At 53.8% G+C, this 57,671-nt stretch carries 43 protein-coding genes and 1 tRNA gene (1 of these 44 running past the window's edge); 17 read left to right on the top strand and 27 right to left on the bottom strand.

The annotated features are described in order from the left end of the window. The 6 genes from thrA to LAT75_RS02410 all read left to right on the top strand — a co-directional run. On the top strand, window positions 1-1,336 hold the 3' portion of the coding sequence (gene thrA / locus LAT75_RS02435) for a bifunctional aspartate kinase/homoserine dehydrogenase I (protein ID WP_291481030.1). The gene continues 1,112 nt to the left of window position 1, outside the view; the window shows 1,336 of its 2,448 coding nt (coding positions 1,113-2,448); its start codon lies beyond the left edge, outside the window; the stop codon is at window positions 1,334-1,336. Between the two features lie 27 nt (window positions 1,337-1,363). Then, window positions 1,364-2,293, top strand: coding sequence for a homoserine kinase (locus LAT75_RS02430; protein WP_291481029.1), 930 nt, complete (start codon window positions 1,364-1,366; stop codon window positions 2,291-2,293). Between the two features lie 126 nt (window positions 2,294-2,419). Continuing rightward, window positions 2,420-2,659 (top strand): UPF0175 family protein, encoded by a 240-nt coding sequence (locus LAT75_RS02425; protein WP_291481028.1) that lies wholly within the window; start codon window positions 2,420-2,422, stop codon window positions 2,657-2,659. Window positions 2,660-2,887: 228 nt separating this feature from the next. Further along, window positions 2,888-4,213 carry a threonine synthase gene (gene thrC, locus LAT75_RS02420; protein WP_291481027.1) on the top strand — a complete coding sequence of 442 codons (1,326 nt, stop codon included), beginning with the start codon at window positions 2,888-2,890 and terminating at the stop codon, window positions 4,211-4,213. Between the two features lie 31 nt (window positions 4,214-4,244). Beyond that, entirely contained in the window at window positions 4,245-6,446 is a 2,202-nt protein-coding gene (locus LAT75_RS02415; RefSeq protein WP_291481026.1) for a prolyl oligopeptidase family serine peptidase, read from the top strand. 377 nt (window positions 6,447-6,823) lie between these two features. Further along, window positions 6,824-7,306 (top strand): DoxX family membrane protein, encoded by a 483-nt coding sequence (locus LAT75_RS02410; protein ID WP_291481025.1) that lies wholly within the window; start codon window positions 6,824-6,826, stop codon window positions 7,304-7,306. 75 nt (window positions 7,307-7,381) lie between these two features. On the opposite strand, the gene LAT75_RS02405 is transcribed toward LAT75_RS02410, so the two are convergent. Continuing rightward, window positions 7,382-9,349, bottom strand: coding sequence for a fructose-1,6-bisphosphatase (locus LAT75_RS02405; protein ID WP_291481024.1), 1,968 nt, complete (start codon window positions 9,347-9,349; stop codon window positions 7,382-7,384). A 473-nt stretch (window positions 9,350-9,822) separates the two neighbouring features. On the opposite strand from LAT75_RS02405, the gene LAT75_RS02400 reads away from it, so the two are divergent. Then, entirely contained in the window at window positions 9,823-12,816 is a 2,994-nt protein-coding gene (locus LAT75_RS02400) for a hypothetical protein (protein WP_291481023.1), read from the top strand. 96 nt (window positions 12,817-12,912) lie between these two features. Here LAT75_RS02400 and pap read toward each other — a convergent pair whose 3' ends face one another. The 4 genes from pap to LAT75_RS02380 form a co-directional block, all read right to left on the bottom strand. Continuing rightward, on the bottom strand, window positions 12,913-14,460 hold the full coding sequence (gene pap, locus LAT75_RS02395) for a polyphosphate:AMP phosphotransferase (RefSeq protein WP_291481022.1): 1,548 nt from the start codon (window positions 14,458-14,460) through the stop codon (window positions 12,913-12,915). Window positions 14,461-15,000: 540 nt separating this feature from the next. Beyond that, window positions 15,001-17,376: a DPP IV N-terminal domain-containing protein gene (locus LAT75_RS02390; protein WP_291481021.1), complete on the bottom strand. Its 2,376-nt coding sequence runs from the start codon at window positions 17,374-17,376 to the stop codon at window positions 15,001-15,003. Window positions 17,377-17,463: 87 nt separating this feature from the next. Next, on the bottom strand, window positions 17,464-19,497 hold the full coding sequence (locus tag LAT75_RS02385; RefSeq protein ID WP_291481020.1) for a S9 family peptidase: 2,034 nt from the start codon (window positions 19,495-19,497) through the stop codon (window positions 17,464-17,466). A gap of 67 nt (window positions 19,498-19,564) precedes the next feature. Next, complete coding sequence (locus LAT75_RS02380; protein ID WP_291481019.1) at window positions 19,565-20,278, bottom strand: type III pantothenate kinase; 714 nt, start codon at window positions 20,276-20,278, stop codon at window positions 19,565-19,567. A gap of 257 nt (window positions 20,279-20,535) precedes the next feature. Between LAT75_RS02380 and LAT75_RS02375 the strand changes: the two genes are divergently transcribed. Continuing rightward, on the top strand, window positions 20,536-21,249 hold the full coding sequence (locus LAT75_RS02375; RefSeq protein ID WP_291481018.1) for an SDR family oxidoreductase: 714 nt from the start codon (window positions 20,536-20,538) through the stop codon (window positions 21,247-21,249). A gap of 302 nt (window positions 21,250-21,551) precedes the next feature. Here LAT75_RS02375 and LAT75_RS02370 read toward each other — a convergent pair whose 3' ends face one another. Continuing rightward, the gene (locus LAT75_RS02370) at window positions 21,552-23,198 is read right to left on the bottom strand and encodes a M20/M25/M40 family metallo-hydrolase (protein ID WP_291481017.1); all 1,647 of its coding nucleotides are present in this window, start codon (window positions 23,196-23,198) and stop codon (window positions 21,552-21,554) included. A gap of 274 nt (window positions 23,199-23,472) precedes the next feature. Between LAT75_RS02370 and LAT75_RS02365 the strand changes: the two genes are divergently transcribed. After that, a tRNA-Ser gene (locus LAT75_RS02365) sits at window positions 23,473-23,560 on the top strand. Window positions 23,561-23,795: 235 nt separating this feature from the next. Here LAT75_RS02365 and LAT75_RS02360 read toward each other — a convergent pair. The 6 genes from LAT75_RS02360 to LAT75_RS02335 all read right to left on the bottom strand — a co-directional run bounded on the left by LAT75_RS02360 (window position 23,796) and on the right by LAT75_RS02335 (window position 29,879). Continuing rightward, window positions 23,796-24,458 carry a hypothetical protein gene (locus LAT75_RS02360; RefSeq protein ID WP_291481016.1) on the bottom strand — a complete coding sequence of 221 codons (663 nt, stop codon included), beginning with the start codon at window positions 24,456-24,458 and terminating at the stop codon, window positions 23,796-23,798. 18 nt (window positions 24,459-24,476) lie between these two features. Further along, the gene (locus LAT75_RS02355; protein ID WP_291481015.1) at window positions 24,477-25,220 is read right to left on the bottom strand and encodes a lysophospholipid acyltransferase family protein; all 744 of its coding nucleotides are present in this window, start codon (window positions 25,218-25,220) and stop codon (window positions 24,477-24,479) included. Next, window positions 25,213-26,130, bottom strand: coding sequence for an N-acetylmuramic acid 6-phosphate etherase (gene murQ, locus LAT75_RS02350; protein WP_291481014.1), 918 nt, complete (start codon window positions 26,128-26,130; stop codon window positions 25,213-25,215). Before murQ ends, LAT75_RS02355 begins: the two co-directional genes overlap by 8 nt. Window positions 26,131-26,184: 54 nt before the next feature. Next, on the bottom strand, window positions 26,185-27,702 hold the full coding sequence (gene accC / locus LAT75_RS02345) for an acetyl-CoA carboxylase biotin carboxylase subunit (RefSeq protein ID WP_291481013.1): 1,518 nt from the start codon (window positions 27,700-27,702) through the stop codon (window positions 26,185-26,187). A gap of 159 nt (window positions 27,703-27,861) precedes the next feature. After that, window positions 27,862-28,569: an alpha/beta hydrolase-fold protein gene (locus LAT75_RS02340; protein ID WP_291481012.1), complete on the bottom strand. Its 708-nt coding sequence runs from the start codon at window positions 28,567-28,569 to the stop codon at window positions 27,862-27,864. A gap of 341 nt (window positions 28,570-28,910) precedes the next feature. Beyond that, window positions 28,911-29,879 (bottom strand): squalene/phytoene synthase family protein, encoded by a 969-nt coding sequence (locus LAT75_RS02335; RefSeq protein WP_291481011.1) that lies wholly within the window; start codon window positions 29,877-29,879, stop codon window positions 28,911-28,913. A 588-nt stretch (window positions 29,880-30,467) separates the two neighbouring features. Here LAT75_RS02335 and LAT75_RS02330 point away from each other — a divergent pair. The 3 genes from LAT75_RS02330 to LAT75_RS02320 are packed head-to-tail and all read left to right on the top strand — an operon-like array spanning window position 30,468 to window position 34,731. Then, window positions 30,468-31,481 (top strand): LacI family DNA-binding transcriptional regulator, encoded by a 1,014-nt coding sequence (locus tag LAT75_RS02330; RefSeq protein ID WP_291481010.1) that lies wholly within the window; start codon window positions 30,468-30,470, stop codon window positions 31,479-31,481. Next, the gene (locus LAT75_RS02325) at window positions 31,478-32,431 is read left to right on the top strand and encodes a phosphoribosylaminoimidazolesuccinocarboxamide synthase (RefSeq protein ID WP_291481009.1); all 954 of its coding nucleotides are present in this window, start codon (window positions 31,478-31,480) and stop codon (window positions 32,429-32,431) included. Before LAT75_RS02330 ends, LAT75_RS02325 begins: the two co-directional genes overlap by 4 nt. A gap of 56 nt (window positions 32,432-32,487) precedes the next feature. Next, window positions 32,488-34,731, top strand: a complete 2,244-nt coding sequence (locus tag LAT75_RS02320; RefSeq protein WP_291481008.1) for a patatin-like phospholipase family protein — start codon at window positions 32,488-32,490, stop codon at window positions 34,729-34,731. Window positions 34,732-34,742: 11 nt separating this feature from the next. Here LAT75_RS02320 and LAT75_RS02315 read toward each other — a convergent pair whose 3' ends face one another. Continuing rightward, window positions 34,743-35,234 carry a YajQ family cyclic di-GMP-binding protein gene (locus LAT75_RS02315; protein WP_291481007.1) on the bottom strand — a complete coding sequence of 164 codons (492 nt, stop codon included), beginning with the start codon at window positions 35,232-35,234 and terminating at the stop codon, window positions 34,743-34,745. 168 nt (window positions 35,235-35,402) lie between these two features. Here LAT75_RS02315 and LAT75_RS02310 point away from each other — a divergent pair, with 168 nt between their 5' ends. Next, a complete protein-coding gene (locus LAT75_RS02310) occupies window positions 35,403-36,482 on the top strand; it encodes a metal-dependent hydrolase (RefSeq protein ID WP_291481006.1) in 1,080 nt (359 codons plus the stop codon). Here the strand turns inward: LAT75_RS02310 and LAT75_RS02305 are convergent. The 11 genes from LAT75_RS02305 to LAT75_RS02255 all read right to left on the bottom strand — a co-directional run bounded on the left by LAT75_RS02305 (window position 36,462) and on the right by LAT75_RS02255 (window position 47,942). Further along, on the bottom strand, window positions 36,462-36,830 hold the full coding sequence (locus LAT75_RS02305) for a hypothetical protein (RefSeq protein ID WP_291481005.1): 369 nt from the start codon (window positions 36,828-36,830) through the stop codon (window positions 36,462-36,464). The two genes, LAT75_RS02310 and LAT75_RS02305, sit on opposite strands and share 21 nt — an antisense overlap. 79 nt (window positions 36,831-36,909) lie before the next feature. Continuing rightward, on the bottom strand, window positions 36,910-38,787 hold the full coding sequence (mutL, locus tag LAT75_RS02300; RefSeq protein WP_291481004.1) for a DNA mismatch repair endonuclease MutL: 1,878 nt from the start codon (window positions 38,785-38,787) through the stop codon (window positions 36,910-36,912). A gap of 79 nt (window positions 38,788-38,866) precedes the next feature. Beyond that, the gene (locus LAT75_RS02295) at window positions 38,867-39,076 is read right to left on the bottom strand and encodes a hypothetical protein (RefSeq protein ID WP_291481003.1); all 210 of its coding nucleotides are present in this window, start codon (window positions 39,074-39,076) and stop codon (window positions 38,867-38,869) included. A gap of 79 nt (window positions 39,077-39,155) precedes the next feature. Continuing rightward, the gene (locus LAT75_RS02290) at window positions 39,156-40,085 is read right to left on the bottom strand and encodes a hypothetical protein (RefSeq protein ID WP_291481002.1); all 930 of its coding nucleotides are present in this window, start codon (window positions 40,083-40,085) and stop codon (window positions 39,156-39,158) included. Between the two features lie 11 nt (window positions 40,086-40,096). Next, the gene (purD, locus tag LAT75_RS02285) at window positions 40,097-41,404 is read right to left on the bottom strand and encodes a phosphoribosylamine--glycine ligase (protein WP_291481001.1); all 1,308 of its coding nucleotides are present in this window, start codon (window positions 41,402-41,404) and stop codon (window positions 40,097-40,099) included. Beyond that, the gene (gene tpiA / locus LAT75_RS02280; RefSeq protein WP_291481000.1) at window positions 41,397-42,179 is read right to left on the bottom strand and encodes a triose-phosphate isomerase; all 783 of its coding nucleotides are present in this window, start codon (window positions 42,177-42,179) and stop codon (window positions 41,397-41,399) included. Before tpiA ends, purD begins: the two co-directional genes overlap by 8 nt. Before the next feature lie 11 nt (window positions 42,180-42,190). Next, window positions 42,191-43,591: a hypothetical protein gene (locus tag LAT75_RS02275; protein ID WP_291480999.1), complete on the bottom strand. Its 1,401-nt coding sequence runs from the start codon at window positions 43,589-43,591 to the stop codon at window positions 42,191-42,193. Between the two features lie 50 nt (window positions 43,592-43,641). Further along, a complete protein-coding gene (gatB, locus tag LAT75_RS02270; protein ID WP_291480998.1) occupies window positions 43,642-45,099 on the bottom strand; it encodes an Asp-tRNA(Asn)/Glu-tRNA(Gln) amidotransferase subunit GatB in 1,458 nt (485 codons plus the stop codon). A gap of 215 nt (window positions 45,100-45,314) precedes the next feature. Continuing rightward, window positions 45,315-46,376: an agmatine deiminase family protein gene (locus tag LAT75_RS02265; RefSeq protein WP_291480997.1), complete on the bottom strand. Its 1,062-nt coding sequence runs from the start codon at window positions 46,374-46,376 to the stop codon at window positions 45,315-45,317. A gap of 36 nt (window positions 46,377-46,412) precedes the next feature. Further along, entirely contained in the window at window positions 46,413-47,282 is an 870-nt protein-coding gene (locus LAT75_RS02260) for a carbon-nitrogen hydrolase (protein WP_291480996.1), read from the bottom strand. Window positions 47,283-47,564: 282 nt separating this feature from the next. Next, a complete protein-coding gene (locus LAT75_RS02255; protein ID WP_291480995.1) occupies window positions 47,565-47,942 on the bottom strand; it encodes an ankyrin repeat domain-containing protein in 378 nt (125 codons plus the stop codon). Window positions 47,943-48,281: 339 nt separating this feature from the next. On the opposite strand from LAT75_RS02255, the gene LAT75_RS02250 reads away from it, so the two are divergent. The 4 genes from LAT75_RS02250 (at window position 48,282) to LAT75_RS02235 (ending at window position 53,487) form a co-directional block, all read left to right on the top strand. Continuing rightward, window positions 48,282-49,655 (top strand): serine hydrolase, encoded by a 1,374-nt coding sequence (locus LAT75_RS02250; RefSeq protein ID WP_291480994.1) that lies wholly within the window; start codon window positions 48,282-48,284, stop codon window positions 49,653-49,655. 98 nt (window positions 49,656-49,753) lie between these two features. Next, on the top strand, window positions 49,754-50,224 hold the full coding sequence (locus LAT75_RS02245) for a thioesterase family protein (protein ID WP_291480993.1): 471 nt from the start codon (window positions 49,754-49,756) through the stop codon (window positions 50,222-50,224). 79 nt (window positions 50,225-50,303) lie between these two features. Then, complete coding sequence (locus LAT75_RS02240) at window positions 50,304-50,843, top strand: hypothetical protein (RefSeq protein WP_291480992.1); 540 nt, start codon at window positions 50,304-50,306, stop codon at window positions 50,841-50,843. A 295-nt stretch (window positions 50,844-51,138) separates the two neighbouring features. Next, window positions 51,139-53,487 (top strand): TonB-dependent receptor, encoded by a 2,349-nt coding sequence (locus LAT75_RS02235; protein ID WP_291480991.1) that lies wholly within the window; start codon window positions 51,139-51,141, stop codon window positions 53,485-53,487. Between the two features lie 143 nt (window positions 53,488-53,630). On the opposite strand, the gene LAT75_RS02230 is transcribed toward LAT75_RS02235, so the two are convergent. The 3 genes from LAT75_RS02230 to LAT75_RS02220 all read right to left on the bottom strand — a co-directional run bounded on the left by LAT75_RS02230 (window position 53,631) and on the right by LAT75_RS02220 (window position 57,281). Beyond that, a complete protein-coding gene (locus tag LAT75_RS02230) occupies window positions 53,631-54,572 on the bottom strand; it encodes a hypothetical protein (RefSeq protein WP_291480990.1) in 942 nt (313 codons plus the stop codon). Window positions 54,573-54,636: 64 nt separating this feature from the next. Further along, on the bottom strand, window positions 54,637-56,160 hold the full coding sequence (locus tag LAT75_RS02225; RefSeq protein ID WP_291480989.1) for a M48 family metalloprotease: 1,524 nt from the start codon (window positions 56,158-56,160) through the stop codon (window positions 54,637-54,639). Window positions 56,161-56,465: 305 nt separating this feature from the next. Continuing rightward, window positions 56,466-57,281: an SDR family oxidoreductase gene (locus LAT75_RS02220; RefSeq protein WP_291480988.1), complete on the bottom strand. Its 816-nt coding sequence runs from the start codon at window positions 57,279-57,281 to the stop codon at window positions 56,466-56,468. Window positions 57,282-57,671: the final 390 nt, after the last annotated feature.

Raw genomic sequence — 57,671 nt, 5'->3', positions numbered from 1 at the left:
CATTATGGCGGAATTTGACTTCGAAGTGCAGCGCGGCCGCATATCCGATGTAATTGTGGAAGACAACATGTGCGTTGTGGCCGTTGTGGGTGAAAACATGCGCTCAACCCCGGGCATAGCCGGCAAGGTTTTTCAGGCACTGGGCCGCAACGGGGTGAATGTCTCAGCCATCGCGCAGGGCTCATCCGAGCTGAATATTTCGGTGGTCATTAGCCGCAAAGACGAGCAAAAAGCCCTCATCGCCATTCATGATGCCTTCTTCCTCTCCGGTCTGAAAACCGTGAACCTGTTTTTCATCGGGGTCGGCCTCATCGGCAGTACCGCCATCGACATGCTGCACAAGCAGCGCGAAAAACTGCGGGAAACGCTTAAAGTTGATCTGCGCATCATCGGAATGTGCAACAGCCGGAAAATGCTGTTTGATCTGAACGGGCTGGATGATGACGGCTGGAAACAGCAGCTCGAAGCCAAAGGCGGCCCGATGACGCCCGACACCTTCCTGAAACACACCGCTGAGCTGAACCTTCCCAACAGCATCATCGTGGACTGCACGAGCTCGGAGGAAATTGCCTCAGCTTATGAGCGCATCCTCAAAAACAGCATTTCCATCGTTACGCCCAACAAAAAAGCGTGCAGCGGCAGCATGAGCCGCTACCTTGCGCTGCACCGCGAAGCAGCCCGCCGCGATGTTTCCTTTCTGTACGAAACCAATGTCGGCGCCGGCCTGCCGCTGATCAAAACCCTGCAGGAAATGCACCACACCGGCGACAGCATCCACTCAGTCGAAGGCGTGCTTTCCGGTACGCTCAGCTACCTGTTCAACGAGTACGACGGCAGCCGCCCCTTTTCGCAGCTTGTTGCCGAGGCCCGCGAAAAAGGCTTCACCGAACCTGACCCGCGCGATGACCTCAACGGCATGGATGTGGCCCGGAAGCTGCTCATCCTCGCCCGCGAAATCGGGCTCAGCCTCGAGCTTGCGGACATCAGCATGGAGCCCCTGCTGCCCGCATCCCTTTTTGAAGCGCCCGATACCGAAACTTTCCTCAAAGATCTGCCCTCGGTAGACGACGCCTTCAAAGCCCGGTACGAGCAGGCCCGCGATGCCGGCAAAAAACTGCGCTACATCGCCAAAGTAGATGCGAACGGCGCGCGCATCTCCCTGCAGCAGGTTGAGCAGTCGCACCCCTGCTACGGGCTACAAAGCACGGATAACCTCATCCTCATCCATTCCGACTGCTACAGCAACCGTCCCATGGTTGTGGCGGGACCCGGCGCCGGCCCAAAAGTAACGGCAAGCGGGGTTGTGGCCGACATCATTAAATCAGCGCTGCGCTAAGCAAATCCTTCACCTTTTTCATTTTTTATGTCCGTTTCTGTTTTTGCCCCGGCTACGGTCGCCAATGTGGCCTGCGGTTTCGACGCCCTGGGCTTCGCAATCCATGAACCCGGCGATGAAGTCATCGTCCGGAAATCCGGCACGCCCGGTCTGCGGATTACCAAAATTACCGGCGACGGAGGCAGACTCCCGCTTTCAACCGAAAAAAATACGGCCGGCGTAAGCGCGCTGGCGCTGCTCAGTGAAACCGGGTATACGGGCGGCATTGAGATGGAAATCCACAAGAAAATGCCGCTCGGAAGTGGGCTTGGTTCAAGTTCGGCAAGCTCGGTTGCCGCCGTTGTTGCGGTGAATGAGCTCATCGGTTCGCCTTTTGAACGCGGGGAACTCCTCCGGTTTGCGATGGAAGGCGAGCGCGCAGCCTGCGGCGTTGCCCATGCCGATAATGTGGGCCCCTCCCTGCTTGGCGGCTTCGTGCTGATCCGCAGCTACGCGCCGCTCGATGTGGTGCAGCTGCCCGTGCCTGAAGAACTTTGGTGCAGCGTAATTCATCCGCATGTGGAAATCCTCACGGAAGATGCCCGCAACGTACTCCGCCGCCGCATCCGCCTCGAGGATGCCGTGGTGCAGTGGTCCAACCTCGGAGGCCTCATCGCGGGGCTTTACGAGCGCAACTATCAGCTGATCGGCCGCTCGCTCAACGACATCATCTTTGAGCCGACCCGCTCGCTGCTCATCCCCGGCTTCGATATGATCAAACAGGCCGCGATGCAGACCGGTGCGCTCGGGTGCAGTATTTCGGGTTCGGGTCCGTCGGTTTTTGCGCTCTCCCGCGGAGAAGCAAAAGCGGCCGAAGTGGCCGCCGCCATGCAAACCGCCCTCAACAAAGCCGGCCTCGAAAGCGAGACCTACGTCTCCTCCCTGAACCGTCAGGGACCGGTTGTACGCATATTGTAAGTCGGGAAAAGCATCCCTAACTTAAAAATCAGGTGAACAGCCGGAATCACTTATTTTTCTGCTTCTTATCTTACTATTTTTTCCTGTTCGCAAAACAACCAACCACAAAAGTAAGGGATTAATGTGATGAATGTTTTCACCGTAAAAATACCCGACAGTGCAAAAGTGAACGAATTCGAGCTGAAGATGATGATCGCTTCAAAGCTTTTCGAAGACGGAAGATTAAGCTCGGGTCAGGCAGCTGAGATCGTCGGGATATCAAAAAGGGCATTTGTGGAGCTGTTGGGGAAATACGGTGTGTCTCTTTTCGGTTATAATGATGTAGAGCTTGCAGATGATTTCAAAAATGCTTCCACATTCAATTAGTCAACATCAGCTCCCATTTCTGTTATTAATCATGATGCGTAAAATGCTATTCAAATATCCGCATCGGTTCATGAGAATTACATACAGTTTCAGCTGATGATTTGCCGCCATCAATTAAAAGAATCCTTTACCCGCTACTAAAAAAATCCGGCTTTTTAGCCACCCTGATTTTCTCCCCGCCCGGAACCCCATCCATCGAAAAAAACATCCTTCACCCAATTTAAAACCGTGATTCTCTACCGCTCTACCCGTCAGCCCAACGCCAAGCCCGAAGAACACACCATTTTCCCTGAAGCCCTGCGCCTGGGCCTTGCCCCCGACGGCGGACTCTACATTCCCGATCAGGTGCCGGCCTATACCCCTGACTTCTGGCATAATATTGCAGGCATGTCCGTATCCGAACTCGGCCGCATCCTGCTTCTGCCCTGGCTGGAAGATGACCTCAGCGACGACATATTTGAGCCGCTGATTAACGACGCCCTCAACTTCGATGCACCGCTTGTACGCCTTAGCGAGTACACCTATGTGCTCGAGCTTTTCCACGGGCCAACGCTCGCTTTCAAAGATTTTGCCGCCCGCACCATGGGCCGCCTCATGGCACAGCTGCTGCGCAAACCCGGCGAAACCCTGCACGTACTTACCGCCACCTCCGGCGATACCGGCGCGGCCGTCGCCGACGGCTTTTTCGGCGTGGAGGGCATCCATGTTTGGGTGCTCTACCCTTCCGGCAAGGTGAGCGCGCTTCAGGAAAAGCAGTTCACAACCCTCGGCGGCAACGTGACCGCCCTCGAGGTTGACGGCACCTTCGATGACTGTCAGCGGCTGGTGAAGCAGGCTTTTTCGGATGAAGCGCTCCGTGCCCGGATGAACCTCACCTCAGCCAATTCCATCAATATCGGGCGGCTGCTGCCTCAGATGGTGTACTACGCCCGGGCGCTTGCGCAGCTTCAGGAACAGGGGATCGGCGAACCGCCGGTCTTTATCGTGCCAAGCGGCAACTTTGGCAACCTCACGGCCGGAGTGCTCGCGTTCTTGATGGGCATGCCTGTCGGCGGATATGTAGCTGCGACCAACCAAAACAAAACCTTTGTTGACTTCATCGAAACCGGGCGCTACGAACCGCGGCCCTCAATCCGCACCATCAGCAATGCCATGGATGTGGGCGACCCCAGCAACTTCGAGCGGATTTTTGACCTCTGCGGCAGAGATCACAAAAGCATCAAAGCCGGCATTCTCGCGGATTTTGTGAATGACGACGACACCCGCGCATGCATTCTGCAAACCTGGAAGGAATTTGGCTATATTGCCGACCCGCACACCGCTGTTGGTCTGAAAGCGTGGGAGCGCAAGCGGTCTGATTTTATTGAGGATACAACCGGCGTTGTGCTCGCAACCGCCCATCCGGCAAAATTCGGCGACGTGATGCCCGATGAGGTCTCGAAACACATCACCCTGCCCCCCGCCCTCGAAAAACTGCAAAGCCGTACCAAAAAATCCACGGCGATGCCCGCTTCTTTCGAGGCTTTCCGTGAGCTGCTTACCAAAGCTGTTTAGCATCAATCAACCAATCACAAAATTATTGACGATGAATCTGACTGTTTTTTTATCCTCCCTTTTCTTTTTTGGGATGATGACGGGCTTCGGCCCCATATCAACGGCACAAGCCCAATCTGCAAGTGCAAGTGCGGGCGCAACAGCCCGTGCTTCCGTTCATGCTGAAGCTGAGCGGCCCCGCCTGTTGCCCTATCCCGAAACCCGCAAAAGCGATCATGTGGATGTGTACTTTGGTCATGAGGTCGCCGATCCCTTCCGCTGGCTCGAAGACGACCTCTCCGACGAAACCAAGGCCTGGGTGCAGGCGCAAAACGAAGTGACCTTCGACTTTCTGGAGCAGATTCCCTTCCGGAGTCTGATTCGCGAACAGCTCACGGCCGACTGGAACTACGTGCGGGAATCAGCGCCGGTGCGCCACGGCGAGTGGTACTACTTTTCCCGTAACGACGGCTTGCAAAATCATTCGGTCGTTTTCCGCAAGCGCGGCGTTCGCGGCGATGCGGAGGTTTTTCTTGACCCCAACACTTTTTCAGAAGACGGCACCACTTCGCTGGCCGGGATGAGCTTCACCCGCGATGGTTCCCTGTTGGCCTACTCAATCTCCGAAGGCGGCTCCGACTGGCGCAAAATTATCGTAATCGACACCGAAACCATGGAAGCCGTTGGCGACACCCTCGTTGACGTGAAGTTTTCCGGGATTTCATGGCGCGGCACCGAAGGCTTTTACTACAGCAGCTACGACAAACCCGACGGAAGTCAGCTTTCGGCCATGACCGACCTGCACAAGCTGTACTACCACCGCATCGGCACGCCGCAAAGCGAAGATCAGCTGGTGTTTGGCGGCGAAATTACCCCGCGCCGGTACATCTTCGGAGGGGTTTCTGAAGATCAGCGCTTCCTGATCGTTTCAGCCTCGGTAAGCACTTCAGGAAATGAGCTTTATGTGATGGATTTTGATGCTGAAAACCCGGCACTCAGGCCCGTACTGAGCGGTTTCGACAGCGATGCCTCCGTAATTACCACCAACGAGGGCTACCTCTACATCTACACCAATCTCGGGGCACCCAACTACCGGCTTGTACGCGTGAACGCCGCACAGCCGCAGCCCGAAAACTGGACCGACGTGATCCCCGAGACCGAACACGTGCTCAGCGTAAGCCGCGCCGGAAACTACCTCTTCGCAAGCTACCTCGTTGATGTGCAGACGCAGGTTAAGCAGTTCACGCTTGCCGGTGAGCACGTTCGCGATGTGGCGCTCCCGACAGCCGGAACCGCCGGCGGCTTCTCGGCCCGCAGCCATGAAACCACGCTTTTTTACACCTTCACGAGCTTCACCTACCCGGCCACCATTTTCGCGTACGACATCGAAAACGGTACCTCCGAGCTGTACTGGACCCCGGAAATCGATTTCAATCCCGAAGACTTTGTAACCGAGCAGGTGTTTTATGAAAGCAAAGACGGCACCCGCATCCCGATGTTCATCACCTACAAAAAAGGTCTCGAACTTGACGGTACCAACCCGACCTACCTCTACGCTTATGGCGGCTTCAACGTGAGCCTGCGCCCTTCCTTCAGCATTGCGCACCTCACCTGGCTGCGGAACGGCGGCATTTACGCGCAGCCTAACATTCGCGGCGGCGGGGAATACGGCGAGCGCTGGCACCATGCCGGCATCCAAAAAAACCGGCAAAATGTGTTTGATGACTTCATCGCGGCCGGCAATTTCCTGGTTGAGCAGGGCTATACCTCGCACGACCGCATCGCCATAGCTGGCGGCTCCAACGGGGGTCTGCTGGTTGGCGCGGTGATGACGCAGCAGCCTGATTTTGCCGCCGTTGCTTTTCCGGCCGTCGGTGTGCTCGATATGCTGCGCTACCACACCTTCACTGCGGGTGCCGGCTGGGCCTTCGACTACGGCACTTCTGAACAGAGCGAAGAAATGTTCAAATACCTGCTTGGGTACTCCCCGGTACACAACGTGCGCGAGGGCGTACGCTACCCCTCAACCATGATCACCACCGCCGACCACGACGACCGCGTTGTTCCTGCGCACTCCTTCAAATTCGCGGCTGAGCTGCAGGCCAAACACGCGGGCGACAACCCGGTGCTGATCCGCATCGAAACCCGTGCCGGGCACGGTGCAGGCCGCAGCACGGAGTCCGTCATCAGCGAATGGACCGACCGCTACGCCTTCGCCTGGTACGTAATGGGGCTTAACCCCTTCACCGATTAAGCGGAAGCTTATTAACCAACAGGTAAGTGCTGTAATTTTTGTTTTGTACGTCTTGAAATGCGCTGTTCCAAAACCGTGATATGTGGGAGCAGCGGCACCCAAAAAGCAAGGGACTTGCCGTAGGGTGTGGAGCTTTCGGGATGGCACTAAAGACCGTGATGCGCACGGAGTTCTCCCAAAAATAAAGAGAGGTTTACTTTTCTGATGTTTTGGATTTAGTGGAGGTTTTTTGCCTGTGTGAGAGCGCTTTTCCGTAAAGGGGAAAGCGCTCTTTTGGTTTTAGGGGGATGCGCCCCTTGCCCCTACATACTGTTTTCACGAGAGATAGGTAGATTCACAAATACTATTCACAACTGCCTGAACTGAAAATACTTATCATGAAAATTCTGTTCGATTACATTGATCGCGTCCTTACCGGGCTTATGGCCCGCTACGGTATTTCCCTCCTTCGCTACAGCATCGGCCTGATCTTTATCTGGTTTGGTGCTCTCAAATTTGTTCCGGGGCTTAGCCCAGCGCAGGAGCTTGCTACTTCCACCATTGACCTGCTCACATTTGGCGTCATTCCCCTGCAAACCTCCCTCATCATGCTGGCAACGCTCGAAGTAGGCATTGGCCTGCTGCTGATTTCCGGCCGCTGGCTTCGCCTCACCATCTTACTGCTCATGTTTCAGATGGTTGGCACGATGACACCGGTCGTGCTTTTTCCGGAGCTTGTTTTCACCAGCTTCCCTTACGGGCTCACCATGGAGGGGCAGTACATCTTCAAAAACTTTGTGGTGATCAGCGCAGCCCTTGTGATCGGCGCAACGGCCCGCGGCGGTTTGCTTGTGAATGAGCCGGAGCGGGTACTGGCGTAAATTTAAAAAGCTGCGGGAATGACCTCTGCCATTCCCGCAGCTTTAATTGAGTTACAAGAAAGGAAAGCAAGCCGCTCACTCCATTTCTTTGATAGCGCCGGTCCGGTAGGCATCGAGCAGCATCTTGAGATCATCAATCGTCTGCTGAATTTTGCGGCCGTCGTCAGTATCCTTCACACGGATGCGGTCTTTGTTGTGCTCCACAATTTTGGTGTGTGAATGGATGTCATCCCCCTGTTCGATGGCTTTTTGGGTCGATTCAAACGGCTGATGAGCCGCAAGCAGCAAGCCGTAGGAGTTAAAAATGAGGGTATAACCTGCAATACCGGTCTGGTTCTGATAGGCTTTTGCAAAGCCGCCGTCGATCACAAGCAGTTTACCGCCTGCTTTAATCGGATCTTCGCCTGTTTTCACCTTAACCGGAACGTGCCCGTTCAGGATGTGGCCCTTTTCGGGATTCATGCCGAACTCTTTCAGGATGGCTTTCGCAACAGGTTCTTCCGTACGATAATGGTAGTAGGGATTTTTGTGTTCGGTATGGGTTTCTTTTTCGGCAATGAAGTAGCGCTCGAAAGTAGCCATTTTGTCCTTACCGAACAGCGGTGACTGCGGCCCGCTCCATAAATACCACATGCTATCCATACCATAGAGCTTTTGCTCAGGGTCATCTTTGGCAAAGTATCCCTGCCGGGCAAGCCGCTCGAGCCGGTCCATGAAAGCCCGCGGCCCGTGATCAACGCCCTCAAAGGTGAAGTGCGCAAGCTTGCCGTCTTTGGTCATGGGGATGCACCCGTGATACAGCAGGTTCCCATTGAAGGTGAGGTACATACTGCCCTTTGAAAAAAGGAAGCGCGTATGCGCCTGAAGCCGCTCACTGTTTTTGAAGGAAAGCACGAGTTTCTCCATCACAATGGCTTCATCTTCGGAGAGTGCGTAAGGGTCATCCGGGTTGATAGTCGGCAGGTTGGCATCAACCAAAGAGTAGGTTTTCTCACCGATATCTATAGTGCCGTCGTCAAAGTTGATTTTATCGAGCATGAGCCGGTCTTTCATACCGTACTGCGGCCTGCGCTGTACAATCTGCCCTTCGAGCTTCAGCTGAATAACCGTGATGGCTTTATGCATACGCGCCATGAGCATCTGTTCGTGTGAGTTGAAGTCCGAACATTCTTTCGGCATAAACTGTGTGCAGGGGTCGTTGCCATACAAATCAACCGCGAGAGAAATGAGCGGCAGCATGCTGATGGCGTAGCCGTTCTCAAGTGTCTCCATATTGGCATACCGGAGTGACACCCGAATGACATTACAGATACAGGCCTCACTGCCCGCTGCCGCGCCCATCCAAACGATATCGTGATTGCCCCACTGGAAATCGACCGAATGATGCTCAAGCAGTTTATCCATGATGATGTGTGCCCCGGGGCCCCGGTCGTACACATCCCCGATTACGTGCAGCCGCGCAATCGTGAGCCGCTGAATGAGATAGCAAAGGGCAACGATAAAGGGTCCACCCCGGCCGGTATCGATAATAGAATTGATAATTTTGGTGTAGTACTCCTGCCGGTTGCTGATGCTCTCCTGCTGATGCAGCAGCTCTTCGATGATATAGGCAAAATCTTTAGGGAGCGCCTTCCTTACGCGGTTTCGGGTATATTTGGAAGAGTACACCCGACACATTTTAATAAGCCGGAAAAGGGTATCGCTGTACCACTCCCCCTGCCGGTCTTTGGGGATATCTTTAAGGATGAGCGGCATTTTCTGCTCGGGGTAGTAAATCAGCGTTGCGAGCTGCTGCTGTTCCTGAAGGCTTAGCACCCCGTCGAAGATTTCGGTAATGCGCCGCTTTATGGAACCGGAGCCGTTGCGCAGTACATGGAGAAAAGCTTCATTCTCCCCGTGTATATCCGAAAGAAAGTGCTCGGTGCCTTTGGGCAGCTCCATGATGGCACTTAAGTTGATAATTTCGGTGGAAGCGGCCCGGATTGAAGGATACTGCTGGGCGAGCAGGCGGAGAAACCGCATTTCTTCTTCAGCGAGATACATAGATTTAGCGTAAGAGATTGATGGGCTGATTGATATAAAATGTGTGCAAATGCCTGTCAGGGAGTCAGAATCATTTTCGGGAACTGCAGAAGATATATGTACAGACAGACAAATCCATAATCGTAAATATAGCACCTGCCAACATGTAAGCCAAAAAGCGCTTTTTGGCATTTTTGTATATATGAGGGTGTGGGGTGTGATGTAAGCTTCCTGAATCCCTGATACATATCTGTTATGGTTTTTCGTAAGGGCGCACGATTGTTTACAACAAGTGAACATGGTACTCTTATGTAGTGCTGTTAACTGTTAGATTTTTCCTTTTTAATGATATCACAATGCTAGTCCGGTTTCACATCCCCCCGCAGCCCTGTTCATTTCACCCCAAAGGTTCTTTGAAAATTAACCCTATCTTTGTTTGCCCCTTTATCGTACGGATTGCGATTCCATTTCCTTAACTACTCATAACTTTGCCTATGAAACGCGCTATCAGAAACCTGCTCCTGTTTTCGGGGGCCCTCATGCTGTTTGCACCTGCTGTGCTTTTTGCACAGCACCCTGCCTTTGATCAAAACTTCGGTTTTTCAATGTTTAATGAGCGCAATCACCCCGAGCTTAAGTGGGTGAGTGCCGAAACCGAACATTTTATTATCACCTACCCGGAGCACCTTGCGGGTATTGAAGCCGAAGCGGCGGCCATTGCCGAGGCGACCTACGCGGCGCTTTCCGCCAACCTGAACGTGACCTTCGATTATAAAATCCGGATTTTCCTCAGCGATGAGGATGAGATCGTGAACGGCTTTGCCGTCCCCTTTTGGCGGTCTTACACGAATATATGGGTCAATCTGAATGATGTGGCGGAGGCCTGGAGCGGTCCCGAAAAGTGGCTGCGCACGGTGCTTGCCCATGAGCTCGCCCACATTTTCCATTTCGAAGCGGTGAAATCGAACCTGCCGCTCTTTGGGGCCGTTGCAACCGGCATCTCCCTGCCCGAACCCTGGACTGAAGGCATCGCGCAGTATTACACCGAGCCCTGGCACGTGCTGCGGGGCGATCAGCTGTTGCGGACTTCCATCTACGACGGCAGGCCCGATTTCCGCCGGAATGAATCCATCCGCGACCGCGGCCTCATGTACGCAAGCGGCAACGCGCAGCTTCGGTACTTTGCCTCCACTTACGGCGACTCCCTGGTCACGCAAATTCTCGCGCACCGCGATACGACCCTGTTCGGGCTCGTGCGCACCCACAATTTCGACAATGCGTTCCGCGCGGTTACGGGTCAGCGTTTCCGGGATTTTGAGGACGAATGGCGCCGGCACATGAGCATCTACTACAACACCCTCGCCGGGCAAATGGAGCGCAGCGATTCCCTCGGCGTGAAGCCCGATACCCTCGCCGGTCTCATCATCAGCGATGTACAGTACAGCCCGGATGGTACCAAATATGCCTCCATCGCTTTAAATTCCACGAGTAAGCCGGTCGTTGAGCTTGCCCTGCACAGTAACAACAGCCGCCAAAACCGCCGGGTTGTGGACCGCGGCAGCATTAGCGGGCCGGTAAGCTGGAGCCCTGATTCACGCTATATCGCCTACTCCGCCAACGTGCGGGGCCGCAACGGTTCGCTGATCAACGATTTGTACCGCATCGATACCCAGACGGGCAGGCGCGAACGGATCACGCACAGCAGGCGGGCTTCGAATCCGCAGTTTGGTACGGGCAGCAGCACGATCTTTTTTGTCGGGAATGATGCGGGCACGGGCAACATCTACCGCCTCAACCTTGAAAGCGGTCAGGAAACAAAGCTGACCGAACACCACGGCGATGTGCAGATCGGCCGCATGGCGATGCATCCCGAAGGCACCCATCTTGCCTATGCCCTCTTCGATGCCGACGGAAGCCGTCAGATCATAGTCCTTGAGCTGGAAAGCCGCCGGGAAATGCGATTCACCGACCCGGTTACCGACGACCGCAACCCGCTCTGGAGTCCGGACGGCCGTTACCTTGCCTACACAAGCATGCGCGATCAGGTGCCGAATCTGTTTGTGCGCAGCGCTTTTGAAACCGACAGCGTAGAGGAGCGCGTAACGGCGCTGTTTACAGGTGCAAGCGCCGTGCAGTGGCTTCCCGCAGATTCGCTGCACGTACAGGGGCGCTTTACCCTGCTTACGACCGATTCCAAAAGCGACAACCGCGTGTACCGCGCCGATGCCTCCCGCCGGGCCGCCGAACCCCGGCCCGACATCAACCCGGCCTACACGCGCTGGCTCACGCATCAGCCGCCGCACTCCATCGCCCGGGAGATCCCGGCCGATCCGGGTCTCATCACAGATCGCTACCGCTACAACTCCTGGCGCAATATCAGCCATGTGAGCACCATCCCCTTCCCGTTTTTCGGTGATGCGGATAACTACGGGGCAGGCTTCATCAGCCTTTGGAGCGAACCACTGTCGAAACACATGATTACAGCTGTCGGCGCATTATCCTTCCCGAGCTTTACCGATAACAGCCTGCTTTTCCTGAGCTATACCAATAATCAACTGCGCCCCTCAATCAGCCTTAACGCCTATCATAACAGTTTTACCGGGCGGTTTTACGAGCGGGATTTCCTGATTACAACCAACTCAGGCGGTTTCCTGCTGGCAAGCCTGCCGCGCGACTGGTTCGACTCAGCCTTCATCCGAACAACACTCTACAGCCGTCTGCGCTACGAGTACACCAACGCCGACCGAAACTGGACCTCACCACGGGTTCAGCGCCTGCCCACCCCCGAAAGCGGCTGGCAGAGTGATGTGCGCCTCGGGGTGCGTATTCACAAATCCGTGCCTTACGCCTGGAATGTTGTGCATCCCCTCGAAGGCTACGGCCTCGAAGCCCGCGTAACCCTGGCAACCGATGCCCTTGGCGGGGAAACGAATTACCTACGGCCTGATCTAAAAGCCTTCCTCATCCTTCCGGGCCTGGGCGATGCCCGCTTCTACTTCTACGGACGTGCCATTTTCCAGAACGGCGAAAGCTTCGGGCAGGATTACATCGGCTTCAGCCGTTACGACGATATTCAGTTCGGCGACAGCCTGCCCGGGCTCGACATCCTCTACTCCGATACCGAACGCGTGCGTGGCTACAGCTCCTGGGTTGACGGATACGTGACCGGCAACCGCATGCTTTTCGGAACCGTAGAGTACCGCATCCCGCTGTTTCCAAGCCTTCAGACACAGGTTCTCGGGCTTGTGAGCCTTGGTCGCACGACTGTAGCGGCCTTTATGGACGGCGGCGCGGTTTGGGATGACGATCTGCTGCCTGCCGATGGCTCAGTACGCCGCCTCGGTACAGGCTTCGAGCTTAAAAATGAGCTCAATTTCGCAGGCCTTCAAATCGCCCACAGCCTGGGGTACGCACAGCCCTTCCGTGATTTCGGAACCGGCCGCAACGAGGAAATCTACTACCGCATCAAGGCAGTGATTCCCTTTTAATCAGCCTTCGGAAGAAGCCGTTTTTTCTAAACAGCTTCAAGCCAGTCCAAAACCTGACGGAATTTCAAACTCCGTCAGGTTTTTTTATTGCCCCGATTACCCCGACGATTCCAAACCGGCCTCTGATTCGGGGAGGGGTTCCGCCACGGGTACGGGCTCAGATTCAGGCTCATGGGCAGCGAGCGCGGTCTCAACGGCTTCGAGCAGGCTCACGCGCGCATTTTTTTTATCCTCAGCAGAAACAAGGTGCCAGGGAGCGTAGTCGGTGTCGGTGTAGGCAACCATATCATTCACCGCATCGGCGTATTCGTCCCACTTTTTGCGGTTGCGCCAGTCTTCATCGGTGAGCTTGTACTGTTTGTAATCGGTCTTCTCCCGCTTTTTGAAGCGCTTCATCTGCTCTTTCTTGCTGATCTGAAGCCAGAATTTCAGCACAATGATGCCTGACTCGGTCAGCTGTTTTTCAAAGTGATTGATTTCGGCGTAGGCCCGCTTCCATTCTTCTTCGGTGGCAAAATTCTCGACCCGCTCCACGAGCACGCGTCCGTACCAGGAGCGGTCGTAAATGGTGAGGAAGCCTGCCCGCGGAATCTGCATCCAGAAACGCCACAAATAATGCCGTGATTTTTCCTCTTTGGTAGGTGCGGCAATCTGAATAACCTGATACAGGCGCGCATCGAGGCAGTGAATCAGGCGGCGGATGCTTCCCCCTTTTCCGGCCGCATCGGAGCCTTCCAGCACAATCACAACGGACTGCTTGCGCTGATGCGCCTGCCAGGCCTTCACATAAATACTTTCCCAAAAACCGGCCATTTTCTCTTTGTAGAGGCTGCGCTTGAGCTTCACCTTCAGGTCGATCCGGTCCAGCGGTTTTTGGGTTACTTCCGGTAGGGGCGTGCCGTTAACTGCGGAGGTATCAGAGCTGCCCCTTTGGAGGTGCTCCTCAAAAACCTTTGTGAGAAGATGCATCACCGAAACATCGCAGGTGTTGGCGTCGGTAGCGTCAACTTTAAACCAGGGCGCATGCGGCTTGTGGGTTGACTCCGTTAGCTCAGACACCAGCTCCATTTTTTTATCGTAGGTGAAGTCTCCCTGCCAGTCGTCCATCGTAACCTGCCAGGTACTTTCCGGCCGGTTGTTGGTGGCTTCCTCCTTGTTTTGCTGTTTCTGATTGTAATCAAGATGCAGCCATATCTTCACAATAAGGGCGCCGTCAACTGCGAGGAGCTGCTCCATTTCTTTGATGCCGGTGATGCGTTTGCGGAAACAGCTGAGGTCGCATTTGCCGTGCAGGCGTTCCAGAAACGGCTGCGTGTACCATCCTCCCAAAAACAAACCGGTACTGCCCGCCGCCGGAAACTGCCGCCAGTATTTCCAGAAGTATGGCCTGTCGGCCTCTTCATCCGAATCGGGCCGGTGCACATGGGTTTGGATGAAACGCGTATCCATCCACTCATTAAGCAGGTTCATCACCCGCGTGTAGCCGGAGGTCTGCCCCCCGGAGACCAGAATGATGACCGGCACCCCGGCATCCCGCAGCTTAAACTGACTCATGAGCAGCTTCCCCCGGTCCCGCTCAATTATTTTGTCGTAGTCTTTTTTTCGGGTGATGGTTTCCTGCGTGGAAAAAGAATTGATCTGCATTTCTGAATATTTGGGCACTTGTTTACAAAACCTTAAAGTATCGGGCTGAATCGGGATATTCAAGCAGAAAACGGGTATTAAACTATTTAATGCACCCGGTAAGATTGTAGGGAGCTGCATCACATTGAAATCCGCAAAAAACCTCTCCAATCCCTGAAATCCGCGTGCCATTAACTCGAACCGGGCATGTTCCGGCGAAGGAGATCTTGGCCATTTCTATGCTGCCGTGTTTCGGGGCGGCTCCGGCTCCGTGGTTCCGGGCTGCTCTCTCCCAAATGATACACGTTCGGGATGACCGGGGCTGTGTTTGGCATCGGGGAGATTTTGAAGCAGATTAATCTTCTTGCAATTTGCTATCGGCTGCAGGCTGCGATCAGCGATCAGCGGTCAGCGGTCAGCGGTCAGCGGTCAAAAATCCGCGCAAATCCCGCCCGATCCGCCAAATCCGCGTGCCATCATCCCCAAAAAAAACGGCCCTGCAACAAAACTTTGCTGCAGGGCCGGGAACACATCCTTCGAAAAAATTAATCCATCACAACTTTACCTGAAGCGGTACTCCCGCGGGGGTTCCATTTCGTGCAGGTGACGCACGAAGAAATCCCAGGTGCGGCGGAGCTTGTAGCTTTCGTTGGCATAGCCATGACCGCGGTTGGGCATTACAACTAACTCGAAATCTTTGTTGGCGGCAATGAGCGCGTCAATGAGCTGAAGCGTTGTGTTGGGGTGCACGTTGGTATCCATGGTGCCGTAGGAAATAAGCAGATGCCCCGTGAGGCCTTCCACCTGATGCTGCAGCGCCTGATTGGTGAAGCTGTCCGTGCCGTCGTCGAAGCGCTCGAACGGGCCCTGAAACTTTTCGCCCCAGTAGAAGGTGTAGCCGCGGTTATCCATGTTACCGGCACCGGCAACGCCTGCCATAAAGAAATCGCCATGATTGAACAGTGCTGTGGCTGTCGCAAAGCCGCCGCCGGAATGTCCGTAAATGGCGGCGCGGCTGATGTCAATAAAATCGTGCTGTGCCGCAAGCTGCTGCATGGCCGCGATTTGGTCGGGCAGACCGTTGTCGCTCATATCACCTAAATAGGCGGCATGGAAGCTTCGCGAGCGCATGGGCGTGCCGAGCGCATCAATCTGAACAACGATGAAGCCAAGCTCAGCCAGCGCCTGTGCCTGACCTCGGCGGCTGTGTGCAAAGCCGCGGGTACCCACGCTGCCAATCTGCGGCCCCGGATAAATGGAGTTGATAATGGGATAGCGCTTATTCGGGTCGAAATCGGCCGGCTTGAACATAAGGCCGAAGATTTCGGTTTCGCCGTCTCGGGCCTTGGCGCTGAACGGGGTCGGGAACTGCCAGCCGGCTTCGAACAGTCGGCTGAGGTCGGCCTCCTCAAGGGTGAGCAGAATTTCGCCGAAGCTATCGCGCAGTACCGTAACCGGCGCGCTGTTAACGGTGGAGTAGGTATCAACCAGGAAACCGGCTTCCGGTGAGAGGCTCACGCTGTGGTGCCCGGTATCGGGGGTGTGCAGGCTCAGGCCGGTGCCGTCGAGCAGTACCGAGTACACGTACTCCTCGTAGGGATCTTTGTCGGGATCGATGCCGACTGCGGTGAACCAGATACGGCCGGTTTCTTCATCGAGGCGGAGAATGTCAGACACGTTCCATGTGCCCTCAGTGATGCTGTTCAGGCGCTCGCCGGTGGCGAGGTCGTGCAGGTACAGATGCCCCCAGTCGCTTTCGCGGCTGAACCAGATAAACTGCCCGCGCTCGTAAAGCACGCGCCAGTTGGGCACGCCACGGCTGTTGAGGTTGGTTTCGATGAAGATTTCATCCCGCTCATGGAAGATGTCGCGGATTTCACCGGTTCTGAGGTCGGCGATTTTGAGCGTCACTTCTTTGTAATCGCGTGATGTTGCTACGAAAGCCAGCTTGCGGTTGCCGTCGATGAACTGATTGTCGGCCCAGTCGTTGCCGCGGGTGAGGCCGCAGCAGTTGGAGGTACGCTGATGGTAAGGACCACCCTGCAAGCGCACCAGAACCTGATTCTGCACATCAATCACGACGCGGTGGTGCATGGGCACCTGATCGTCAGGATCTGAGGGAATGGCGTACGGCCAGGAAACCAGCTCGGGCCGGTTTTGTGCGGTGCGCAGGATGTGCATTTCCGGCACATTGCGCTCATCGAGCTGATAGGTGGAAATCATGTAGCCCTCGCGCGACCATTTCAGGATGGGGCGCGCGGAGCGGGTCCAGCCCTGTGAGTCCGTCGAATAGCCGAAACGGTGGGAGCCGTCGGTGGTGAGCTGAATGTCATCGCCGGTGTGCATGTCGCGCACCCAGAGGTTATAGTCCTGTATGAAAGCCGCATAGCGCGCATCCGGCGAAAACACGGCGCTGCGCGGTGCAGTAATGTTATCCGGCTTTTGGGGCGTTACTTCGTAGGATTCAAGGTCAACGTACCATAGCTTTCCGTCGTGACGGAACTCCATGTAACGGGCATCCCCGCTAACGGTGATCTGCGAAACGACCAGATTATCGGCTGAAACTTCGTTTTCTGAATCTGCTGTATTCAGGCCAGCGGCAAGGCGCTCGCGGTCGAAAAGAGGGTTCGTGCTCAGGGTTTGCGTATTCACCAGGTGGTACTCTGTGCCCTCGGGGGCATTCACGCTGTACCAAAAGAGCGATTCGCTCAGCCAGGTTGTATTCACACGGTCACGAAAAACCAGGCCCATCACATTTCGGCTGAGCATGGCATCGGCCCGTTCGTAGTGGGCTTCATCGAAAGCGGGAAGACCGTAGATACGTACCGGTTCTGGGGTTTCAACAACGGCAGAGGGCGTGCTGCAGGCCGCGGCGATCATCACCAGTGCGCCGACAAGCCCGGCTTTCAGCAGAGAAGGACAGCAGTGCTGTATCATAAAATCATGTGTTAGGTTTTGAATGATGAAATAAAGACGGCCTTCCTTTTCCATCCTGAAAAAAGAAGGCCGCTGTTTAAAAGATGATTAGTTGCCGAGCCAGCGCTCAAGCCAGTTGTGTACTTCCTGATACCAGAAAATGGAATTGTTCGGCCGCAGAATCCAGTGGTTTTCGTTAGGGAAGTAAACAAGACGGGCATCGAGCCCCATCCCCTTGTACACCCCGTACACTTCGAGCCCCTGCGTAACCGGCACCCGGTAATCGAGCTCACCGTGAATGATGAGCATGGGCGAGCTAAAGTTGGCCGCGTGCAGGGCCGGATTCCAGCGCTGCATGCTTTCGAGGCCGTCCCATGGCGAGCCGCTGTAGGCCGCGATGCGGTGCTCGGTGATATCGGAGGCGAACTGCCCCATAATGTTGTACACACCCGCATGGTTAATGAGCGCTGCAAAGCGGTCGGTATGGCCCGCGATCCAGCTTACCATGTAGCCGCCATAGCTTCCGCCGGCCGCGGCAAGGCGGTTTTCGTCGATATACCCGCGCTCAATCATGAAATCGGTCGCCTTCATGATATCCCGGTACGGCAGATCGGAATGCGCTCCGTGAATGGATTCCGCAAAGGCCTGACCAAAACTTGTAGAGCCGTGAAAATTGGGCAGAACGGTCACGTAGCCGGGCGCGGCAAAAAGATGCGCATTCCAGCGGTAGTGAAATTCATCCCCGAAAATACCGTGCGGTCCGCCGTGAATCATCATCATGAGGGGATACTTTTGTGAGGCGTCAAAGTCCGGCGGGTAAACGATGAACATCTGCACATCGGCTCCGTTGGCGCCGGTGTAGGTCACGTTTTCGACCCGGCCCATGTTTAGTTCTGCTACCCGCTCTGCGTTGATGCGGGTGAGCTGCTGCAAATCACGCCCGTTGGTGCGGATGCTGAAGATTTCAGCCGGAGCCGATAAATTGGTATGGGTAAAAACGAGGCGGTTATCGCCGAGCAGCACTGGTGCACCGTTGGTGCCGTTGTGCAGAATCTGCGTAACGCTGCCTCCCCTTGACGGGATCGAAAACAGGCTCGTTTTGCCGAGATGCTGCGCGTGGAAGAAAATGGTACGGCCGTCGCGGCTCCACTGCCAGTTGGAAAAGCTCTTGTCGATATCTTCCGTAAGCACTTCGCGGCTGCCGCGCTGCAGGTCGTAGCGTACGAGGCGCACATTATCAGCATAGAAATCGGTGCGGGTCTGCATGCCGTACATCAGGAAACGGCCATCCGGACTGAACACTGGATTTAGATCATTAGCAGGGTTTTCCTCTGTGATGTTCGCCCGCTCCCCGCTGCCGTCGGTGTTGATGAGGATGATGTCGTAGTTCAGGTAGTTGTACGGCGGGGGCTCGTTGTTGGCCGAAACCGCTATGGTGCGGCCATCGGGCGAAATATCGAAAGACGGCGCGCCCTGCATCGCAAAGAAGCGGCGCGATTCCGGCATCAGGTCGGTTACTTCGCCATCGAGCGTAGTGGCGAAAAGGCGCGGGTAGTGCCCGTCGGTGAGCCAGCGATCCCAAAAGCGGTAGGTGCGGTTTTCGGTAACCTTAGCCGTGACCAGCGAGTTACTGCGCTCGTTCACCAGCTCACGGTGCCGGTCCCAGTCGCCGTCGTAGTCGGGGTGAACCGTAGCTGAAAAGGCAAGGCGCTGCCCGTCAGGGAACCATTGCGGTGCCGAGACGACAACCGGCAGATCGGTGATCTGCTTTGCTTCCCCTCCGCTTACCGGAATTACGTACAACTGTGCAGGTCCGCCGGCCCGGCGCGAAGTGAACGCAAGGTAGCGGCCATCCGGGCTGAATACCGGGGCTGAATCAGTGCCGTGCCGGGTAAACTCCCGCTGATTGCTGCCGTCGCTGTTCATCAGGAAAATGCTGGAATGGCTCTGATCCGTGGAAATATCGAAGCGGGTTTTGGTGAAGGCTATGAGGCGTCCGTCCGGTGAGGCCGTAAGGTTGCCTACCCGTTCCATCTGCCACAAATCTTCGGCTGTGATGGTACGCTGCTGCGCCTCAGCCGTAAAGCTGTGAAACAGGAGGAAACCCATCACAAAAAACAAAAATCGCAGGCTTGTTTTCATGGATTTAAGTCAGTTTTGATTGAGGATGGTTAGATTGATGAGGTTTAAAACACTGATGCAGAGGGTGTCAGCCGAACCAGAGTCGGGCTTCAACCAGTTTTTTCATGCCGTAAAACACGAGGTTGGAATTCACAACCGCACGGCGCTCGATGCGTTTGGCGAGCCAGTCGCCGTCGCCGCCGGTCACATACAGGGCTGCTACATAGTCATAGCGGCGAACAAGCCCGTCAACGGCTGAGATAAAAGCGCCTGAAAGGCCCCAGCGCACAGAATCTTCGGTGTTCTTACCCGGCCATTTCATGGGGATGTCACGCACGACTTTGGGCAGGTTGGGCGCGTACTGCTGCAGGGCTTTTTCCCAGAGGGCCATACCGGGCATAATCACACCGCCGCGATACACGCCACGGTCGTCCATATAATCGATGGTGCAGGCGGTGCCGGCATCAATCACGATCACCGGTTTATCGGCCATGGTGCGTGCGCCGAGGCAGGCCATGTAGCGGTCCATGCCAAGGGTATCCTTCGATTCGTAGTCAACTGACTTCTCGGGCAGGTCAGCGATGGTGAACCACTTCAGCACCTTCGATTCGCCAAGAGCGGCGTTAATTGCGTCGGTCGCATCCGGAACTACGGAGATGCCGACCGTTTCTTTGCCCTGCTGCCTGATCCAGTTGCCGGCTTCCGTAGCATGTTCGGTCGGGGCGTTGTACATCTCCTGCCAGCTGTTGCCAGACCAGGTTTTGATTTTGATGCGGGTGTTCCCAATATCGAGAAAGTTCATGCGCTTGTTTATTCTGAGGATTTAAAAGGTGTCGGAACGTATAACAGCACACCAACGAAGCTGCTGAGGCCCCCAATATAAGGAAGCCCCGCTTTTGCAGCGTTCAAACACGCGCCCGACTTGTAAAATCGGTGTAAAAAAGAGTTTGTGAACTCAGCATGAAGCGCAGCCCGGCTTGTAGTTTAAACGATTGGGCTTCAGGGTGATGTTATCAGGGCATAATCAAATTCCTTAACTGTTCACCAAAATCTGAGTTTATGAATCTCACAGGCAAGAAAGTTATCATTACGGGGGCAAGCAGCGGTATCGGCGCTGCGTTTGCAAAAGCCATTACCGAAAAAGGCGGCATTGTGTACGGCATCGCGCGCCGGCAGGACCGCCTGCAGCAGCTGCAGGAAATGCTGGGCGACAGCTTCCACCCCGTAGTGCTCGACATCACCGATGAGCCCGCAGTAAGTACATGGGTCGAAACCACTTTCAGCGCTGAAAATTACCCCGACGCGCTCATCAACAATGCGGGTCTCGGCAAATTCGGCAACGTGGAAGACCTCAGCCTCGACGACTGGCACACCATGATGAACGTGAACCTGAACGGGGTTTTCTACCTCACACGCAAAATCGTGCCGCTGATGAAGGCCAACCCGGCGCACTGCCACATCATCAATATCGCATCCGTAGCCGGCCTGATGGGCAATCCGACCATTTCGGGCTACAACGTAACCAAGTTCGGCCTGCGCGGTTTTTCCGATGCCCTCTTCAAGGAGCTGCGCTACGACGCCATCAAAGTCACCTGCGTGTACCCCGGCTCCATTGCGACCGAGTTCTTCGACCTCGCCGGGTCAAGTGCGCATCCTAACATGATGCAGGCCGAAGATGTTGCCTCCACTATCGTGCACATCCTCGAAACCCCGGATAATTTCCTCATTGATGAAATCACCCTGCGTCCGCTCAATCCCAAGCGCCCCGACTAAGCAGCGCAACAATTCACCCCAAAACCCGGCCTCCCGTCATCTCTGAGTCACATTTTTTTTGGGTGAAACTCCGTGCGCATCACGGTCATCCGTGAAAGTTCAGAACTCCCGGGTCAACGGCCGGTCCCCTGCTTTTTTTCGCAGCATAATTACATCACCGGAATCCGTCCCAATCCTCCGAATTGCTGGCAGTAACCGCAAAAGCAGATAAACACAAAAAGCCTGCCCGAACAAAATTCAGGCAGGCTTTTTTTATGTTTCGGGGAAGTCATGGGTGATGGCACCCAGCCCTTATGAAATGCTTAGTTGGCCGTAAGCTCCGGACCCGGTTTGCGCGGGAGGCGCTCATCGAGCATGGCGGTATGGTAGGCGAAGGTCGCTACGATTACCGCGTTTCGCATCAGATCCTGCGGCATGAGGCGCTCGTAGGTATCCATATTGGAGTGATGGCTGAGCGTGAAGTACTCGAGCGGATCCTGAATGAACTGGAAGCCGGGCAGACCCACGCGGTCGAAAACGACGTGATCGGTTGAGCCGGTATTCGCCCAGGATACGGTTTCGGTACCCCACTCGGCGAACGGAAGCAGCCAGGTGCGGAACAGATTGCGGACGGCATCGTTCTGCTGCAAGTAAATACCACGGATTTGTCCGCCGCCGTTATCCACGTTGTAGTAGGCCGAGAACTTGTCGTAGCCGTCAAGGCGGGTGATGGATGAAGGCGCACCGGGGTTGCCTTCAGGGCGGGCGAGGTAGGTTTCCACGAACTCGCGGGAACCGATCAGGCCCTGCTCTTCACCGCTCCAGAGGGCGATTTTAATGGTGCGGCGCGGCTGAACGCCGGCGGCCTGCAAAATGCGCATGGCTTCGAGCATAACAACGGAGCCGGCGGCGTTGTCGGTCGCGCCGGTACCTGTGTGCCAGCTGTCAAGGTGAGCACCGATAACCACAAATTCATCTTTCAGATCAGGATCCGTGCCGGGAATTTCGCCAATGGTGTTCCAGCCCATGAGGTTTTCATCCTGAAAACGCACACGCAGGTCCATTTCCAGCTCTACGGTTTTGCCGTGCTGAAGCATGCGGTAGATGCGGCCGTAATGCTCACGGGCAAGTGAGACTTGCGGCACCGGCGTAGGGGCGTCGATCTGATGTGGGCGCGGGCGCTGGCCCCAGGGCGTGTCCGGCGCTGCCGGCAGGGTAGCCCCTGATATGGCAACCTGACCGCTCCAGCCGCGGTAGCTTTCATCGAGGATGGCAAGCGGGCGCTCCTCCATCAGGAACTGTGCACGCTCGTAAGCGGCCTGCTGTCGCGCGAATATGGCTGCATTGGGTGTCTGACCACCCTGCTGACCGCTTGCGATGCGCTGCGTTGCGTTGGCAAGTCGAAGGAGGCTTTCGTCGGTATGGCGGCGTGCGATGGCATCCCAGTGTAGCTGCGGCTGTGCGGGCTCGGCGATCATTACAAACTTGCCGCTGAGCTTACCGCGCCAGTAGTCGAAGTTTTTCTCCTCAGTAATTTCCAGAAATACAACCTCACCCGAAACCGGTCCGTCGTAGCCAGGCGACCAGGCTTTGGGATAGGCAATTATCGGAAAATAAGTCTGCTCGCTTTGGGCGTGCATCGCAAAGCGGGTAAGCTCCCAGCCACGGCCAAACGGCCCCCACTCGTGCTGATACACATTCTGAAGACCGAAGCCTTCCATCACTTCCGCGGCCCACTCGTTGGCGCGGTACATTTGCGGGGAATTGGTGAGGCGGGGCCCGATCACATCGGTGAGGTAGCTCGCCTTCGCCATAATCTCAGAACGCTCAATGCCTTCTTCAATAAACTTGGCGACCATTTCCATATCGACCGTTGGCTCATCGATAGATTGGGCCGTAGCCGGTTGTGCAGAAAAAACAAAGGCGGACAGCAGCAGGCTGAGCCCGATATTTCGTAGTAGCTGATTCATACGCTAATTATTAGGTTCAGAGGTTTACACGAGGAATTAAACTAAAGGCAGAAATTGCAGAAAAAAAACCAATATAAAACACGGGATATGCTAAAAAATGCTAAGCTGTACGTCAAAGCTTTCACAACAGGAATGCGGGATACAGACACCGGCGCGCAGCGCAATCCGGCTAAGCGCGTTGCTTCCTACAGGATTTTCTGTGGATAACTTGGGCTTGAAACAGGCGCACTCTTGCCGTATATTTGAAATCTTGATTCAATTTGATTCGACCAATGGAGAGGTGCCAGAGCGGTCGAATGGGCTCGCCTGGAAAGCGAGTGTGCCCTAACCGGGTACCGAGGGTTCGAATCCCTCCTTCTCCGCAAAACAAAAAGCCCGGCCTGAGTGTAAGCATACTCAGGTCGGGCTTTTTATTTGTCAGCTTCCGGAATCAGCACGTTGCGCCGAAACCAAAAAGCAAGGGCTTATCCGCCGATTTGGGGTGTCAGGAGCTGACACTGCTGACCTTGATGTGCACGGAGTTTATCCAAAAAAATAAAGGCTTATGTGGCAGTATGCGGTTTTTTTAAGTAAGAGCGCCGGACCTGCTATCCCCTTCTAAAACAAAAAGCGGTGTCTTGAATAGGCCGGCACTGCCTCGCCGTTGTGTTGTGCGGGCATAAATACCCAGCTGCTCGCCGCGCGGATACTTTCTTCCATGATGCCGTAGCCAATGGACTGTACCTGCTCGCGGGTGCCGTCGGGGTAAAGGAGGTGTATGGCGGAGATCGTAACTTCGTCAACGCGGCCTTCTTCATTTACGAGCAGGGTGACCTGTACTTCTACCTGAAAGCCGAGGTCGCGGGCCTGCTGCGGGGTAACGGCTTCAACGATGCGGCGAACACGCGCCGGCCGGTCGGGGTTTCCGACAACGCCCTGCTGTGCCTGCTGCGGGGCTTCGAAGCCGTCAAAATCGGGAAACAAATCGAACTCGGGGAGGTCAAGCTCGTCTTCGATCACGACATCGCTGACTTCCGGCGGGGCAAATCGCGGTCGAGGCGGCGGCGGGAGGGCTTCTGCCTGTACGGTTATGGCGATCTCGTCTATTACCAGCTCATCCCAAATCATGCCGCTCATCATTTTTTCATCAGAGCGCCAGTCGGCAAACCGGAAAATGAGCAGGCTTATGAGCAGTGCTGCAACAAGGGCGCATTTCACCCGCTGATGATAGGTTAGGCTATGGCCAAATATGATGATGACGTTCCGGTTCATGGAATGCATCAACGCAAGCGGGAGCGTTTATCGTTTGCCGGCGCTGTTCAGACTTTTGAGCCGCAGGAACTCGTCTGAAACCAGCTTGTGCACGTGTGCCGTCATTTCATCAACGGAATCAAAATCAGCGGGGTCAACCGGATCGAGCACGGACACGTGCAGATCGCCGCGCAGGTTCATTTCCCAGGTATCGGGCTTAATGCAGGAAAACGTGCCCTCCATCACGATGGGCTGCACAAGAAAGCCGTTATCCACCGAGGCGTGAAACGCTCCCTTTTTAAAAGGTTTCATGTTCCCATCGCGGGAACGGGTGCCCTCCGGGAAAATCATCACGCTTGTGCCGTCTTCAATCGGGGCAATCATTTTTTGCAGGGATCTGGCGGCGCCTTTCGATCCGCGATCCACCGAAATATGCCCGGCAAGGTGCATCAGCCAGCCCACGATGGGGAGCTTAAACAGCTCTTTTTTGGAAACCCACTTCATCTCAACAGGCAGGGTTGCCATCAGCGGCATATCCAGAAAACTCTGATGGTTGGCAATCCGGATCATGCCTTTGGAATTACTAAGCTTTTCAAGGCCGTAATAGTGACGCTTCCAAAACGGATTAAGCACCATGATCGATTTGCCAAAAAACATCATTACCGCATTGGGGTAGCGGTGATGCGGATCGAACGGGAAGGTGAAAACCCTCACGAAAAACGCAAACAGAAACGAAAGCACAAAGGAAATTCCGTAAACGAGCCAAAGCAGGGCACTAAGCAGTTTATTCATCTGAGTTTTTTTCCTGGCAAGTTAAGGCTTTCCGTATAAATCCGTTAGCCCGTTTGAGTTGCAGCCGGGCCTCTGCTTCGCTGAAATTACCGAGCGCCATCAGCAAAGCGGTTTTCACGTGTCCGTTGGTTTGCTGCAGCAGGCTAACAGCTTCATCATAGGAAACCCCGCCGTAAGTCACCAAAATGCGGCGTGCCCGTTCGTGAAGCTTTTGATTGGTGAGCTGCAAATCGACCATCACGTTCTGCCAGACTTTGCCAAGGCGGATCATGGCCCCGGTGGTGATCATGTTGCAGACCATTTTTTGCGCGGTGCCGCTTTTGAGGCGGGTGCTGCCGGCGATAACCTCGGGGCCAACCTCTACAGCTATGAGGATGTCGGTCAGCAGGCCTTCGGGGAGATGTTCGGGCTTAACACAGCAGACGAAAACGGTTGCGGCGCCGCGCTGCCGGGCTTCGGCCATGGCGCCAAGCACGTAGGGGGTGCGGCCGCTTGCTGCGAGTCCGCAAAGGGTATCGTGCGGGCCAAGATTCAGATTCCGCACATCGGCTGCGCCCTGTTCGGGGCTGTCTTCGGCGCCCTCCTGTGCCCGGAACACTGCTTCGGGGCCGCCGGCAATAAGTCCCTGCACCATTTCGGGCGGGCTGCCGAAAGTGGGCGGGCACTCTGAGGCATCTAAAATACCAAGGCGGCCGCTCGTGCCGGAACCGGCATAAACGAGACGGCCGCCCTGTTTAAAAGACTGCGAAACCTGCTCAATGGCTGCTGCAATGGCATGCTTTTGCCTGCCTACTGCCTTTGCCACGAGCTCGTCCTGTGCATTCATCAGCTCCGCAATTTCGAGCGGAGAAGCAAGGTCGATTTCGCGGGTTTGCGGGTTAATCTGCTCCGTACCAAGTCGGCTAAGCAAATCATGTGGCTTGGGGGAATCAGACAAAACAGGCTACGATTAAAATCACTTCGGCTATGAACGTCTGTTGCGCCACCACAATGAACTGGCGTGCGCCATTTCATCAAAATCGGGATCTTTTTTCTTGCCGTTCATGGGTACCGTTGCGTGCACATCCGGCACAAAGTGCTCATGCAGCAGGGCCGCAGCAAGGTGGGAAACATCCTCATTCATCCGAAGTTCGGCTGGTTTGTAATAATTCTGAATGAAGTGCGTGTCGTAGGTTCCGGAATTGAATACCGGGTGTTCCATGGTAAAATGGCAGAACGGGATGGTCGTTTTGCAGCCGTCGATCTGGAACTCTTCGAGCGCGACCCGCATCCGGCGGATGGCTTCATCACGGTCTTTGCCGTAGGTAACGAGCTTGGCGAGGAGCGGATCGTAGTTGATGGTGACCGACTGACCCGCTTCGATACCGGCATCCACACGTACGCCTGGTCCGGAGGGCAGTTTGAACCGCTTGAGGTAGCCCGTGCTTGGCATGAAGTTTTCCTCGGGGTCTTCGGCGCAGATCCGGCACTCCATCGCATGGCCTTTAATGGTGATGTCAGACTGCTTCAGCGGCAGCTTTTTGCCTTCGGCTACGAGCAGCTGAAGGGCAACGAGATCGAGACCGGTAATAAACTCCGTTACCGGATGCTCCACCTGCAGGCGGGTATTCATTTCAAGGAAGTAGAAATTGCGGTGCTTGTCGGCGAGGAACTCAACCGTACCGGCGCCCACGTAGCCGCAGCTTTGCGCGGCTTTTACGGCCACATCGGCCATGGCAGCACGCATCTCATCATCGAGAAACGGGCTCGGGGCTTCTTCCACCACTTTCTGATGCCGGCGCTGCACCGAGCACTCCCGGTCGTACACATGCAGCACATTTCCGTGCGTATCGGCAATAATCTGAAACTCAATATGGCGCGGGTTTTCGAGGTATTTCTCGACATACACGCGGTCGTCGCCGAAAGCACTCATGGCCTCCGACTTGGCAGTGCGGATGCTTGATGTGAAATCCTCTTTCTTATGAACAATCCGCATCCCTTTGCCACCGCCGCCGGCAGCAGCTTTAATCATAACCGGATAGCCGATTTCCTCCGCAACGCGCTCGGCCTCGGCAACATCCTTCAGGGCGGTAGCCGTGCCCGGAGGCAGCGGCACCTTGTTGGCTTCCATCAGCTCGCGGGCCTTGGTTTTATCGCCCATAGCTTCGATGGCTTCGGGTGTAGGGCCTATGAAAATGATATCGTTTTCGCGGCATTTGCGGGCAAAAACGGAGTTTTCGCTCAGAAAGCCGTAACCGGGATGAATGGCATCTGCCCCGGTAACGCGGGCAGCTTCCAGGATTTTTTCCATCACAAGATAGCTCTTCGAAGAGGCGGCTTCACCAAGACAAACCCCTTCGTCGGCAAGCTGCACATGCGGCATACCCGCATCAACTTCAGAATAAACGGCAACTGTTTTGATGCCGAGCTGCCGGCAGCTGCGAATTACGCGAACGGCGATTTCACCGCGGTTCGCAATCAATACTTTCTTAATCTCAGGCATAAGGTTAATGCTTGTTTAATAATTTACGTGGAAACTGAAGGATATAAAGCCATCCGGAACAGCCGCTTAACCATTTAAATACTATCAGAATGCTGTGTGGCTGCTTTATACACACATATTCGAATATACTACCTTAAAATAAGAATTTCTCTTTTTTACTTAAGGAATATGGTTGGCAAACAGTTTTTTATGTGTTTCATAATCGCTTTCTGAGTGATCATGAAAGACATCAAACTGATGGGAAATCCCTCGGTTATCGAGAAAATCTGAGATTGATTCTGCGTCCTCGTAAAAGTCATCACCGGGATAAGTTGCTATCCTGATATCCGTTTTACGGAGATCAGCCAGGTAAAACTCATCTGAAAGATGGGGCAGGTATTCGATCGGGTTATTGTAGTAAAAGTCTTCATCTGCCGCACCATCGAAGTGCGGACGCATATCGTACTTTCCGCCGATTGAAATGCACTTGTCAAATTTTGAAGGATGCCGCAGCAGCATATTCAGGGCAAGATAACCGCCCTGTCCTGCACCGGCCACAATGATAAAGTCGTTACCGGCAAGTTTCTTTATTCTTGGGATGAGTTCATCAATCACAAAGCTTTCGACATGAAGAAACTCAATAAGCCTGCGGCGGGGATCTTCCGTTTCATCAAAAATGAGCCTGTAATCAGGCTTTTCGAGGGTAATTACCATATTCAGACGGTTATCAATCTGAAATGCAATGCTTTCCAGAAATTCGGCGTCTGTATCGGCAGCATCACATAAACTGTTAAAAAACAGCACAGGCGTACCGCCGGTACCGTAAATACGAACTACAACATCAGCACCCAGACTTGGGCTGTTCCAGGTTTCGGTTACGTATTTCATGACGAAGATAAATTTAATAGGGTTGGTTGATTGACGATTGACAGCTTGAGTGTCGGGTAAATTGCCTGGTTTTAAATATTATATTTTGTTTTCAGAAAAGCCGAATTGCCATTATATCCGATTGTAAACTTTTTAGTAACAGCAAATTGGAGGATATCAGGTAACTGCATATGTTCCAGTTTCTTTTAGCCGGCGTCTTGCTTTTTAGTTTAGGATACAGCTCATAATAAAAAAGCCGTTGCCGGTAAGGGCAACGACTTAAAGATAAACGAAAATAAACAGTATTAACCAATCATTTTTATTCAGAAAAGCGCTTTTTTGCGAAACCGAAATAATTTAGCTCAGCTTTTTCTGCGCCACCAGATTTTGGGGATGATGGATAGTTTTTCGGCCGTACTAAGGTAAGCGCGCTGAGTGAACACCTGATAATCATTATCACGGATTCGGTTCAGAATTTTACTGTAGTTCAAACGCGCCATCGCTACTGGGTAATGGCTGTCGCGCGAAAGCATGGGGATGCCCTTATCTGCATCTTCATAATATCGTTCTGCGCGCTGTATCTGAAACTCCATGAATGCTTTAAACTTGTCGTCATTACGGTGTTCAAACAAATCGGCTTCAGTAATCCCGAACTGCAGAAGCTCATCCTGTGGCAGGTAAATACGATCGCGGCTGAGGTCTTCCCCAATATCCCTGAGAATATTGGTCAGCTGCATCGCTATTCCCAGCGCAACCGCGTGTTTGAGTGCCTTTTTGTCTTTATAGCCAAACACTTCACTAACCATTAAACCAACCACCGAAGCTACTTTGTAGCTGTAGGTGTACAGCTCATCGAAATTTTCATACCGGTTTTTGGTCAGGTCCATGCAAACACCCTCCATAAGCTCAAAAGTGAGCTCAATGGGAATGTGGTATTGCCTGAGCGTATCGGACATAGCAAGCAGAATCGGATGTTCAATTACCTCCCCGTTGTAGGTTCGCTGAAGCTTATCTTTCCAGCTTTCGAGCATCTGAACAATCTGCTCAGGGTTCAGCTGTTTTTTCATTACCAGGTCTTCAGCTTCATCCACGAGATCATCGATAAACCGGCAGAGCGCATAAATTGCAAAAATTGATCTTTGCTTTTTATTAGGAAGAAGCCTCGTTGCCATGTAAAAGGTTTTGGCATATTCTCTTGTGATCAGCCGGCAGTGCGTGTAAGCCTGCCGTAACTCTGTGCCGGTTACTTCATTTATTACAGACGTGTGCAGGGACGTACGCTCATAAACCGGCCTTATAATTGTATATGGAAGCTTAAGTATATAATTCATAGCAAGACATCGGTAGTCTTAAAGTAGTTAGGAAGCAGTAGAAATGAGTCATAGTAACAGAATCTGAACGGTGGCAATAACGTTCCTGTACAGCATAATAATACCTTTAATGAAGCTCAGTTCCGATTTTTTTTTAAACACCTGCTCGGCAGGGCACTTTTTTTGTTCTTGAATGTAAGCCACGGCTGTTTTGAACGGCCTGATCTGAGGCTTACCCTTCAATACCGGCCTCTTCTAAACATCAGCAACGATTTGGCTCCTATATTTTACAGTAACAATAATAAAACATGGGAATGAGCCTTCAATTACTTAAATTCTGAGTTAGCAACACGCTCATAAACCTATTTTACGATTAAAACAGGCACGTTTAAATTCGAAACAAATCAACTATCTCAGCTTCTGCTGTTTGTTGCAGAACGTATTTTTTTGGATTTCTGACCGAAACCTTTTGTTCGTACTGCACAATGCCAGGCTGAAAAGTAAAACGATTATTAACTCTTACCTTCAGGAATCTCAATTAAACACTTTCAGACAATCGGCCAATTTTTCTCAGCAGGTTCCTAAACTTAGTATATCCCTATCAACCATATGGCAAAAAAAATCACCATTTACGATGTAGCCAAGGAAGCAGGAGTAGCTATTTCAACTGTTTCACGTGTGTTAAATGATTCACCTTATGTCTCAGAAGAAACCAAAAATAAGGTGCAGGCTTCTATTGATAAACTTGATTTTCACCCGCAGGTAAGTGCCCGAATGCTTGCCAGGCGGCAGCCTCAGATTATAGCAGTTGCCGTACCAACCTTTACAACTCCCTTCTTTAACGAAGTTCTTAAAGGCGTTAAAGATGAAATCAGCAAGCTTGACCTTGATTTCATTATTTACAATACAGGTTCTGAGGATCCGGAAGAAAATTTTAAACGCTTCATTGACCGCGGGATCCCCGACGGGCTTGTTGTTTTTTCGATTGATATTAACGAGAAGGTTCATAAACGTCTGCAGGATTATGATATCCCGGTGATACTGGTAGGTGCGAATCATCCCGGTTATGATTATTTCTACTGGGATAACTACAAAGGCGGATTTATTGCCGGAAAGCATCTTGTGGAAAACGGATTCCGCAATATTGGTTTTATCCGGTCGCATACCAAATCGAGTATTTCTGATGAAAGAGAAAGAGGCTTCCGGGATGCACTCAAAGAAGGCGGAGTTAACCTTAACGAAGATATGCTTGTTAGCGGCATCACCCGTAAACATGCCGGTTTCAGCGAAGAAGCCGGATATGAAGCGATCAAAATTCTCAAGGAGCGTAACGCCATTCCCGATGCGCTGTTCTGCTCGAACGACGCGCAGGCCATTGGTGCAATGCATGCCCTCAGCGAACTCGGCCTCTCCGTACCGGAGGATGTCGCCATTTTGGGTTACGACAATATCAAAATTTCCAAATACCTGAATCTTTCCACCATCGATCAGGCCATGTATGATGTAGGTATCAGGTCCATTCAGCGGCTTTCCGAGCGTTACAAAGATAAGAACATCAAGCTCAAGCAAACGATAATTGAACCTGAACTCATTGCCCGTAAATCAACAAAAGCGCGAAAGTGAACATTTCGAAACTACTCACCCGCTCAATTAAGCTGACCTCTGCCGAAGGTTTTGACGAACCCCGCAGAGGAAAAGTGAGAGACGTTTATCAGTTGCCCGATAACAAACTTGCCATCGTAGCTACTGACCGTATTTCTGCTTATGACCATATTCTGGGGGAGACTATTCCCTGTAAAGGTCAGATTCTCAACCTAATGGCCGCATGGTCATTGCGTCAGGTTGAGGGTATTGTGCCAACACACCTGATTCAGGTCCCCCATCCCAACATCACGATAGCGAAGAAATGCGAGCCAATCCCCGTTGAAGTAGTGGTTCGGGGCTATCTTACCGGGCATGCATGGCGGCTGTATGAGAAAGGTATCCGTACCATCTGCGGTGAAAAAATGCCCGACGGCCTGAAACAGTTCGACCGCTTTCCAAAGCCCCTCATCACACCAACTACAAAAGCGGAGGCCGGCCATGATGAAGATATTTCTGCAGATGATATCATTGCAAGCGGCATGCTCACGGCTCCCGTTTGGGATAAAATCAGCAAGACGGCCCTTCTTCTGTTTGAAAAAGGATCTCAAATTGCTGATTCCCGAGGCCTGATCCTTGCTGATACCAAATATGAATTTGGTTTTTATGGGAGCACGATCACCCTAATCGACGAAATCCACACGCCGGATTCATCCCGGTATTATTACAAATCCAGATTTGATGAACTTCGCGCTGAAGGCAGAACACCCTATCAGCTTTCAAAAGAATTTATACGCGATTGGCTGCGTGAGCGGGGGTTCACGGGGCAGCCTGGTCAGGAAATGCCTGTACTGCCTGATGATGTGCGCCTTGAGATGTATCGAAATTATGCTATGCTTTATCAGATTATGACCAAAGAACAGTTTATCCCGGTTGTTACCCCTCATTTCGATCGTACACTTACAATTATTCTTCAAAAAGAACTTAGCTAAGCTTAGCTGATAGTGGCCGGTCATTACAAACCGCATTACGCTGAATTTATACCTTTATGCGACAACTTAAGCTGTTTGGCCTCCTTGCAGGATCGCTGACCACGCTGTTGCTCTTTTCTTCTGTTATGGCTGCCGGATACTCCGCTGCAACCGATCAGAAAAACGGCGACCGGCTGCCCGATACCGAAATCACTGCCGAAACACGCATAGGGCTCGCTCTAAGCGGCGGCGGCGCAAAAGGTTTCGCACATCTCGGCTTCATTAAAGTTCTGGAAGAAATCGGCCTGCCCATCGATTACATCACCGGCACGAGCATGGGTGCACTTGTGGGCGGGCTTTACGCGATGGGTTATACAACCGAACAACTCGAAGAGCTCACCATGAGCCTTAACTGGGACGACCTCTTTAGCGATACCATTCGCAGAAGGCACATCCCCATGGAAGAAAAAGCCTGGGACGGCCTGTACCTGCTCACCCTCCCCATCGTAGGCCGTGCTATCACCCTGCCTGCCGGCGTAGTAGCCGGGCACCGCATCGAGCTTCTGCTGAATCAGCTTAGCTGGCGCTACCCAGGCGAACAGAACTTCCTGGATTTCCCCATTCCGTTTGCCTGTGTTGCAACTGATCTGGAAACCGGTGAAGCCATAGTGATTACAGAAGGATTTCCCTCGGAAGCCATCCGGGCGAGTATCTCCATCCCCACCGCATTTATGCCCAAACAAATAAACGGGCGTGTTTTGGTTGATGGCGGCGTAGTCAGAAACCTGCCGGTCGAAGAAGCCCTCGAACTTGGAGCAGATATCGTACTCGCTGTAAATGTCAGCGATCCGCTAAGGTCAGCCGACCAGCTGTTTAACATCATCGATATTCTCGATCAGACTGTTTCTTTTCAGATCTATAAAAGTATTGAGCAATCACAATCACTGGCTGATTATAACTTCCAGGACAGCCGTATCACCGATTTTGGCGTACTCGATTTTGAATCAGCTGCTGACCTCATTCGTTTGGGTGAAGAGCTGGCCCGCTCGCGCTATGATGAGCTGAGTGCACTCGCACATTCAATTAATGAAATAAGAGGAGGCCCGACAAGGGTGCCGCGCATGATTGAAGAACCAATGCGCTACTACATTTCTGACATCCGGCTTATAGGTGTTCAATCAGCTTCAGAACTGAACACACTGAGCCGCTTCATGCTGCAGCCCGGTAATATGCTGAGCAAGCAGGATATTCAGCTTGGTATCGAAAACGTGTACGGAACCCAGTTTTTTAACAGCATCAGTTTCCGGCTGGTACCCGATCACGATTATGATAATGCCGAAGATGCCTTTATTCTTGAATTGGTTGCCGTTGAGCGTGTTCAGGATATGTTCCGATTTGGTTTCTATTATGACAACTACCGCCGGGCTTCGCTGCTGCTCAATACTACGTTCCGGAATATGTTCTACGCCAGTTCGGTAACCCGGGCAAACTTCAAACTGGGTGAAGAGCCATCGGTTGATATCCGTTTCTTTAACTACCTGCGCAGCGAGTATAACAACGCGCTGGCCTTAAGAGCAAACTACAGCCTGTACCAAATCGATGAATTCAACAGCGCCGGAAACCGGGTTTCAACTTTTAATACGAATTCCTTTTTTCTTGAAGGCATGTTTGTACCCCACATGGATAATCAGTCCATGGTTTCAGTTGGCCTCAGGCAGGAGTTTTTTAATATCAATACGCGGGTAGGAGAAGTAGTTTTCCCGTTTGGCTCAACGAGCATCAGCCAGATCATTACACGTTTCGATTTTGACAATACCGACCGGGTAACCTTCACCAAAAAGGGGCATCAGCTTAACATTGAAGCATCTCAGTCAGTTGATATACTCGATACCGCCGTCAATTTCTTTCAGGCATTTGCTTCCTGGCAGGGATATTTTGAGATCCGGGAGGAACTTGTACTGCTTACATCTGCACGTATCGGAACCTCAACCCGCGCTGAACTCCCTCTGCACTGGCGTTTTCGCTTTGGCGGCTATCCTGAGTATCCGGGCTTCAGGGTTGATGAAATCAGCTCGAACAATATCCGGATTTTTCAGACCGGGCTGCGATATGAGTTTTTGCCCGAGTATTTCGTATCGGTACGCACAAGTGTTGGCAGCACCGAACGGCTTGATGAAACCAATTTCAGGAAAACACCCCTTCGGGTTGGCTGGGGCCTGGGTTTTGGGGTTAACACACGCATTGCCCCGATGCAGGCGGCCATTATGGGCAGCCAGCGGAATCCACTGATGATTATGTACTCGGTAGGGATTCCGTTTTAAGAAGGCCGTAACTAACTTTTCATATTATTAAACTGTATTGGAAGCTCAAGCTCTGAGCCTTTAATTAAGGCCATCACTTCCTGCAAATCGTCAATTTTCTTTCCGGTTACCCGCACCTTGTCGTCGTGTACAGCCGCCTGCACTTTAATCTTGCTGTCTTTCACCAGCTTCACAATTTTTTTGGCGTTCTCTTTATCAATGCCTTCCTTAAGTACAACTGTTTGCCGCAGGCCTCCGTGTGAGGTGCCTTCTTCTTCCTTAAATTCCATGCTTTTCGGGCTCAGCTTGCGCTTGATGAAGTTTGCTACCAGCATATCACGCACAGCGCGAAGCTTCATATTGTCTTCAACCTGCACAGAAATCAGTTTGGTTTTGCGGTTAAACTCAACTTCCGCATTCGAATCCCGAAAATCGTAACGGGTCCGGATTTCTTTCATGGTGTTATTGATGGCGTTATCTACTTCCTGTAGGTCAATTTCGTTAACAGCGTCGAATGATGGCATAGTCGGTATTTTAGTTTATTTTGATAGGTGATGCGTCCCGAAAACCATCACCGTTTGAATTATTCCTGCGAAAAATAATCAATTTTGATTTAAGGTTCCTGAATTACAAGACCTTCCAGTCAATCATGTAAGCTTTTAAGCTGTTCATCATCACACCCTCATTTTATTATGGATTCACTCACCCACATCCTCCTCGGCGCTGCCATAGGGGAAGCCGTACTGGGCCGGTATGCAGGCAAAAAAGCCATGCTTTGGGGAGCCGTAGCAGCCACTGCACCGGATATCGACGTGCTGGCCGGGGCCTTTATGTCTGACCTTGATAAATTAATTTTTCACCGGGGTATTACCCACAGCCTGCTGTTCATCATCGCAACTTCGCCTCTTTACGGATGGCTCATAAACCGTATTCACAGAAACCATAAACATACGGCAAACTGGCAGCAATGGACCCTGCTCGTGTTTCTTGCTCAGCTCACCCATACCCTGCTCGACAGTTTTACTTCGTATGGCACACAGCTTTTTCTGCCTTTCATCCCGGATGCCATTGCCCTGAGCACCATTTCCGTAATCGATCCTCTTTTTACGCTGCCACTGCTGATTGGCGTTTCATGGCTGCTCATCGCCCGCACAGATCACCGGCGGCGCCTTTATATAAGTACGGCCGCCATTTTCCTGGCAACAGCTTACCTTGCTTTCACAGTAGTGAATAAAACACAGGTGGAACGGGCTTTTCACGCTGCTTTTAAGCAGCAGGGTTATGAGGCAGCAAAAACTGACATCAAACCTACGCTGTTCAACAATCTTTTATGGCGCGGAATCGCTCAGCTGCGGGGTGAAGACCGCTACGTTGTGGGTTACTTTTCAGTGATAGACGGTCAGCAGGTAATTGCACTGGAAGAGGTTGAGGGAAACCATCACCTCTTAGCTCCCTATCACGGAAAAAGCCCGGTACAGCGGCTGCGCTGGGTGAGTGAAGGTTTCTACAAAATAGAAGAAACCGAAACCGGATTTCTGTTTAACGATCTCCGTTTTGGCCGTGTAGCTGAGTTTTCAGATGAGGTTTCATCGCCTTATGCTTTCTCCTATACCCTGAGCCGGAGCGAAACAGACACAGATTTTGTGGTTGAGCGTATCCGCCTTAGGGTTGAGCGCGGGCGGGAGTCAGAATCTTTCCGGCTGCTGTGGCAGCGCATCCTTAATGCCAATGCCGGTAAGGAAAAACTGCATTCAGCTGGTGAATACCCCTAAGCCGGGGTCGTTGTTATCGCCGGCATTTTCCAGTTCTCCTTTTTGGGTAACGTAAGCTGCGGAGCGCATGGGCCGGCTGCTCAGCCTGCGGATGTACGCTTCAATCCGCTCAAGTTTTTGATTGCGGCGGCTGCCGTCGTTTTCCAGCTGCATCACTTTAAAGCGAACCCGGTACCAGGCATAGATTTCATCTTCATCCTTTCCGTTCCATTCATGATTGAACATGCTGTTAAGCTGTTCTTCAGTACTTACCCGTCCTTTTCGGTTTTTGAGCCAGTTAACGTGCAGCCAGGTCAATACCAAAGCGATTATGAGCAGTCCGAATTCAATAATTGCGAAAGAAGCCATACCGTGCAGAGATTTCGTTTTCAGATGTTGCTAAGAAAACTATTTTCGGCGGTGATACATTCAGCCAGCAAAAACTCTGTTACCGGAACCGCTTGTGTATGTCGTCCAGAGGGATAAAGACTGTCGTTGGTCTGTTAACCGGGTCAAAGAAAGGATTGCTGCACGCAAAAAGCTGGTCTATGAGGGCTTCCATCTCCGGAAAATTAAGTTTTCGTCCTCTTGGTATAGCCGCTTTGGTAGCATAGGCAAACAACAGCTTTTCCTTCGGGTCAAGGCCGCTCGTGTTACCCATATTCTGAAAATCTTGCAAAATACTTTCGATGATGGGCTTCTCATCTATTTTGGTAAGTTCAGCAGGTACGCCAAGCACCTGCGCAGAATTACCGCTCATCAGCTGAATATTGAATCCGATTTTTCTAAGGGTTGGCAGCACATCCTTCAATAAAGCAAAATCGGAAGCAGAAAAATCAATTATTTGCGGAAACAGCAGCTGCTGTGTGCCCGGAAGGCCGGCTTCGGCACTGTTGGTGGCCCGCTCAAAAATGATGCGGGTGTGTGCCGCATACTGATCGATAATGAACATACCCGAGCGGGTCTGTGAAATAATGTACTGATCGTGCAGCTGCCAGTAGCCGCGGTGTTTGTCGTACACTTTTTCAGCCGGTTGCGCACTGCGTGAGGCTGCCTGCTCTCCTTCAGCCTGCCCGAAACCGGCTGTGCCCCCCAGCTGTTCAGAAATTCCCGAAGGATAAAGTTTTTCCATCATCTCGTTGCCGTTGAAGCCTTTATTTCCAAAAGTTCTGCGGTCACTGTCGGTACCGAAACGGTCAGGCCAGCTGCCGCCCCGGTTGCCGGGCAAACTGCTGCCGCTGCCTCCCCCGAAACCCTCCGGAAAGGTAAACGGCTGCCGGGGAGGGCGCTCCCCGGTTTCATCAAAAGATGCATCAGGCACATTAAACCGCTCATTCAATGAACGCGTAATGATTGACCTTGTGAAGGCGGCCACGCTTCGCTCATCTTCAAACTTGATTTCGAGCTTCGAGGGATGCACATTTACATCAATTTTACCCGGCTCCAGCTCATAGTAGAGCGCATAAAAGGGGTACATTTCTTTTCCGATCCAGGATGAATAAACATTCTGAATAATGTAGTTGAGATGCCTGTGCATGAACGGCCTTCCGTTTACAAACAAAAACTGCTCGCCCCTGTTTTTCTTGGCCATTTTGGGATCAATCAGATACCCGCGAAGGGTGAACAGGCTGGTTGATTCTTCCACAGGCAGCAGGCTGGCCCGGTATGATTTACCGTAGATGCCGGCTATACGGTCTGCAAGTGACCCTGATGGCAGCCGGTAAATAATTTCTTTTTCGTCAGAGAACTCAAATGCGATTTCCGGATGGGCCAGTGCAGCCTGCTGTACAGCGATGATGATGTGCCGCAGCTCGGTTGCGTCGGTTTTCAGGAAAGCCCGCCGCGCCGGTACGTTAAAAAAAAGATTGCGTACCGTTACGCTTGTACCCGCCTGCGTGGCAGCCGGTACCGGCTCTTTCTCCTGCCCGCCGCGAACCTCATGCTCCCAGCCGCTTTCATCCTGTATGCGCCGGGTTTTGATGTTAACCTGTGCAACCGAGGCAACCGAGGCCATAGCCTCACCTCGGAAACCCAGCGTGTGAATATTATACAAATCTTCCGCGCTGCTTATTTTGGATGTTGCATGCCGCCTGAAACACATCACAAGGTCTTCTTTTGACATACCGCAACCATTGTCGGTAACCTGAATCATGCTGCGCCCGGACTGCTGAATCAGCACTTTGATGCTGTCGGCACCGGAGTCAATGGCGTTATCGAGCAGCTCTTTCACCACCGATGCAGGTCGCTCTACCACCTCTCCGGCGGCTATTTTGTTCGCAAGCTCTGATGGTAACAGATGAATAACGCTGTCTGAAGGAGTAGTCAAAGGGATGGGTTGAAGGATTTATCCGTAAAGGTGCTGATTGAAGAAAAACCGGTGAAGCAGCCTGGCCTGGCAGTACGCCCTAAGCCCCAAGCTGCAGAAAAACAAAAAACAGGCCAAAAAGCAGCGCCGCGTAAAGCAAAATAGAGCGCACCTGCCCGCGGCTTGATTTGCTTTCGAACCGGATATTGTGGCCCGCGTGTTTTGCCCGCTCTTTCGATTCGTTGTAATAGCGGGGTTTATACTCAAAGCGTTTATGCGATTTTCGTTTTCCGATGATGGGTCCAAGCATAATGAAAAGTCGTATCGGTGTAAAGTAAAGCTCTTTAGAATATAATCAATTTATGCGGGATATCATTTCCGGTGGCCTTTCAGCCTTCGGTAATGGCACTTCGCGGTATGCGGTACACGGCCGTTGCGGTTAAAACATAGAGCGCCTCCACTCCGGCGGCCAGCCCTGTAGCCGGTTCAGAAATTCCGTGCCTGAACCGCTGCATTTCCCGCCCTTCCCAGCTGAAGGCTGCCAGCTCTCCGGCACTTATCACCCAGAACAGATCGCGCTCAGCAGCAACAGCCATGCTGCCTTCAGTGCCGGCAATAAACCTGCGCCAGCTGCCCTGCGAGCCGAGCTCGTGCACCAACCCGCGGCCACTCTCTAAAATGAAAAGAACATCTTCTCTTACCAGCATGCCCCTTACCGGGAGCATCAGCTCGCTGTCGCGCAGATCGGTACGCTGCAGCAGCCGCCCGTTCCGGTCGAAACGCAGCAACTCTCCGGAGTCGGCGTCAGTTACAAAAAGTTCACCAAACGTGTTTACTACCAGCGGACCCGGCCTAAAAAATCCGTCCGAATCGGCTGCACCCGATGGCTTGATGCTGCTCAGATAGCTCAGCCGCCGGTCGAACTGCTGCACCCGACCGTTATTGAGGTCAGAAACAAACAGCTGCAGCCCGTTAGTGGCATCAAGCGATTCAGGCGTATCAAAGCGGTAGTTACCGCGGCCGCGAACTCCGAGGGAGTCAAGCCTTGTGCCGTCATCCCCGATAACCAGCAACCGGTGCCTGCCACGCTCAAGGATTAAAATCCGGCCGTCGGTTGGTACAACATCAAGGGCCGCCGCATCTCGCAGGCCGCTCACCAAAACAGGCCAGGGCAATTCCTCCTCTACGGTTTGGGCCGTTTCGGCCCCTTCGCCGGTTTCGTTTACGCCCGAACCCGATGTTGTGCCGCAGCCCCAGGCCAGCAAAGCAAGCAGCAATACCGGAAGCCGGCCGGGTGCCATCATCCGAAAAAAAATCATGCGGTTACACCCTAAAAGCGGGCCAGACCTTTGGCACCGATATCGGTTCGTTTGTAGAGACCTTCAAAAGAAATCTGAGCCGCCGCCTCGTAGGCAAGCCTTATGGAATCGGCCAGGGTTTCGCCTTTGGCCACGACATTCAGCACGCGGCCGCCGTTGGTAACGAGCCGCCCGGATTCATCGGTTTTGGTACCGGCATGAAACACCTGTACCTGCTCCGATTCCGCCGGGATGCCACTGATCACCTTGCCCTTTTCGTAGCTGCCGGGGTAACCGCCTGAGGCCAGCACCAGACAGGTGTACCAGCTTTGGGTGTCAACTACGGGTTCGTAGGAGTCGAGCCGGCCTTCGCAGGCGGCCAAAAGCAGCTCGGTGAAATCCGACTGCAGCGCCGGCATAATGACCTGACACTCCGGGTCGCCGAAGCGGCAGTTGAACTCAATCACTTTGGGGCCGTCGGGCGTCATCATAAGTCCGCAGTAGAGCACGCCGGTGTAAGGCGAACCTTCAGCGGCCATGCCGCGCAGCATGGGCTCCACAACGGTGAGGCGCACGCCTTCGAGACCGGCTTCGTCGAGCAGCGGGGTCGGGCCGTACGCACCCATGCCGCCGGTGTTCAGGCCGGTATCGCCGTCGCCTATGCGCTTGTGATCCTGCGCATGCATGAGGATGCGCGTATTTTTGCCGTCACAAACGGCAAAGACCGAAACTTCTTCACCGCTCAGAAATTCTTCGATCACCAGCCGGCTTCCCGGCTTGCCGTAGAGGCCGTCAGCGAGCAGGGCATCGAGCGACCACAGGGCTTCATCCAGGTTTTGCGGGATGAAGACGCCCTTGCCGGCCGCGAGTCCGTCGGCTTTCAGCACCATCGGCCAGCTGTTGTTTCGGGTGATGTGCTCACGGGCGGCACCGGCCTCGTGCCCTTCAAAAACAAGGTAATCGCCGGTAGGCACACCGTATTTTTTCATGATGCCCTTGGCGAAGCTCTTGCTGCCTTCGAGCTGAGCAGCGGCCTGTGTCGGTCCGAAAACAAGCTTCCCGTTCGCCGTGAGGAAATCGGTGATGCCTTCTACCAGCGGCTGCTCGGGCCCCACAACGGTGAGCCCGATTTCGTGCTCCTCAATAAATGCAAGCACAGCCGGGTGATTCGATGCATCAAGCGCGACATTGGTGCCGCAGCGGGCCGTACCGGGATTTCCCGGCGCTATAAACAGGCTGCCGGTCCGCGCCGATTTGCAGAGGGCCCATGCCAGCGCATGTTCGCGCCCTCCGCTTCCAATCAGCAAAACGTTAATTTTTCCGGATCCGGAATCAGCCATTTTTGGCGAAGATTTCACCGGCGAAGCCCACAATCTGCTGAAAGCTGTCCGGTTTAAGGCTCGCGCCGCCAATCAGTCCGCCGTCCACATCTTCCTGCGACAGCAGTTCGTCGGCATTGGCTGCGTTCATGCTTCCGCCGTAAAGCAGCGGAATTTTGGCAGCCACATCAGCGCCGTAAAGGGCTGTAAATTCGGCACGGATAAAAGCGTGCATTTCCTGTGCCTGCTCAGGCGATGCCGTTTCGCCGGTTCCAATGGCCCAAACCGGCTCGTAAGCCAGAACGGTTTTTTTGGCATCCCCGGCAGAAATGCCTTCGTAGCCGGCAACCATTTGCTTTTTAACGACTTCGAAGTGAATGCCCTTCTTGCGCTCTTCCAGAAATTCACCCACACAAACAACCGGGGTAAGACCGGCGCTCAGGGCTTTTTGGGTCTTCTTGTTTACGGTTTCGTCGGTCTCATTGTAGTACTGACGGCGCTCAGAGTGACCGATAATCACGTGATCGGCACCGGTTTCTTTGATCATTTCAGCGGTGATTTCGCCTGTGAAGGCGCCTTTGTCTTCAAAGTGCAGATTTTGCGCACCAATATGCATGCCGGTGATGGCTGCTGAAGCCTCAGCCGCAGCTGTGAGCGAAGTGAAGGTCGGACAAAGCAGCATGCTCACGCCATTGGGCGCCGCGCTTACAAGGCCTTTAAAGGTTTCGAAATAGGCGCGGGTCTCGGCCGCATTCATATGCATTTTCCAGTTACCTGCAATCAAAAATGGTCTCATGAAGGATCCTTTTAAGGGGTTTGGTTTAATAATTGACGGATGTCGTTTTCGATGATGGAGAATTCCGTGCCCGAATATTTCCTGACGATGGTACCATCCGGGGCTACGAGAATGCGGGTGGGCTGCACAATTACGTTAAGCCGGCGAATCAGGTCAGCGTTGTGTACCTGCCGGGCTTTGGCAACCGGCCAGCCGGTCGGACGCTCATCATAAAAGGCCCTGATGGTGATCGGGCTGTCGTTGGTCGGGAGGGTGAGGAACTGCACGCGGCTGCGCACATCCTCGTACAGAAAGCGCATCAGCGCATGTTCTCCCTGATAGCGCTGAGATGCCAGGTTGGCAATTTCAAGCAGCAGATAGCGCCCGGTGTAGGAATCGTTGGTTACGGTGCGCTCATCCTGCAGCAGGAGCTCAAAGTCGGGCAGTTTCATGCCCGGAGCCAGGTTTTCGATATCGTACATGTAGAAATCAGCCCACTGCGCCAGGGTGGGGTCGTCGCTGAACTGAATGCGGAAATCGCGCAGCATGCGCAGCGCCTGCTCGTTTTGGTTAAACTGCGCCAGAATTTCAATTTTACGCATCTGCAGCAAAATGCGGTCTTCTTCGCGCATGTTCAGCGTTTGAACAGAATCCACAAACGCAATTGCAGCATCCATGCCTTCAAGGCGGAGGAGGGCGTCTGAGGCCAGAATCGCGCGGTCTGACTTGAACAGATTAAGGCTGCCTATGCCCTGTCTTGCGCGGCGAAGCACGAGGGCATCATCCCAACCCTGCATGATTTCGATAGACCGCAGGGTTGAAGTCTCGGCGGCGAGAGAGCCGGGGTGCAACTCGTTAACCGACCAGAACAAATCGCTCCAGGTACGGAGCAGCACCGGTATGGTATCCTGCGTAACCTCCGACATGCCCGAGCTGATAAATTCCACAACCCGGTTGAAATTCCGTTCAACCCGGCGGTAATCGTGCACGGCATTATTCTCGCGGGACTGCGCCCTGAAACTCTCGTTGAAACCCGGTATTTCTGCTGTAATCGTAATATGATCGCCGTTGGCAAGCACTACGGTAGATGTCGAAATGAGCCGCTCGTTGCGGGTAATTGAAATCACGTACTCGTCGCGTTCACTGAACCGGGCCGTGCCGGAAAAGTTTCCGCTGCGGTCGGTGCGGGCATAAAACAGGGTGTCGAGCCCGCCGGCTGCCGCATCAAAATTTACGATGGCAACACCGATGCCGGAAAAATCACCGGTCTGGTCGAGGTTGCGGTCAACGGTAATGGTGCCTGATATGTTGGCGCGCATGCTCCCCGCACTGCCCTGCGCAAAAAGCAGAACCGGCATAAAAAGCAGGATGGCCGCCAGCAGCAGTGCTGCGCTGTTGCGGCCGGGTTTTGTAAACGATTGATCGGTAATCATTTCAGATAGTTAGTGGTTGGATGATGTTCCTTTGAAATTCAATACTGTGCTTAGCCTTCAAGTTTTTCTTTCACCATTTGGGTTACAAGCTGCGGGTTGGCCTTGCCTTTGGTCTGCTTCATTACCGCTCCCACAAAAAAACCCATCAGCTTTTTGTTGCCTGCCCGAAAGCGCTCTGCTTCTTCGGGATGGCTGCTGATCACCTCATCAACAACCGGCTCGAGGAAACTGCTGTCCGATACCTGAATCAGGTTGAGGTTTTTGGCAATGGCTTCTGCATCCTCATCGCCCTTCAGCATCTCGTTAAAAATGGTCTGCATGGCTGAAGAGCTTATTTTGTTATCCGAGCGCAGCTGAATGAGTCCGGCCAGCTTTGCGGCATCCGCCGGAAATGCGGTGATGGAAAGGTTTTGCTCGTTTAGCACACGCTTCACCTCGGAAAGCATGAGGTTGGCGCTGAGTTTCGGGTTGGCGCCGGCATCGCACAGGGCCTCGAAGAAATCGGCAAATTCGCGCTCTTCGGTGAGCAGGCGCGCATCGTAGGCCGGCAGACCGAGCTGTTCCGTAAACCGTTGCGAGCGCTGCCGCGGCAGTTCAGGCAGTTCGGCACGGATTTCCTCCCGCATGGCATCGGTTACAACAACCGGCGGCAGGTCGGGATCGGGGAAGTAGCGGTAATCGTGCGCCTCCTCTTTGGAGCGCAGCTGACGCGTTTCCATGCGGTTCGGATCCCAGAGCAGGGTCTGCTGCACGACCTCGCCCCCGCTGAGCAGCAGCTGCTTTTGCCGCTCAACTTCGTACGCAATGGCCCGCTCCACATTCCGGAATGAGTTCAGGTTTTTGATCTCGGTCCGGGTGCCGAACGCCTGCTGACCTTTGGGCCGGATGGAGACGTTCGCATCGCAGCGCAGGCTTCCTTCCTCCATATTGCCGTCGCAAATGCCGAGATAGCGCACAATCTGCCGGATTTGGGTGAGGTAGGCCCAGGCTTCGGCCGGTGAGCGGAGCTCAGGCTCCGAAACGATTTCCATCAGCGGGGTACCCGCCCGGTTGAGGTCAACCAGCGTGTTGTGCGGATCCTGATCGTGAATCGATTTGCCGGCATCTTCTTCCATGTGAATGCGGGTGATGCCGATTTTGCGGGTATTTCCGGCTTCATCTTCGATTTCTATCCATCCGTTCTGACAGATGGGATTTTCGTACTGTGAAATCTGATAGCCCTTGGGCAAATCGGGGTAAAAATAATTTTTACGGGCGAAGATGGATTTCGGGGCGATGGTACAGTTTGTTGCCAGGCCCATTTTCACGATAAAGCGCACCAGGTTTTCATTCAGCACCGGAAGCGTGCCGGGGTGCCCGAGGCAGAGGGGCGTTATGTTGGTGTTGGGTGCGCTGCCGAAGCCGGCCTTCACCGGAGCAAAAGCCTTGCTTTCGGTGAGCAGCTGTGCGTGAACTTCAAGTCCGATTACGGTTTCAAAAACGGTATCCTGCGTGAGGGTTGCAGTCATAAATTGAGCTTAACAAAAAAGTTCGGTCCCGCCGCCCGGCGGGTATCATACGGAGGCAGCTTCCGAAACGGGTGCTGCACCCGGTTTTGTATCAAGCCTGCAATTTACAAAAAACTGCCCTATTTATCGAAGCTATCGTCCGGGAATTAATCCCGGCAGAAGCTCAGAAAAGCCGGCCGGCGGGTCGCGCAAAGCTCACCCGCCGGCCTCCGAAATTACAGCCCGTACAGCTGCTGACTAATGCAGTGAATGCTGCCCTGCCCCCAAACGAGGTCGGCGCAGGGTATAGCCACAATTTCATGATCCGGAAGGTGTTTTTTGAACAGAGTTATGACCTGCTCGTCGTAACGCGGATCATAGACCGGCAGCAGAACGGCCCCGTTTACAAAATAAAAGTTAGCATAGCTCGCCGGCACATGCTCTGAGCCGTCAACCGTTGTTTCCTCCACTCTCGTTTGCGGCATGGGCACGGTCACGATTTCAAAAGGCTCCCCGCGCTGATCGGTTGCGGATTTGAGCAGCTCGTAGTTTTCCTGAAGGGTTTCGTAGTTCACATCATCCTTGTCATCCGTCACCATGGTCATGATGGTGCGGGAATCGAGAAAACGGCTGAGGTCGTCGATGTGCCCGTCGGTATCATCGCCGGCAAGGCCGTTTTTGAGCCAGATCACATTTTCCTGTCCCAGCCAGTCTTTCAGATACTGCTCAATCTGCGCCTTGCTGAGGTCCGGATTCCGGTTCGGGTTGAGCAGCACCGATTCGGTCGTAAGCATCACGCCGTCGCCGTTGGTTTCGATGGAGCCGCCCTCAAGCACGATTCCCGGCTTAAACCGCTGAATGCCGTATTTGGCGCTGAACCAGCCGGGCACACCGTTATCAGAGTCGAAGGGAGGATACTTGCCGCCCCAGGCATTGTACTCCCAATCGGTGATGGCGTACATTCCGCTGATCTGATTCCGCACGAAAATCGGGCCGAAGTCACGCGCCCACAAATCGTTGCTCGTGCGCTTGTGCAGGGTGATGCGCGCCGAATCCTGAATCAGCGCGCCGAGGCAGGCCGCGGCACGCTCAAGGGTAGCGTCATCATTAATGATGAGATGCAGATGCTCTCTTTTGGTGACTTCCTGCACAATCCGGGTGAAGACTTTTTCCACGCGATCGAGGCGCTCGCCGGGCCAGGTTTCCGGGTTGCAGGGCCAGCTGAGCATGGTTCCGCTGTGCTTATCCCACTCGGCAGGCATGCGGAAGCCGAGGGAAGCAGGCGTTTGGGATGACATAAGCGATACTTTTTTTGAGGAATGATGTTATTTGAATCAACGACCGAGGCGTTTCAGCAGGCCGTCGTAGGCGTCGATGCGGCGGTCGCGGAGGAAGGGCCAGGTACGGCGCTGTTTTTCGATCAGGCTGAGGTCGCACTCCACAAGCAGAATTTCGTGCTGATCGCCGGCCTGCGCGAGCATCTGCCCGAACGGGCCTGACACAAAACTGTCGCCCCAGAACCGGATTTCGCCTTCCTGCCCGACCCGGTTCACGGCCGCTACATAACAGCCGTTGGCAACGGCATGGCTGCGGTGCATGATTTCCCAGGCATCCATAAATTCGCGTTTGAGGGCTTCAGGCTCGTCGGGCAGCACGCCGATGGCCGTGGGGTAAAACAGAATTTCGGCACCCTGCATGGCCGTGAGCCGCGCCGCTTCCGGGAACCACTGATCCCAGCAGATCAGCACGCCGAGGCGTCCGAAGCGGGTGTCAAAAACTTTGAAACCGGTGTCGCCGGGTGTGAAATAAAATTTTTCATGAAAGCCGGGATCTTCCGGGATGTGCATCTTGCGGTAGATTCCTAACATGCTCCCATCGGCGTCGTGTACCGTCGCGGTGTTGTGATATACGCCCGGTGCGCGCTTCTCAAACAGCGACGAAATGATCACAACGCCCAGCTCTTTGGCAAGCTCACCGGTCTGAGCAGTAAGCTCACCGGGAATTTCAACGGCAAGATCGAAGTGCGCCTCATCGTGCGTTTGGCAGAAATAATCGGAGGTGTACAGCTCCTGCGTGCAGATCACCTGTGCCCCGCGGGCAGCTGCTTCTCTGATGTGGGTGAAGGTTTTCTCAACATTGGGCGCATGCGCATGCACGGAGGAAGTCTGTATGAGCCCGAGGGTTACCTTTTTGGAAGCGGACATAAAAATTACGGTACTATTTGGAGGAAAGTAAAACGAACAAAAAGGGACAAAACAGGGCCCGGTAATTTGCCGAATTATAAAGGGGCGTAAGATAAAAAAAAGCCCGGACAGAAAAGCTGTCCGGGCATACTGTTTTGATTATTGGTTGGGTTTACTATAGCTGCACCTTATGTGAAATGGGCCGCTGCATGATTATTATTCTTTGCAGAAGGTGCCGGCAGTTATCGGTTTTGACCGAAATATTATTTTCAGACGTGAAAAAATGAGAATCAAATAATTTAATTATGCCTGATGGCTCACAAGCAACTCGTGCATTTCTTTATTTCCGGCACTATCTACATGGTCCATAATTGACCAGCCGCGATCGTCGGTAATATCTGAGGAAGCGCCGTTTTCGAGCAGGAATAACACAATATCTTTATGTCCGTTCATGGCCGCCCAATAGAGGCCGTTGGTGTGTCGGTTATCAAGCTGATCGAGATCAGCTCCGTTTTCTTTGAGTAACTTCAGAATTGCGAGGTGTCCGTGTTTGGAAGCTTTATAAGCGGCATTGCGCTGATGTTCATCCTGAGTGTTGGCGTCGGCACCAGCTTCAAGCTGAGCCTTTACAGAATCAAAATCGCCGCTCTCTACTGCTTCAAGTAATTTTTCATTCCCCATAGGTGTGTCTCCGTTTAGGAATTGTGATTCATTTCAGTGAAGTTTCTATGTTGATTTTAGCACTTTCACCCCGAATAATCAATGTGTTTATTTTTCTTAGCTGTTTGATTCTGAACTGTTTAAGTATTAGATTGGCATGATATCCTAATAACAAGCTTTGGTTTTGCATCCGGCTAAAAAAAAGGCTTCTTTCATCTTATTTGAAAACAGTTGTTTCAGGGATAGCATATTTTTTGAGGAAAGACCGGATCGGTCAGCAGCCCGCCTTTAATGCTGTCAGCCGGATTTACACTGTGCCTGGTCAGCTGTATTTTTTTCAATTCCAACTGCCTTTTACATATGAATCAGCTGCTAATCGTACTGCAAAGGCCTGTTTTTTTTCTCGTTTCCGCTCTTTGTGTTTTGATGCTGCCCGCAGCACAAGCACAAAACCTGAGCGATACCGTTCAGCAAACTGTTGAAACCTACCTGCAGGCCCATCAGGAAAATGCAGGTTTTTCGGGCAGTGTGTTCATCCGCCATCATGATCAGACCGAAGTATGGCACACGGGTTTTGCTGATTTCAGCAGGCTTCGACCCGTTGAGCGGTACAACCTGTTCCGCATCGGTTCGCTCACCAAGCCGGTAGTTGCAGCCTGGTACGGTCGCCGTTTTCAGGAGGGCAGCCTCAGCCTGGATGATCCCGTTTCGAATTGGTTCCCCGGCAAGCCCGACTGGGCAGGCATCACCCTTTCGCATCTGCTTGCACACACCTCCGGCATCCCGAACTACACCTCCCTGCCTGACTTCCCCGAAACCCTGCACCTGCCCGCATCCGTCGATGAAATCATCGCCCGCTTTTCGGATTTACCGCTCAGCAGTGAGCCGGGCAGCACCTTCAGCTATTCCAACTCGGGCTTCATCCTGCTTTCCGCAATTATGGAAGCTGAAACCGGCCTCGGGTTTATGGATGCCATCGATGCTTTCATCCAAAACGAACTCGAAATTGAAGACATGCAGTACGAGCGCCCCTACGAGGAGTATCCCCTGCTGGTGAAAGGCTACACCGACCTGAGTTCCTTCGCTGAAAGCAGTTTTATCCACATGTCGCTGCCGCTCGGGGCGGGCGGACTCATCGCAACCGGCGATGCCCTGCTCGCATTTACCAGCCGCATGTATGATGAAAGTTTCCTCAGTGAAGCTGCCCGCCGGGCACTGCTCGACCCACAAAGCGGCAACTACGCACACGGTTTCGGTACGGGCCCGGTGCTCAACCGGCCAAGTATCGGGCACGCCGGCGGCATCAACGGCTTTGCTTCCAACTTTCTGTTTTTCCCGGTTGACAGCCTCACGGTTGTGATCCTCTCTAATTATGAAGCCGCAAATGTAGGGCCCATCATGCGGGATGTGGTTTCAATAGTGTTCGGCCGGTCATTCGATATGCCTGTTGTGCGCACCCCGATCTCCCTTTCTGACGCCGAGCTAACCCGCTTTACCGGCACCTACGAGCTTTACCCCGGCTTCAGCATTCGTGTACGGAAAGAAAACGGACGCCTTTTCGCACAAGGCACTGGTCAGCCCGAAGTCGAAATCTTTCCCGAAACGCCTACCTTGTTTTTCCTGAGGCAGCTCGATATTCAGATGGAGTTCATCAACAATGCAGAAACCGGCATTGTTGACCGGCTTAAGCTGTATCAGGCCGGAGCCGTAATCGAGGGCCGGCGCATCCCCTGATGTTCGGGCGCTGCTTTTTTGGGATGCGCGCTGTTTGTGCTGTGATTTCAAATTCGTACCTTTCAGCACATTAACACCGTTAACCAATTTTGCAGGCTATGGAGAAAATCCATTACCCTTTTGAAATCGAGCTTGACGTGCGCGACTATGAGCTTGACGCACAGGGGATTGTGAACAATGCCAACTATCAGCACTATTTTGAACATGCCCGGCATCAGCTGCTGCGGAAACTGAACCTCAGCTTCGTGGGGCTGCACGACGATGGCTTCGATTGGGTCGTGCATAAAGTGGAGATAGACTACAAACGTCCGCTGCGTTCAGGCGACCGCTTCAGGGTGAAGGTTGCCGCCGAGCAGCAGGGCGTCCGCTTCGTTTTTTATCAGGAAATTGAGCGGGTATCTGACGGCCAAATCATGACCATAGGCAAAATATCATCCGTGTTTATGCAAAACGGCCGCCCGGTGAAGCCCCCGCAGCTGGTACTCGACGCCTACAACAGCCTGTACCCGGGCAGAAAAAATCCGGCCCGTTCAGGCGGAATTCAGGAAAATGCTGAACAAGCCGATTAATCTAATCTTTATATGAGATTAATATTTTGATTGAGTAAATTTGTAGAGCTAAACTTTCCTCAGTCAGAGTCCCTTTGTTTTGAAGCTTCTCCAAAACCTTCTCCGCATCACCCTTGTATTTACGCTGTTGTTTTCAGTGGCAGAGGTGAACCGTGTGGGTTTGTTTGTGGGTGCAAAGTTTGCCGGTAACGGCTGCAGCAACATCCTCTGTACCTGCGGAACTTCCTGCGGATGTGCCCACACCGATTCCGAACCGGACGCTGAACCGGGCACCAATGCCGGCACATCACAGCTCAACTCCGCCGGCATCCCCTTGCTTGCGCCCTCCCTGATTTCCGCTGATGCAGCTCAGGCAGCGGACTGCTGCTCCGGCAGTACTGAAGCGCAGGATGCGCAGTCTGAAACCAAACTTGCCAAAGGCCACAGTGCCCAAATGTGCAGCTGCGGTCATAGCGACCCGGCCCAAACCGACGGCCTGATTAAGCCGCTCGATAAAGTGACCCTGCTCAGCTCTCCTGAGCCGGTAGCGCCCGAATTCCGCAGGCTTTGCCAAAGCTTCCACCTTCTGCAGACCCATCCCGCCTTCCCCGATGAGGTCTTCCATCCTCCCGTCGCCTGAAGACAGCCGCGTCCGGCTCCGCTGAACCCTGTTTCCGGCAAGGATCGCATCACCCCGCATCAGCCTTCCCGGCTGTGATTCCGCAATTGTACGGGTGAAGTGCGTCCGGATTCAGAAACAGGCATCAGCCCGATTCCGGCAAACAAGTCGTAATCAGGTGCCGGAGCTGCGCGGCCCGCTCACAATCAGTTCCGGTTTGGGAACCTAAATCATGCCGTTGGTACGGCTATGATTCAGGATCCGTGTTCCCTGCCGGCTATTCATGCGACCTCTCATTTGAAATATTTTTTTTACGATGGAAGACTTTAACACCAATAAATTCAAGCTATTAAAAATGCTGCTTGTGGCTTTGCCCCTCCTCGGGCTCAGCCTTATAGCCACACCCTCCGGCACTTTTGCTGCCGCTGATGATGCAGCTGCACTAAGCGCCCAAACCGAAAATGAAACCTATCGGGGCATCGTGCGCTGTGCCAAAACCGGCCATCTGCTTCAGAATGCGCACATTCGCGTGACAGGCAGCACGGGTGTGCATGCCGTGAGCGCGGCCGACGGCAGCTTTTCGCTTCACTTCCCGGCCGGCTTCACTTCGGGCACGCTCGAAGTTTCGCATGTTGGCTTCCGCAGCCTGAGTCTGAACTTCACAGCGCTCTCCGAGCTGCCCGACGAGCTGCTGCTCGACCCGGTGCGCCTCAACATGAGCCCTGTTTCGGTTGTGGCGCATCACACCGTCGGGCGTCCTAAAAACGGCCTTGATATCAGCGAGGCGGCCTTCACGCCCATCGATTCGGGTGCCTTCCTGCGCGAAGCGGAAAATGTTTCCGGCGTGAGGCGCGGCGGCTTCGGCATCGATCCCGTTGTTAGGGGCCACAGCGGCAGCCGCCTCAACATTCGTGTTGACGGCGTTGCCTCAAGCGCGGCCGCCTGCCCCAACCGTATGGATCCGCCCACCTCACACATCCGTCTCAGCGACATCGAACGGGTCGAAATCCACCACGGTCCGCACGCCCTTCGCTTTGGTCCCGCTTTTGGCGGCACGGTCGATTTCATCCGGCACAAACCAGAGACAAGCCCGCAATTCAGGGTGCAGGGGGATGTGCGCCTTGCCCTTGAAAGCAACACGGGCAACCGCATCACCGATGCGCGGCTGCACCTGGGCAACGCCCGATATGACCTCATGCTCAGCGGCGGACTGTCGGCTACCAACGACTACACCGGCGGCGACGGCATCAAAGTTCCGGCCGGTTTCGAAAGCAGCGACTTCGGGGCCGAAATTTACTTCCGCCCTATTGAAGGGCATCAGCTGCATGCAGGCTTCTCTCAGTCGTACGTGCGAAACGCCGATTTCCCGGCACTGCCCATGGATATGGCCATGGACGACACCTTCAAACTCAAAGGCGGTTACAGCTGGAATCCTACGGACATAGCGGGCTTAAGCGGGCTCACTTTCGATGCTTACTATAGCTTTGTTGATCACGAAATGAACAACCACAAGCGCGGCAACTTCGCCATGCGGGATGCCGTCGCCCTGGCGGAAACTGAAAGCTGGGGGCTGCAAACCGAAGCCGGCGGCATGCTGAACACACTGCGCTGGACCCTCAACGCATCCTACTCGAATCAGCAGATAGATGGCACCCGGTTTGTTGAACTTAAGGCCGGGCCTAATGCCGGAAACAGCATGACCTACAATTTGTGGCAGGATGCCATCATCCAAAATACCGGCTTTTTTGCCGGCGGTGATTACTTCTATGAATCGTGGACGGTTTCAGCAGGCTTCCGCCTCGACTACAACACCGCTGAAGCGCGGAACCTTGCGCCCCGTTTTGCGGGCACCGATACCGCAAGCGAACATATTAATGTGAGCCTGAGCGGCGGCGTGAGCCGAGAGCTGAGCGCAAACACGGGCATCAGCCTGTATGCCGGTCGCGGGGTGCGGAGTCCGGATGTCACCGAGCGCTTCATCAACTTCCTGGCCATCGGCCGCAGCGATTTTGAGTACGCCGGCAACCCGAACCTGAAACCGGAAGCCACCAATCAGCTCGATCTTGTGTTCCGCAGCCGCAGCACCGACGGCGCCCTGAACGTGCAGCTAAACAGTTTCGCAGCCCTCATGCAGAATTACATCGGCGGTGTACGCAACGAAAACCTGCAGCCCATGGCGGAGGCACCGGGCGTAATGGAGTTTCAGAACCGGGGGGATGTATTCACAGCCGGTTTCGAAGCCGTTGCTGAATACAGGCTGCCATCCGTTGTGCGCGCCCGGCTGAGCGCCGCCTATACGTACTCCGAATACACCAATGACGGCAGCGCCGTTGCGGAAATTCCGCCTTTTGAAAGCCGCCTTACCCTAACAGGCTTGTTCAGCAGCCGGATCATCCCCGAGATTGGTCTGCGGCGGGTGCTCACACAGGATCGTATCGACACCGGTTTCGGCGAACAAAAAACCGACGGCTTCTGGCTCGCCGACCTCGGCCTGCGGACCCGGGTGCTGAGCAGCCTCACCCTTAACGCCGGCGTGCGCAACCTCTTTGACGAAGCCTACTCGGAGCACCTGAACCGGAACATCAACCCGGCGGTAAATGAAGAAGGCTTCAAACTCACCGAACCCGGCCGCCGCTTCTTCCTTGAGCTGAACCTGCGTTTCTGAAGGGAAATGAAAAAATGATTCAACCCACCGGGGTTTCAAAATCCCCCCGGTGGGTTTGCATTGTGCTAAAACAACTTCCAAAAAAAAACCGCGCAATCCGCGTGCAATTTACCCGCCATTCCGGTCCGGTCCTGAATAACCGGCTATCCAACCGGGCGGTTTAGCGCCACAGCAATCGCTTCCGCAAAAGGCTCAGCTGATGGCGGATGATAGCGGATCCAAAGCTCAGGTTCCAGCAGTTCGAGCTCCATGATGGCCCAGTTACCGTGTGCATCGCGCACCATGTCGGCCCGGCCGTACACCGGCTGCGGACTCACCGCAGCCATTGCCTGCTCGGCCAGCGCGATCTGCGCCGGTTCCGGCTCATAGGCCTGAACCGTGCCGCCCCAGTCGTCCTGCACACGAAAATCACCCTTGGCCGCGCACTTCCGCACGGCATGGGTATAGGTGCCGTTCAGCACCATCAGGGTATCCTCGCCCGTGTCCACAATCGACTGCATGAAGGGCTGCAGAATGAAACTCTGCTTTGCCAGCACAGGGCGGATTTTATCGGCTACTTCCGGCGCATTTCCGGCGTTCACGCGGTAGGTGTGCCAGGCCCCGCCCGATACGCAAGGCTTCACGACAGCTTCCGCCCAGCCCTGCTGCTGCATCAGCCCGGCCATCTCCGCGGGATCAGAGCCCGTTTCCATAAAAACCGACGGCACAATATTTACGCCCTTAGCCTCGAGATCGGCAAGGTAATGTTTGTCCATATTCCAGCGAATCATCTCCGGCGGATTCAGCAGCAGCGTGTGATGCTGCACCCGGTCGAGCCAGGCCGAAAACTCGGCGGCCCGCTCGTAATAATCCCAGGTTGTGCGAAAAACCGCGCAGCGAAACAACGACCAATCCACTTCGGGCCGGGCCCAGTCGATACGGACCGAGCTCAGTCCGCGTTTTTTCAGCGCTTCCTGAAGCAGGGCATCATCCCGCAGCATATTCGCCAGGTACCAGTCGTCAGGCGCAGCTTCCGAAGCATCGTAGCGGCGCTCGGTCAGGAGCGCAACGTCGGCCCGGAACCCCTCTTTCTGTTGTACAGCCAATTTTGTCTTGTTTTTTTGTTTTTATCGGTGGATGTGTTTCCGGGCCTGAGCCCGCTTTGTGCCTTTAAGGCCGCGGCAGTTTGAGGCGCTGACCGCGGGTGATGGTTTCATCCAGCTCAACCTGATTCATGATGGCAAAACTTTCAGCGGTAAAGCCCGGAGGCAGCTGCCCGGGCAGAAAACTGCTAAACGGCCCAACACGGTCGGCCGTAACAATCTGAAGCCGGGTCGGCTGAATGCTCAGTATGGACTGATCTGTGAGGGTGCGGAAACCGTTCACGATTTGCGCGAAAGCCGATTCATAGCTCTCATAGCGCGCAGCGGGCGAGTAATTCAGGAAGCGGTACACGTTTCCGTTGTGCTCGAGGCCCTGAATCATGATTTTAAGCTCGGTGCCGTCCTGCGTGGCAGCCGTAGCAATGGCACGGTACCCGCGAATGCTCCCTACATTCTGCGTACCTGACGATTCCACAGTGATGCCGTCCTGACCCGTAAACTGATCCACCGCCTGACGCGCATTCGAGGCATCCGACGCAATGGTGAAAATGCTGATGCCTTGCTGATCGCCATCGAACATCACAACCTGATTCGGCATGTTCTGCACATTCCAGCCGGATGGCACCGGGTACTGAAAAGCGAGGTCAGGGTGATAAAATGTGCCGTCCCTTACAAATCCGTTGCGGGGATTTTCGCCAATCGACATGCCGTCGATCATTTCCATAAAACGGCGCTCGTTGCGGCGGGTCTGCTCAAAACCCTGATCGCGCCACTGCTGCGAAAGCGTGTGCATGCTCTGCTCCCGCTGACCCGGATCGGGGTGGGATGACATAAAAGTGGGGATGCCGCCGCCGTGCTGTGCGCTCAGCCGCTGCAGTGAACGAAAAAAAGCAGAGCCTTCGGAAGCATCAAAACCGGCCTTCGCTGCATACTCGACGCCAAGGCGGTCGCTTTCGCGCTCGTGATCGCGGCTGTGGCTCAGAAACAGCAACTGTGCCGCCGTACCGCCCAGATTCATGATATTTTCAGCGGACACGCCGAAAAGCTCCTGACCCGCAATGGCGCCGCCAACCAGAACCATCTGCCCGATTTGCTGCTGCAGCATCCGCTGCGAGGCATGCCGGGCCGCAACGTGCCCGATTTCGTGGCCAATTACGACTGCCAGCTGCGCCTCGTTATTCATGTGGGAAAGCAGGCCGCGGGTGAAATAAACAAAGCCGCCGGGCAGGGCAAAAGCGTTAACGACATCGCTGTCGAGCAGCCGGAAGGTAAACTCGGTATTTCGGAACTGCGCAGGCGCATCCGGCCTGCGAAGATGACTTTGGGCAAGAATGAGCTCTGAAAGTTCTACAATGTAAGCCTCAAGCTCGGGATTGTCATAGATGCCGAACTCAGCCACAATTTCCTGATCTACATCGCGCCCGATCTGAATTTCCTGCTCCCAGGTATAAGCGAAGGCCCGGGTAGTACCCGAAACAGGGTTTTGCTCGAGAGCCACGCAGCCGGTCTGCCACAACAGGAACACCAGCATCACAGCCGGAAAAAGGGAGCGCCAGGTTTGATTTACAGTTAAACGAAGATGACTTTTCATTTTCAAAATAAGTTACGGATGAGATTCGGGAAGCACAGAGGAAACGCCGCTAAGGGGAATTTCACATCGTTCAAAAATACAAAGATTCCGCGCCTGCCCGAAACCTTCCTTGCCGGTTTACGGGCTGAAATCCCGTCCGGCGAATAAGCCCCTGCTGCCGGCCCCTGGTTTGGCTATAGCCGCGGAAATTGCGGCCATCCGGAAGCACATCACCCGAAAAACCTTCCTCAAATGCTTTTTTAGAGTGATGTGTTTCCGGGCATGATCAGCTTCAGTGGTCGGTCGGGCACCGGATTGGAGGTTGGTCAGGTTACTTTGGTGCGCCTGAGGATGGCGTTCAGAAGCCCCGGGCTGAGCCGCTTGACCCACACCGCTGCAATTTCGGGGCCGCCGATAAAAATTTCCGGCTTACGCTTCTCTAACTTGGGGATGAGCTTTCGGCTGAAGGTCTCGGCGCTCATTGCCTTGCTTTGTCCGTCGCCCATCTGCCCGTAGGTTTTGCCGTCGGCGGTAACCGAATTGAGGGTGATGCTTGTTTTCACGAAACCGGGGCACACAAGGGTTACATCCACCTGATGCTCGTACATCTCCTGTCGCAGGCAGTCGAACCAGCCCTGCAGCGCGTGTTTGGAGGCCGCGTAGGTTGAGCGGAATTTGGTGCCGATTTTGCCCATCACGCTGCTCACCACCACCACGTAGCCCGATTTCCGCGCGATGAAGTGCGGGAGGATGGCCTGCGTGAGGGCAACAGTACCGAAAAAGTTGACCTCCATGATGCGGCGGATTACGCTGAGATCGGCCTCGGCCGCAAGCGCCCGCTGACTTATGCCGCCGTTGTTGATGAGCACATCCACCTCGCCCCAAAACGCGATGGCCTCCGCCGCTTTTTGCCGGAGGCTGCCGGTATCAGACAGATCAAGCGGGAGCAGCTGCACCCTGCCGGGGTCGCCTTCGCAGTTTTTCTTCACCCGTTCCAGCTCCCCGGACCTCCGCGCCGACAAAATCAGCCGCGCCCCCATCCTGCTGAAATCATACGCCATGGCCTCGCCAATCCCCGAAGATGCCCCGGTGATCCAGACCACCGAATCCGCCAACCGTTTCCGTCCCGACTGCTGCCCCATAAAATTTGCCTTTCAATAATTTTTATCATGTGAATGTGGAATGGTTCAATGTATTGATGTTGCACGAAACCGGCAACAGGGGCGTAGGGGTGGCTGAGGCGGTTGCTGCAAAGCTTTGGCGCCTCCGGAGCCGGGCGGTCGAAAAAACCTCCAAGGTTTTTAAAACCTTGGAGGTTTGAATTCTACATCAACAAACAATCCGCGTAAATCCGGCCCGATCCGGTAAATCCGCGTGCCATCAGCGGGGCGGACCTCACCCCAACCCCTTGTACCCTAAAACCCTGCAATCCAGAAAATGTCATATCGAACGCTTCTCAGCTTGCGGGAGCAAACCGGAGGTACGGAGAGCGAAGTGTGACCGAAGTTGGACGAAGCATCATGTGAGATATC

The sequence above is a fragment of the Cyclonatronum sp. genome, from assembly GCF_022565315.1.
Classification (GTDB): domain Bacteria; phylum Bacteroidota; class Rhodothermia; order Balneolales; family Cyclonatronaceae; genus Cyclonatronum.
This window is presented reverse-complemented; position numbering and strand designations above follow the sequence as displayed.

Coding starts and splice junctions, on each gene's coding strand:
- LAT75_RS02430 (WP_291481029.1), top strand. CDS start 1,364: ATGTCCGTTTCTGTTTTTGCCCCGGCTACGGTCGCCAATGTGGCCTGC.
- LAT75_RS02425 (WP_291481028.1), top strand. CDS start 2,420: ATGAATGTTTTCACCGTAAAAATACCCGACAGTGCAAAAGTGAACGAA.
- LAT75_RS02415 (WP_291481026.1), top strand. CDS start 4,245: ATGAATCTGACTGTTTTTTTATCCTCCCTTTTCTTTTTTGGGATGATG.
- LAT75_RS02410 (WP_291481025.1), top strand. CDS start 6,824: ATGAAAATTCTGTTCGATTACATTGATCGCGTCCTTACCGGGCTTATG.
- LAT75_RS02405 (WP_291481024.1), bottom strand. CDS start 9,349: ATGTATCTCGCTGAAGAAGAAATGCGGTTTCTCCGCCTGCTCGCCCAG.
- LAT75_RS02400 (WP_291481023.1), top strand. CDS start 9,823: ATGAAACGCGCTATCAGAAACCTGCTCCTGTTTTCGGGGGCCCTCATG.
- pap (WP_291481022.1), bottom strand. CDS start 14,460: ATGCAGATCAATTCTTTTTCCACGCAGGAAACCATCACCCGAAAAAAA.
- LAT75_RS02390 (WP_291481021.1), bottom strand. CDS start 17,376: ATGATACAGCACTGCTGTCCTTCTCTGCTGAAAGCCGGGCTTGTCGGC.
- LAT75_RS02385 (WP_291481020.1), bottom strand. CDS start 19,497: ATGAAAACAAGCCTGCGATTTTTGTTTTTTGTGATGGGTTTCCTCCTG.
- LAT75_RS02380 (WP_291481019.1), bottom strand. CDS start 20,278: ATGAACTTTCTCGATATTGGGAACACCCGCATCAAAATCAAAACCTGG.
- LAT75_RS02375 (WP_291481018.1), top strand. CDS start 20,536: ATGAATCTCACAGGCAAGAAAGTTATCATTACGGGGGCAAGCAGCGGT.
- LAT75_RS02370 (WP_291481017.1), bottom strand. CDS start 23,198: ATGAATCAGCTACTACGAAATATCGGGCTCAGCCTGCTGCTGTCCGCC.
- LAT75_RS02360 (WP_291481016.1), bottom strand. CDS start 24,458: ATGCATTCCATGAACCGGAACGTCATCATCATATTTGGCCATAGCCTA.
- LAT75_RS02355 (WP_291481015.1), bottom strand. CDS start 25,220: ATGAATAAACTGCTTAGTGCCCTGCTTTGGCTCGTTTACGGAATTTCC.
- accC (WP_291481013.1), bottom strand. CDS start 27,702: ATGCCTGAGATTAAGAAAGTATTGATTGCGAACCGCGGTGAAATCGCC.
- LAT75_RS02340 (WP_291481012.1), bottom strand. CDS start 28,569: ATGAAATACGTAACCGAAACCTGGAACAGCCCAAGTCTGGGTGCTGAT.
- LAT75_RS02335 (WP_291481011.1), bottom strand. CDS start 29,879: ATGAATTATATACTTAAGCTTCCATATACAATTATAAGGCCGGTTTAT.
- LAT75_RS02330 (WP_291481010.1), top strand. CDS start 30,468: ATGGCAAAAAAAATCACCATTTACGATGTAGCCAAGGAAGCAGGAGTA.
- LAT75_RS02320 (WP_291481008.1), top strand. CDS start 32,488: ATGCGACAACTTAAGCTGTTTGGCCTCCTTGCAGGATCGCTGACCACG.
- LAT75_RS02315 (WP_291481007.1), bottom strand. CDS start 35,234: ATGCCATCATTCGACGCTGTTAACGAAATTGACCTACAGGAAGTAGAT.
- LAT75_RS02310 (WP_291481006.1), top strand. CDS start 35,403: ATGGATTCACTCACCCACATCCTCCTCGGCGCTGCCATAGGGGAAGCC.
- LAT75_RS02305 (WP_291481005.1), bottom strand. CDS start 36,830: ATGGCTTCTTTCGCAATTATTGAATTCGGACTGCTCATAATCGCTTTG.
- LAT75_RS02295 (WP_291481003.1), bottom strand. CDS start 39,076: ATGCTTGGACCCATCATCGGAAAACGAAAATCGCATAAACGCTTTGAG.
- LAT75_RS02290 (WP_291481002.1), bottom strand. CDS start 40,085: ATGATTTTTTTTCGGATGATGGCACCCGGCCGGCTTCCGGTATTGCTG.
- purD (WP_291481001.1), bottom strand. CDS start 41,404: ATGGCTGATTCCGGATCCGGAAAAATTAACGTTTTGCTGATTGGAAGC.
- tpiA (WP_291481000.1), bottom strand. CDS start 42,179: ATGAGACCATTTTTGATTGCAGGTAACTGGAAAATGCATATGAATGCG.
- LAT75_RS02275 (WP_291480999.1), bottom strand. CDS start 43,591: ATGATTACCGATCAATCGTTTACAAAACCCGGCCGCAACAGCGCAGCA.
- gatB (WP_291480998.1), bottom strand. CDS start 45,099: ATGACTGCAACCCTCACGCAGGATACCGTTTTTGAAACCGTAATCGGA.
- LAT75_RS02265 (WP_291480997.1), bottom strand. CDS start 46,376: ATGTCATCCCAAACGCCTGCTTCCCTCGGCTTCCGCATGCCTGCCGAG.
- LAT75_RS02260 (WP_291480996.1), bottom strand. CDS start 47,282: ATGTCCGCTTCCAAAAAGGTAACCCTCGGGCTCATACAGACTTCCTCC.
- LAT75_RS02255 (WP_291480995.1), bottom strand. CDS start 47,942: ATGGGGAATGAAAAATTACTTGAAGCAGTAGAGAGCGGCGATTTTGAT.
- LAT75_RS02250 (WP_291480994.1), top strand. CDS start 48,282: ATGAATCAGCTGCTAATCGTACTGCAAAGGCCTGTTTTTTTTCTCGTT.
- LAT75_RS02245 (WP_291480993.1), top strand. CDS start 49,754: ATGGAGAAAATCCATTACCCTTTTGAAATCGAGCTTGACGTGCGCGAC.
- LAT75_RS02235 (WP_291480991.1), top strand. CDS start 51,139: ATGGAAGACTTTAACACCAATAAATTCAAGCTATTAAAAATGCTGCTT.
- LAT75_RS02225 (WP_291480989.1), bottom strand. CDS start 56,160: ATGAAAAGTCATCTTCGTTTAACTGTAAATCAAACCTGGCGCTCCCTT.
- LAT75_RS02220 (WP_291480988.1), bottom strand. CDS start 57,281: ATGGGGCAGCAGTCGGGACGGAAACGGTTGGCGGATTCGGTGGTCTGG.